The organism is Citrobacter sp. NCU1, assembly GCF_010231475.1.
Classification (GTDB): domain Bacteria; phylum Pseudomonadota; class Gammaproteobacteria; order Enterobacterales; family Enterobacteriaceae; genus Citrobacter_D.
Genome location: NZ_NRDO01000040.1, coordinates 57672 through 115106 on the forward strand (window position 1 = coordinate 57672; position 57435 = coordinate 115106).

The window sequence follows — 57435 nt, forward strand, 5'->3', positions numbered from 1 at the left end:
TGTGCACCCGTGGCGTTTCGCTTACCGGGCAATGCGCCGTTCCTGCGTTAGCCAAAATCCTTCGCAACATTTCAACCATGCCTGGGCGCTATGCGACAGGTAAACGCCTTCGCGCCAAATCATCCCCAACTGCCAGTGTAAGTCGCTCTCCAGCGGGAACCAGCGTAGTGTGTTCTTATCCAGACGCTGACAAATCGGTTCCGGCAAAATGGCAATGCCAACGCCCGCCTGCACCATGGCCGCCAGAAAATCCCACTGCCCGCTGCGCACGGCAATGCGCGGTTTCACGCCATGCTGGTGAAAAAGCTGCATCAGCTGGCGGCTCAATGCAAAATCTTCGTTGTAAATCAGCAATGGGTGTTCTGCCAACGCTTCAGGCGAAATCGACTCGCGCTTCATCCACTGACCCGATCGCGGCACCAGCACGCACAGAGGGTGGCTAAAGAGTGGCAACGTTGCCAGCCCGCTTTCCTCTTCGACAGGCAGTGCGGTCATGGCGACATCCAGTTCGCCATTGATCACCGCCTGCTGCACCGTCAGGCCGCCAAACTCGGAAATCTTCAGCTCCACGCCGGGGTAGCGCTGGCGAAACAGGCTAATCGGTCCTGCCATTAACATGCCCACCATCGGGGGAATGCCGAGGCGCAACACGCCCTTATTGAGATGGTTAATATCGCCTAACTCATCTTCCAGTTGGCGGAACTCCGCGAGAATGGCCAGTCCGCGCTCAAAGACCACGCGCCCCGTATCGGTCAGCAACAGCCGCCGCCCGTCGCGGATCAGCAACGTACAGTTAAGTTCATCTTCAAGGTTCTTCAGCATTTTGCTAATGGTCGGCTGGGTGACAAATAACTTCTCCGCTGCGCGGGTGAAACTTTGCTGGCGCACCACCTCGACAAAATAACGCAGCGTTCTGATATCCATGATTATTCCTTAAGACTATGCCTGCAATGAGTTTAATTCATTTCAGTCGAGGGCGGAGGCTCTCTATACTGGCGCTTCGTTTTATTTTTCAGGACATTTCCTCATGGCTGTGGCGATAAGCCGCGTTACGCCTGCCGTTGTGCAACGACTCCAGGTACCAGTTCAGGTACTGCTGTATGCAGGTTTATTTGTTTTTGCCCAATATCTTGTCTCCTGGCTGCATCTGCCGTTACCCGCCAATCTGGTCGGGATGGTTTTGATGTTGGCGTTGATTGTCTGTCGGGTGATTCCGCTCAAATGGGTTCGTGCGGGCGCACACTGGTTGCTGGCAGAAATGCTGCTGTTTTTTGTGCCTGCGGTGGTCGCTGTCGTCAACTACACGCAACTGCTGCTGGTGGACGGATGGCGTATCTTCGCGGTGATTGCCATCAGCACTTTAATGGTACTGGGCACCACGGCGTGGGTGGTGGACAAAGTGTATCGCTACGAGCTAAGCAGGTTAAACCGTGAGTAATTTCCAGTTAAGCATACTGTGCCTGGCTGTCACGCTGGTTATCTATTTTGCCAACAAACGTCTGTACCGTCGTTTTCGTAAACTGCCGTTAATGCCGTTGGTCCTTACTCCCGCGATCCTGGTGTTGATGCTGGTGTTGGGGCATATCTCCTGGCAAAACTACATTGGCGAATCGCACTGGCTGTTGTGGCTGCTCGGTCCAGCGACCATTGCTTTCGCTGTACCGGTTTACGATAACATCGCGATTATCAAGCGCCACTGGATGTCGCTAACTGCAGGAGTGGTGACGGCGACGGTGGTGGCTATCACCAGTTCCGTGTGGCTGGCGCGCTTATTTACATTGCCGGATGAGATCCAGCGTAGTCTGGCGGTGCGTTCTATCACCACCCCCTTTGCGCTGGCGGCGGCAGAACCGTTGGGTGGGCAACCGGATTTAGTCGCGCTGTTTGTCGTGGTCACCGGAGTATTTGGCATGGCGGTCGGCGACGCACTGTTTTTGCGTCTCTCGATTCGTGAAGGGATGGCAAAAGGTGCGGGATTTGGTGCCGCGTCCCACGGCGCGGGAACCGCGCGATCCTACGAACTGGGTCAACAGGAAGGCGTTGTCGCCAGCCTGGTGATGATGCTTTCAGGGGTAGTGACCGTACTGGCAGCGCCGCTGGTTGCCAGAGTGATGTTCTAATTTTGCGGTCGGTAATGTTCTTTACTCTGCGTACTCATTACACTGGCGGGTAACTCTACTCGCTGGTGTAAGGATACAAAGTGTGAAGTATTTATGGCTGTCTGCCCTCTTATTTAGCCAGGCCGTTTTGGCCTGGTGTCCCGATGAAAATCAACACATCACCTTGCAAGGCAAGCTGGTGCAGCACACGTATCCTGGGCCGCCGAATTTCGAAAGCATCAAGGATGGTGACGAAGCGCTGACGTACGATTTTTTGCAACTTAACCAGCCTTTTGAATGCAATATCGCCAGCGCAGGCGAAACGGTTTTGGAAGTGCAGCTTATTTTCATCGATAAGACCAAAGTCACTTACGCCGACATCGCGCCCAGTCTGGATAAAGAGGTCATTGTGACGGGAGAAACGATGTACCAGCAGTCTGGCTGGCACTTCACTTCCGTATTACTCCTGCTGGATGATGTAAAAGAGGTCAGCGGGGCGGACACGCCAGAGCAGAAAAAGAGTATGTTGACTCAGTTGCAACAGTTTCAGCAGGCGCTGCGTGAAAAGAACGTGGCCGCGCTGAAAGCGTATTTTGTGTTTCCGGTTGAGGGCGATACGTGGGGCTTTTTCCCTCATGTTGACTCGCAGGAGCCGGAAAAACTCACCGAAGCCGTTTTTGACAAAAATGCGACAAAAGTCATTGATAGCTTGCAGATGCTCAGTGAAATCACCGTGGACCCTGATGCACAGACCCTCAGCGAACACAGGATAAACGCGTTATCTGAAGAAGAACAAAAACGACGCTATTTCCCAACAGAAGACGATGGGATGTTCTTTTACGAGGAAAATGGGAAAAAGCATACGGTTGAAGGGACGTGCGATACCGTTGCGAACGGCGAGTTCGAAGAAGGGATTTTGCATCTTTATCTGGGGACCAGCGCAAATAAACAACTGCCTGGGCTTTCAGAGTACTGCGATGGCGCGTCGTCTTATATTTTTAAGCTTATAGACGGAAAACTCAGACTGGTTGGCAGCGTAACCGTGGGGTAGGGCAAAGCGCCACGCGGTTTGCCACCGCGTGGCGCTCGCGATTTATTTCAATCGCGAAACCAGTTCAAACTCGTTAAAGTTCACCGGCCGCTGTTGCTGTATAGAGATATTTCCGGCGATGCCTGTGAGAATCGACATCGCCCCGGCGCGGTGGTCGGCGGCGCGCTGGAGGGGGTCATGCTGTGGCTCGCCGAACAGGTCTGCCAGCATGGCGTTATCGCCACCCCCATGTCCGCCTTCTCCCAATGTGAATGCCGCTTTCCACGGTACGTCGAACATCGGATAAACGGTGATATCGCAAGCCTCAAGACTGCCCTCATTCTCACGTTCACCCCCTGCGTTCACGTAAGATTTCTCAACAATCTTCATCTCCAGGCGCCCTTCACTGCCGTTAAAGACTACGTTTAACCCTTCCCATGGCAAATACGTATTCAGTGAGTAGGTAAGCTGCGTCTGATTCTGGTATTTCACCAGCACCGACATGGTGTCTTCAATGGTAATACCGTCGCTGAACACACTTTGATCGCGAAAGTAATTGTCCTCATGTTCGGCATCGAGATAGAGCGCTTTAAGCTGTGGATTTTCTGCCATCTGTAGCGCAAATGGATCATCTTTGGCGTGTGAGTAACCGTGGGCGCGCGGGTAAAATTGTGTCACGCCACGGCGTTCGGCGTTCTCTTTACCGTAAAAACGCAGGCCGCCTTCGGCATAAACCCGCTCTGGGTAGCTCTCTAGCCAGAAGTTCATCAGGTCAAAGTGATGGGTGGATTTATGTACCAGCAGACCGCCGCTGTTGCGTTTTTCACGGTGCCAGCGACGGAAATAATCGGCCCCGTGCTCCGTATTCAGCAGCCATTCAAAATGAACGGAGTAAACCTCGCCAATGGTGCCGTTCATCAACAGTTCACGCACTTTGCTGTGGTGTGGGGCATAGCGATAATTAAAGGCGACCCGTACCTGCCTGCCGGTTTCCTCAATGGCATCAAGGATGCGTAGCGCGCGTTTTTCATCGATGGTCATCGGCTTTTCTGTGATTACATCGCAGCCAGCGTGCAGCGCCCGGACGATGTAATCATCATGTGTGCGATCCATTGTCGTGACAATAATAATATCCGGGCGGGTTTCGCGGATCATTTCTTCAAACTGCTGGGCTTTCCAGGTGGAAGCGGGGACTGCGCCTTCCTTCTCTAGCAGATGATTAGCGTAATTCATACGGGTTTGGTTGGTATCGCAAAAGGCGACAAGCCTGGCGTTCTCTTTCCATTGCCCACCAATCGCCGAGATATACAGTCCCGCACGCCCACCGGTTCCCACCAGGGCATATTTTCTCATAGCGTCCTCTTTTCACTAAATGAATTAATGTATTGATGTAATAAAAACGATGTTTCAATTCGGTTTGGGTACTGTAGCGCTATTGCAGGAGAGGGGGCGGACACCGATCTAAAAATGTGATCCCCGGCCAAAATGGCCGGGGAGGAGGGGGGGATTAATGTGCGCGACCCTGCTCTACGCCGAGACCGGTCTGGGAACGGATAAACTGGGCGCGGAACTGCTCGCGCTCGCGATTACCTTCTTCAGAGTTATCGGTGGCAGAGAAGAACCAGATCCCGAGGAACGCGGCGGAGATAGAGAACAGCGCCGGGTATTCATACGGGAAGACTGCTTTTTCGTGACCGAGGATTTGTACCCACACGGTTGGGCCAAGCACCATCAGCACCACGGCGGTTAACAGACCTAACCAGCCGCCCATCATCGCTCCCCGGGTGGTCAGTTTTGACCAGTACATCGAAAGCAGGATGATGGGGAAGTTGCAGCTTGCCGCAATGGCAAATGCCAGGCCCACCATGAAGGCGATGTTCTGGTTTTCAAACAGCACGCCCAGCACGATAGCAATCACGCCCAGCACCAGTACGGTTATCTTCGACACCCGCAGTTCTTCACGTTCGGTTGCGCCTTTACGGAATACGTTGGCGTACAAATCGTGAGAGACCGCCGATGCTCCAGCCAGCGTCAGACCCGCGACGACCGCCAGGATGGTGGCGAAGGCGACCGCAGAGATAAAACCGAGGAACAGGTTGCCGCCCACTGCATTAGCCAGGTGGACTGCCGCCATGTTGTTGCCGCCAATCAGTTTGCCTGCTGCGTCTTTGTACTCGGGGTTAGCACCGACCAGCATGATGGCGCCAAAACCGATGATAAAGGTCAGGATGTAGAAGTAACCCATAAAGCCGGTGGCGTAGAACACGCTCTTACGCGCTTCGCGGGCATCGCTGACCGTGAAGAAACGCATCAGAATGTGCGGCAAGCCCGCCGTACCGAACATCAGACCCAGCCCCAGCGACAGTGCGGAGATCGGATCTTTCACCAGTCCACCAGGACTCATGATGGCAGACCCTTTCGGGTGTACCGCCATCGCTTCGGTGAACAGGTTGTTGAAGCTAAAGCCGACGTGCTTCATCACCATAAAGGCCATAAAGCTGGCGCCGAACAGCAACAGTACCGCTTTGATAATCTGCACCCAGGTGGTTGCCAGCATACCGCCGAACAGCACGTACATCATCATCAGTACGCCGACCAGCACCACCGCAACGTGGTAGTTCAGACCGAACAGCAGCTCAATCAATTTACCGGCGCCGACCATCTGCGCTATCAGATACAGTGCCACGACGACCAGTGAGCCGCAGGCGGAAAGAATACGGATCGGCCCTTGTTTCAGGCGATACGAGGCCACATCCGCAAAGGTATAACGCCCCAGGTTACGCAGGCGTTCTGCGATCAGGAACAGAATGATCGGCCAGCCGACCAGGAAGCCCAGCGAATAGATCAGCCCGTCATAGCCGGAGGTAAAGACCAGTGCGGAGATCCCAAGGAACGAGGCGGCGGACATATAATCGCCCGCAATCGCCAGCCCGTTCTGGAAGCCAGTAATATTGCCGCCTGCGGTGTAGTAGTCATTACGGGAGCGCACGCGTTTAGAGGCCCAGTAAGTAATACCGAGCGTAAACACGACGAAAATCAGGAACATGATAATCGCCTGCCAGTTGGTTGGCTGGCGTTGAACTGCACCGCTAATCGCATCCGCTGCGTTGGCAGCGTAAGGTAGTGTGGCGGCAAGCGCCGTCAGGACTCTCTTCATGATGCTTTTACCTCGTGCAGTACCGCGTTGTTAAGACGGTCGAATTCGTTGTTCGCTCGCCAGATATAAATGCCGGTCAGAATGAAGGAGATAAGAATCACCCCCACGCCAATGGGAATACCCCGGGTGACGCTGGTACCCGCATGTAACGGAGTACCTAACCAGCCAGGCGCGAAAGCAATCAGAAGGATAAAGCTGATATAAACCACCAGCATGATAATCGACAGAATGGTGGCAAACCGTTGCCGTTTTTCAACTAATTCCCTGAAACGCGCGCTGTCTTCTATCCGCTGATAAATTGGGTCATTCATCACAGACTCTCCAGAGGTATTCCCTTCGTCTTTCGCGCCACAGGTTCGTTGGCCGCACTCACACACCCCAGTCACATAGTGGGCTATGCTCCTGGGGATGTGCTCGCTTGCCGCCTTCCTGTAACACGAAATCCTTTGGGGGAGGTTTTTATATTTCCCTCCCGGTGAAGAGAGGGTAGGGGTAGATTTGTAGGCCGGATAAGACGCTTATGTGTCTACATCCGGAATATTTTTCTTATGATGGCATTGCGATGGCCTGCTTCTCTTCGAGCAGTTTCTCTACCACGCCCGGATCGGCGAGGGTTGAGGTATCGCCCAGATTGCTGGTATCGCCCGCCGCTATTTTGCGCAGAATACGGCGCATAATCTTGCCGGAACGGGTTTTGGGCAGAGAGTCGGTCCAGTGCAGCACATCTGGTGTTGCCAGCGGGCCAATCTCTTTACGCACCCAGTTGCGTACTTCGGCGTACAGTTCCGGTGAGGGTTCCTCGCCGTGATTCAGCGTTACGTAGGCATAAATCGCCTGCCCCTTGATGCTGTGTGGAATACCGACTACCGCCGCTTCGGCGATCTTTGGATGCGACACCAGCGCTGATTCGATCTCCGCCGTTCCCAGACGGTGACCGGAGACGTTCAGCACGTCATCGACGCGTCCGGTGATCCAGTAGTAGCCGTCTTCGTCACGACGCGCGCCATCACCGCTGAAATACCTGTTTTTGAAAGTAGAGAAGTAGGTTTGCTCAAAACGTTCGTGATCGCCAAACAGCGTGCGTGCCTGTCCGGGCCAGGAGTCCGTGATCACCAGATTACCTTCGGTTGCGCCTTCCAGCGGATTACCTTCGTTATCCACCAGCGCTGGTTGCACGCCGAAGAAGGGATGCGTCGCAGAGCCTGCTTTTAACTCAGTCGCGCCCGGCATTGGCGTGATCATAAAGCCACCGGTTTCCGTCTGCCACCAGGTGTCTACCACCGGGCATTTCTCGTTACCGATCTTCTTCCAGTACCACTCCCAGGCCTCCGGGTTGATCGGCTCGCCAACCGAACCGAGGATGCGCAGGGAAGAGCGGTCAGTACCTTCAATGGCCTTATCGCCTTCCGCCATCAGGGCGCGAATGGCGGTGGGTGCGGTGTAGAGAATGTTGACCTGGTGTTTGTCCACCACTTGCGACATCCGCGCAGGGGTCGGCCAGTTTGGTACACCTTCAAACATCAGCGTAGTCGCGCCGCAGGCCAGCGGGCCGTACAGCAGGTAACTGTGTCCGGTCACCCAGCCCACATCGGCGGTGCACCAGTAGATATCGCCAGGATGATAGTCAAAGACATATTTGAATGTCGTGGCGGCATATACCAGATAACCCCCGGTGGTGTGCAGCACACCTTTGGGTTTGCCGGTAGAACCGGACGTGTAGAGGATGAACAGCGGATCTTCGGCGTTCACTTCGACAGGCTGATGATCGGCGCTGGCCTGCTCAATCAGCTCGTTCCACCACAGGTCACGACCTGCCTGCCAGTCAATTTTTCCGCCTGTGCGCTTCAGCACCACGACATGCTCAACGCTCTTCACGTTGGGGTTTTTCAGCGCGTCATCGACGTTCTTTTTCAGTGGGATGCTGCGCCCGGCGCGTACGCCTTCATCGGCGGTAATCACCAAACGTGAGCTGGAGTCGATGATGCGTCCGGCAACGGCTTCCGGTGAGAAGCCGCCAAAGATTACCGAATGCACGGCGCCGATACGGGCACAAGCCAGCATCGCGACAGCCGCTTCCGGCACCATTGGCATATAGATTGCCACGACGTCGCCCTTTTTAATGCCCAGCTCAAGCAGGGTATTGGCGAAACGGCAGACGTCGCGATGCAGTTCGCGATAGGTTATGTGTTTGCTCTGTGAGGCGTCGTCGCCTTCCCAGATGATGGCGGTGCGATCGCCATTTTCCTGTAGATGCCGGTCAAGGCAGTTTGCCGCCAGATTCAGCGTACCGTCCTCATACCATTTAATCGAGACATTACCTGGAGCAAAGGAGGTGTTTTTCACCTTCTGATACGGTTTGATCCAGTCGAGAATTTTTCCCTGTTCGCCCCAAAACGTATTGGGATCATTGATGGATTGCAGATATTTGGCTTCGTACTGCTCCGGGTTGATCAGGCAACGATCCGCAATGTTTGCGGGAATAGCGTGTTTATGGATTTGGCTCATGGTTTTTGTTCTCCTTGTAAGATGTTAATAATATGTCTCGTAAACGTTAAATGTAGGGGCTTTGACAGTTTTGTTTAGTATTTGCGCGGCAGATCACGCAAAAACGGAATTGTGCAAATTAGCGGCAAACTTATTTTTGAAGGGAACTCGCAAAAATGAGTTAATTCTTTCTATAACATGACGTTATAAGTGATTTTTTGAAAATGTGCGCTGTGTCGAAAGTTGAGAAAAGAAGTGGCGATTAAGGGCGGTTAATAACTCTAAAGTGGTATTTAACATGCACTTACAATTGATTAAAAACAACATTTTCAATAGGGTTATTTGTTACACATAGAGGGGAGCAATGTCATAACAGTGTTCGTGCGGTTGCTGTTATGGAAGAACAATAAAAGAACCGCCATTGCAGGCAATGGCGCCATCTGGATGAGACCTCTATGGCAAGGATTACACAACACGCACGCCGTTTCTTCAGCCTGATTTTACCTTTTTTATTTATTTCAACCGTTTATGCTGAGCAAACGCCCGTACCCGCAAAAAACGTTACCGTTGAAGCGAAGAATGAAACTTTCGCGCCTCAACATCCCGATCAATACCTCTCATGGAAAGCCACATCGGAGCAGTCAGCCCGTGATGATGCACTGGCTGAAGACCCGCGACTGGTGATCCTGTGGGCGGGATATCCCTTCTCCCGCGATTACAATAAACCGCGTGGTCACGCGTATGCGGTCACCGATGTGCGCGAAACGCTGCGTACCGGTGCGCCGAAAAACGCGGAAGACGGCCCGCTGCCGATGGCCTGTTGGAGTTGTAAAAGCCCGGATGTCGCACGTTTGATCCAAAAAGACGGCGAAGACGGCTACTTCCACGGTAAATGGGCGCGTGGCGGCCCGGAAGTCGTTAACAATTTGGGCTGCGCCGACTGTCATAACACCGCCTCGCCCGATTTTGCCAAAGGCAAACCTGAGCTAACGTTGTCGCGCCCCTATGCTGAACGCGCGATGGACGCCATTGGTAAACCGTTTGATAAGGCCAGCCGTTTCGACCAGCAATCTATGGTGTGCGGTCAGTGCCACGTGGAGTACTACTTTGACGGTAAAAAGAAAGCCGTTAAATTCCCGTGGGACGATGGTATGACCGTTGAAAATATGGAGAAATACTACGACACGATCGCCTTCTCCGACTGGACCAACTCACTGTCGAAAGCGCCAATGATAAAAGCGCAGCACCCGGAGTATGAAACCTGGAGCGAGGGCATTCACGGTAAAAACAACGTGACCTGTATCGACTGTCACATGCCGAAAGTGCAGAACGCCGAAGGCAAACTCTACACCGACCATAAGATTGGCAATCCGTTCGACAATTTCGCCCAGACCTGTGCCAACTGCCATACGCAAGATAAAGCCACGCTGCAAAAAGTTGTCGCCGACCGTAAACAGGCGATTCATGACCTGAAAATCAAGGTTGAGGATCAACTGGTTCGTGCCCATTTTGAAGCGAAAGCGGCATGGGATGCCGGTGCGACAGAAGCGGAAATGAAGCCGATTCTGGAAGATATCCGCCATGCTCAATGGCGTTGGGATATGGCGATTGCCTCGCACGGTATTCAAATGCACGCCCCGGATGAAGGTCTGCGGATGCTGGGAATCGCGATGGACAAAGCCGCGGATGCGCGAACCAAACTGGTGCGTGTGCTGGCGACGAAAGGCATCACCCATGAAATCCCGCTGCCAGATATCTCCACTAAAGAGAAAGCCCAGCAAGCGATTGGTCTGGACGTGCAGAAAATCAACGCCGAGAAGCAGGACTTTATTAAAACGGTGATTCCGCAATGGGAAGATCAGGCGCGTAAGAACGGTCTGTTAAGCCAATAACCTCAATTTGCCGGATGACAGCGCAAGCGCTTTATCCGGCCTACGGAAGTCTTGTAGGCCTGATAAGCGTAGCGCCATCAGGCATTATGCAACGGAGTGAATATGAGCGTATTACGTTCGTTATTAACTGCTGGGGTGCTGGCGTCAGGTCTGTTCTGGAGCCTGAGTGGAATGAGCGCCACGCCAACGCCGCAGGAGTCTGAACAACGCTGGACGGTGGCTCAGCAGCGCAGCCCTGATGCCGCGTGCCTGGACTGCCACAAGCCGGACACCAAAGGTATGCATGGTAAACATGCCGCTGCCATTAACCCGAATAACCAATTGCCGGTCACCTGCACCAACTGTCATGGTCAGCCTTCACCCAAGCACCGTGAAGGGGTGAAGGATGTGATGCGCTTTAACGAGCCGATGTACAACGTCGAGCAGCAGAACAGCGTCTGTATGTCCTGTCACCTGCCCGAACAGTTGCAAAAAGCGTTCTGGCCTCACGATGTCCATGTGACGAAAGTGACCTGCGCCAGTTGCCACTCGTTGCATCCTAAGCAAGACACGATGCAGACGTTAAATGATAAAGAACGGATCAAGATTTGCGTCGATTGCCACAGCGATCAGCGTAACAATCCGAACTTTAATCCGGCGTCCGTTCCCTTGCTTAAGGAGCATCCATGAGTTGCTCCCGTCGCCAGTTTATCACCCGCGTCGGCGCGCTGGTGGCGGTTAGCGCAACGGCAGGACGCGTGGTGGCAAAAACGTTGAACATCAATGGCGTTCGTTACGGTATGGTGCATGATGAAACATTGTGCATCGGCTGTACCGCCTGTATGGATGCCTGTCGGGAAGTGAATAAGGTGCCGGAAGGGGTATCGCGTCTGACGATTATTCGTAGCGAGCCGCAGGGCACATTTCCTGATGTGAAATATCGCTTCTTCCGTCACTCATGCCAGCACTGCGAGCATGCGCCCTGCGTTGATGTCTGCCCGACGGGAGCCTCATTTCGCGATGCCGCCAGCGGCATTGTGGATGTGAATCCGGATCTCTGCGTCGGTTGTCAGTACTGTATCGCCGCCTGCCCGTACCGCGTGCGGTTTATCCACCCCGTCACGAAGACGGCGGATAAATGCGATTTTTGCCGGAAGACCAATCTGAAAGCGGGCAAGCTACCCGCCTGCGTCGAGTCTTGCCCGACGAAGGCGCTGACGTTTGGCAATCTGGACGATCCCAACAGCGAGATTTCTCGTCTGTTGCAGCAGAAAACGACCTATCGCTACAAGCTGGCGTTGGGTACCAAACCGAAGGTCTACCGCGTTCCCTTTAAATTTGGGGAGGTGAGCCAATGACGCACGCTTCTGCTTTCCATTTTGAATCGCTGGTGTGGGACTGGCCCATCGCCATCTATCTGTTTTTGATTGGGATCTCCGCCGGAGTGGTCACACTGGCCATTCTGCTGCGCCGTTTCCATCCTGAGGCGGGCGGGGCGGACAGCACGCTGCTGCGCACGACGCTGGTGGTGGGGCCGGGAGCGATTATTCTCGGCCTGCTGATCCTCGTCTTCCATCTGACGCGCCCGTGGACCTTCTGGAAGCTGATGTTCCATTACAGTTTCACCTCAGTGATGTCGATGGGCGTCCTGCTGTTCCAGCTTTATATGGTCGTTCTTGTCCTGTGGCTGGCAAAAATCTTTGAAAAAGAGTTGATTGTCCTGCAACAGCGCTGGTTACCACGGCTGGGACTGGTGCAGAAGGTTCTCACGCTGTTGACGCCGTTCCATCGCGTGCTTGAAACGGTAATGCTGGTTTTGGCGGTGCTGCTCGGGGCGTATACCGGTTTTCTGCTCTCGGCGCTGAAGTCCTATCCGTTCCTGAATAACCCGATTTTGCCGGTTCTGTTCCTGTTCTCGGGGATCTCTTCAGGGGCGGCGGTGGCGCTGATTGCGATGGCTTTGCGTCATCGCGGTAATCCGCACAGCACCGAGGCGCACTTTGTGCACCGTATGGAAACCCCGGTGGTGTGGCTGGAAATCTTCCTGCTGGCGGCGTTTTTTGTCGGGCTGGCGTTGGGTGATGACGGCAAAATGCGTGCGCTGTCGGCGGCATTGGGCGGCGGATTCTGGACCTGGTGGTTCTGGCTGGGCGTGGCGGGAGTGGGATTGATTGTGCCGATGCTGTTGAAGCCCTGGGCGAATCGCGGTTCAACGTTCCATGGCGTGCTGGCGGTCTGCGGTGCCAGTCTGACCGGTGTTTTGTTACTGCGCTTCTTTATTCTTTATGCAGGGCAACTGACGGTGGCATAGCTTTTTGGATCTCTTCCTTCCTGAAGCCGGGTTTCTGGCGCTGCTACTGAGTCTCGGGGTCAACGTGTTGACCCCGTTTGCCACGCTATTGGGCACTCGCCTGCGCTGGCAGAGTGTGATGCGTCTGGCGACGGTGGGTGTGCTGGCGCAATTTGTCCTGCTACTGCTCGCGTTTTCTATCCTGGTTATCTGCTTTCTCACCAGCGACTTCTCGGTTATCTACGTCGCCCAGCACAGCTACCGTTTGTTGCCGTGGGGATTAAAACTGGCGGCAGTGTGGGGCGGCCACGAAGGATCTCTGTTGCTGTGGGTGCTGCTGCTTTCCGGTTGGGGGGCGCTGTTTGCCTGGCGCTATCGGAGGAAGTCTGATCCGTTGTTCCCTCTGACGCTCAGCATTTTGTCAGTCATTACGGCATTACTGTTGCTGTTCGTGGTGGTGTGGTCCGATCCGTTTGTGCGCCTCTTTCCGCCTGCGATTGAGGGGCGCGACCTCAACCCGATGCTTCAGCATCTCGGGTTAATTCTTCATCCTCCGCTGCTCTATCTTGGCTACGGCGGTTTGATGGTGGCGGCGGGCGTGGCATTAGCGTCGTTATTGTGTGGTGGTTTTAGCGCGGCAACGGCCTGGCTCTGCTGGCGTTGGGCGTTACCTGGCTGGAGCGCACTGACGCTTGGCATCATTCTCGGATCATGGTGGGCGTATTGTGAACTGGGCTGGGGCGGTTGGTGGTTCTGGGACCCGGTAGAAAACGCCTCCTTATTGCCCTGGCTTTCCGCCAGCGCGCTGCTGCACAGCCTGTATGTCTCACGTCAGCGTGGCATCTTCCGCCACTGGTCGCTGTTGCTGGCCATTCTGACTCTCATCCTTTCGCTGTTGGGCACGTTGATTGTGCGCTCCGGCATTTTAGTTTCCGTACACGCCTTTGCGCTGGATAACGTGCGCGCCGTACCGCTGTTTGGACTCTTCTGCGCCCTGAGCCTGGCATCGCTGGGTCTGTACGGCTGGCGGGCGCGGGTCACACAGCAGGCTGCGCGGTTCACCTTCTGGTCTCGTGAAATGTTGATTCTGGCGGCGCTGCTGTTTTTTAGCGCGGTACTGCTGATTGTGCTCATCGGAACACTTTACCCCATGCTCTACGGCTTGCTGGGGTGGGGGAGACTCTCTGTTGGCGCCCCGTATTTTAACCGCGCCACGTTGCCATTTGGCCTGCTGATGCTGGTGGTCATCGGACTCTCGGCGGGCGGATTCTGGAAACGTTCGCCGCCAATCTCCCTGCGCCGTTTGGTATGGCCTTTTGCGATTGGCTTGTTGGCCGTCGCGCCGTGCTGGTCGCTCGGTGCGACAGAAGCGTTGGCGTGTGGCCTGGTGGCGGCGGTGATGCTGCGGCTCTGGTTTCTGCCCGCCGATGCGTTGCGCCGTCAGCTTCCGCCGTTGCTGGCGCACAGTGGAGTCCTGATTGTGGCGGCGGGGATCATCTTCTCCAGCGGTAGCCGCCAGGAGGTCAGTCTTAATCTGAGTCCTGGACAGCAGGTTGAGCTGGCGGGCTATACCTTCCGCTATGAACGCCTCGATCTCGAAGCAAAGGGGAACTACACCACCGAGAAGGCGCTAATTACGCTGTGGCAGGATAAGAAACGCATCGGCAGTCTGCTGCCTGAACGACGTTTCTATGCCGCGCGTCGTCAGCAAATGATGGAGCCGGGTATTCGCTGGAATCTGCTCCACGACTGGTATGCAGTGATCGGCGAAAAAACCGGACAGGACCGTTACGCCATGCGTTTATACGTGCAGAGCGGCGTACGCTGGATATGGGGCGGTGGGCTGCTGATGGTGCTCGGCGCGCTGCTCAGCGGCTGGCGAGGGAGAAGACGCGATGCCTAAGAGGACGCCATTTTTGCTCACGCATATCCGGCCTGGAATTGATGCATACCGTAGGCCGGATAAGGCGCTAACGCCGCCATCCGGCATCACACGTTTACTCTTAGCCTTGATGCTGTTTTTCATTTCCTTTACCAGCCACGCCCAGGTTGTAGACACCTGGGCCTTTGCAAACCCCCAACAGCAGGAAAAATCGCTGTTTATTGCCAGCCAGTTGCGTTGCCCGCAGTGCCAGAATCAAAACTTACTGGAATCCAATGCGCCTGTTGCGGTCAGTATGCGCCACCAGGTTTTCACCATGGTGGCACAAGGGAAAAGTGAAGAGGAGATCACCCGCTGGATGACGCAACGTTACGGCGAATTTGTCCTCTATAACCCACCGTTGACCGGGCAAACGCTCGTGCTGTGGGCGTTGCCATGCGTACTGTTATTACTGGCAGGCGCCTTGTTATGGCGGGCGAGCGTCAGCCAGAGCAAAAAGGAGGGGGAATGAGTTTGCATCAGGTGAGTGTACTACTGTTGCGTCACAGCCAGCGCCAGGCCCGTCAGCAACTGTCTGAGGAGGCCGCAACACCATTGCTGCGTGAGCTACATCACGATCTGGCACAACCGACGGCGATGGGAGTACCATTACGTCCGTTGCCGGTAAAAGCGCTGAGCGTCGCTGTGGCAGGCGTGCTGCTGCTCTGTGTCGGCGGTTATCTGCTGAGCGCTAAATGGCATGCGGTTCGCCAGGAACAGCTGCGGCTGGCAGATCCGCTACATGTTTTTGCGGATGAACCGAATTCGGAAAAACAGCTGCTGGCATTGCAGGCGAAGATTCGTGCGAATCCGCAGGACAGTGAGCTGTGGGCGATGCTTGGCGAGTATTATCTGTGGCGTAACGCGTACCACAATGCGCTGCTGGCTTACCGTCAGGCACTGCGCCTGAAAGGCGAAAACGCGGAACTCTATTCGGCGCTGGCAACGGTGTTGTACTACCAGGCCGGGCAGCATATGACGCCTGATACGCGTGAAATGATTGATAAAGCGCTGTCGCTGGATGCGACGGAAGTGACTGCCTTGATGTTGTTGGCCTCTGATGCGTTTATGCAGGCAAACTACGTACAGGCCATTTCATTGTGGCAACAATTACTGGATTTGAACTCGCCCAGAGTTAACCGCGTGCAGCTCATTGACGCTATCAATATGGCGAAATTGTTGCGGAATCAGCAGAAATAATTTTGCTTTATTGTGATTTATGGCGTTTTTGATGTTTAAGAAATAAGCAATTGAACAGAAAGGTTAAAATGATTTATAAAGTGTATTATTCAAAATCACAGGTATAAAAATCTTTTCATAACAAATAGTTATTCATGATTATCGCGATAAACTCGCGTTATTATGCATTAAATTAGCGAAAAGCCCTGTTCTTAAAGGGTTGCGTAAGATGCCATGCAAATGGTACTGATTATGCCCGTTAAAAAACACTACAAACGTACACAACACAATTCATACCCTTTCAGTATGTAACCATTCTTACGTCAGCGCACGTAGAAATGGCGCTTCATTGAGGAAGTTTGTCGTTATGAAAAATATGAAAATCAGCCTGGCCTGGCAAATTTTGCTGGCTATGGTGCTGGGTATTCTGCTAGGCAGTTATCTGCATTATCACAGTGACAGCCGCGAATGGCTGGTTGTAAACCTGCTCTCTCCGGCGGGTGATATCTTTATCCACCTGATCAAAATGATCGTTGTGCCGATTGTGATCTCTACCCTTGTGGTCGGTATTGCAGGCGTCGGCGACGCGAAACAACTGGGGCGCATTGGCGCCAAAACCATTATCTATTTCGAAGTGATCACGACCGTTGCCATCATCCTTGGCATTACCCTGGCGAACGTGTTCCAGCCCGGTTCCGGGATCGATATGTCGCAATTAGCGACAGTGGATATTTCGAAATATCAGAACACGACGGCAGAAGTGCAGAGCCACGCGCATGGCTTGATGGGCACCATTTTGTCGTTGGTACCGACCAATATCATCGCGTCGATGGCGAAAGGCGACATGCTGCCGATTATCTTCTTCTCGGTGCTGTTTGGTCTCGGCCTGTCATCGTTGCCGTCAACGCACCGCGAACCGCTGGTGGCGGTGTTCCGCTCCATTTCAGAAACCATGTTTAAAGTGACGCACATGGTGATGCGCTATGCGCCAGTCGGTGTGTTTGCGTTGATCGCCGTCACCGTCGCTAACTTTGGTTTTGCGTCGTTGTGGCCGCTGGCGAAACTGGTGTTGTTGGTTCACTTCGCGATTCTGTTCTTTGCCCTGGTGGTGCTGGGAATTGTGGCGCGGGTCTGTGGGCTGAGTATCTGGATCCTGATCCGTATCCTGAAGGATGAGCTGATTCTGGCGTACTCGACGGCCAGCTCGGAGAGCGTACTGCCTCGCATCATTGAAAAGATGGAAGCCTACGGCGCACCGGCGTCGATCACCAGTTTCGTGGTGCCAACCGGCTACTCCTTTAACCTTGATGGTTCAACGCTGTACCAGAGTATTGCGGCCATTTTTATCGCGCAGCTGTATGGTATCGACCTGTCGCTGTGGCAGGAAATCGTGCTGGTGCTGACGTTAATGGTGACATCGAAAGGGATTGCTGGCGTGCCGGGCGTTTCTTTCGTGGTGTTGTTAGCAACGTTGGGTAGCGTGGGGATCCCGCTGGAAGGTCTGGCGTTTATTGCCGGTGTTGACCGTGTCCTCGACATGGCGCGTACGGCGCTGAACGTGGTGGGCAATGCGCTGGCGGTGCTGGTGATCGCCAAGTGGGAACACAAATTTGACCGCAAAAAAGCGCTGGCGTATGAGCGCGAAGTGTTGGGCAAATTCGATAAAACCGCCGATCAATAATTGATTGCGGGTTGATTGCAGGTTGATTGCCGGATGGCGCTTCGCTTATCCGGCCTACAAGGGAAGTGTAGGCCTGATAAGACGCGAGAGCGTCGCCATCAGGCAATCTGACTCACCCATTGGTTAACTTTTCAAACTCTTCGCAGCCAGTATCGAACCCTTCCATACAACTCAGATTCAGCCAGTGCAGCGCCTTCTGCTTATTCTTCTCAATAAAACCCTGTTCACCGTTCAGGAAGATCATTCCGGCCCAGTATTCGGAATATCCGGTACGGGAAATCGCGGAGCTGCGCTTGAAGTACCAGGTGGCTTTAGCGTCGTCTGCCGGGATCCCCACACCGTTGGCGTAAATGAGCCCAAGCAGCATTTGCGCGTCGACGGCAGAGTCGTTTTCCAGATTTTCAGAGGCGTTTTGCAGTAGTGAGATCGCTTTTGGATAATCCGGGTGGCCCGCCTGGGTGTTGACCAAAATGCGCGCCAGCGTAATCTCGCCCGGCAGGCTCCCCGCCTGTACGGCTTTTTCGGCGAGCGTCCTGGCCTCGGGGTAATCCAGACTCACTGGATTGGTTATCTTGATTTGCGCCAGTAGTGCACAGGCGTCCGCATCACCGTTATCTGCCGATTTTTGCGCCCAGAATTCGGCCTGGCTCAGGTTCCCGGAGCTAAACCAACTGTCTGCGAGATAGTATTGCGCCCGTCGGTCTCCGGATTCGGCGGCCTTCAAATACTGGCTGCCCGGTTCAGGCTCTTCGGCATGGGCAACGCAGGCCATCATTAACATCAATGCGAAAAGTCGTTTCATATTGTTTTTATGTTTAGGGTACGGAATAAGCAGTATAGAGCGAACTTTTAGATAAAAAAACAGCCTCCCGAAGGAGGCTGTTGAGGCGGGTATCAAACGAAAACGGATCAGCCCATTGCGCTTTCGCGCAGGCGAGTTTTCAGCTTGTTGTACTCATCAATCACATACTGTTCGGCAGTGCGCTGATCGGCAATGCGTTCAACGTTGACGGCACAGTACTTATACTCTGGCGTTTTGGTAATCGGGCTTAAGTTCTCGGTTACCAGCTCATTACAGGCACCAATCCACCACTGGTAGGTCATGTAAATCGCGCCTTTGTTCGGACGATCGCTCACTGCGGCACGGGTGATGACTCGTCCCTTGCGTGAGTTAACCCACACCAGCTCTTCATCTTTAATACCCAGACGTTCAGCGTCGTCGGTATTGATTTGCGCATAGCCTGGTTCATCCGCCAGCGCTGCCAGCGCCGCACAGTTGCCGGTCATCGAACGACAAGAGTAGTGGCCGACTTCGCGCACCGTGGAGAGCACCATCGGATACTCTTCGGTGAGCTTGTCGATAGGCGCTACCCAGTCACAGGTGAAGAACTGCGCCAGGCCGTTCGGGGTGTCGAACTTCTCTTTAAAGAGGTAAGAGGTCCCCTGATCGGCATCCGACGTATCGCGGCATGGCCACTGGATGTAGCCCAGTTCGCCCATCTTCTCGTAGGTGGCACCGTAGAAATCCGGACACAGGTGGCGCAACTCATCCCAGATTTCCTGAGTGTTGTTGTAGTGCATCGGATAGCCCATACGGGTCGCGATTTCACTGATGATTTGCCAGTCTGTTTTCAGATCCCACTTCGGCTCAACTGCTTTGAAGAAGCGCTGGAAACCACGGTCAGCAGCAGAGAAGACGCCTTCATGCTCACCCCATGACGTAGACGGTAAAATAACGTCTGCGGCCGCGGCGGTTTTGGTCATGAAGATGTCCTGCACGATAACCAGTTCCAGATCCTCAAACCCTTTGCGCACTGCAGAGAGTTCCGCATCAGTCTGTAGCGGATCTTCACCCATAATGTACGCTGCGCGAACTTCGCCATGCGCCGCACGGTGTGGCAGTTCGCTGATGCGATAGCCGGTATGTGCAGGCAGACTTTCCACGCCCCAGGCTTTGGCGAATTTCTCGCGGTTTTCCGGGAACTTCACGTACTGGTAGCCAGGATAGGTATCCGGCAGCGCACCCATGTCACAGGCACCCTGAACGTTGTTCTGACCACGAACCGGGTTAACACCCACGCTTGGTTTACCGAGGTTACCGGTCAGCATGGAGAGGCTGGTCAGTGAACGTACGGTTTCAACACCCTGATAGAACTGGGTGACGCCCATGCCCCACAGGATTGTCGCGTTTTTCGCGGTCGCGTACATACGCGCAGCCTGACGAATTTCCTGTGCGCTAACGCCAGTAATCTCTTCGACAGACTCCGGCGTATAGCCTTCGACAATCTTACGATACTCTTCAAACCCTTCCGTACGAGAGGCGACGAACGCCTGGTCGTGCAGGTTTTCTTCAATAATGACGTGGCCCATAGCATTGAGCAGCGCGATATTCGAGCCGTTTTTCAATGCGATGTGCATATCGGCAATACGCGCAGTTTCGATTTTGCGCGGATCGCAGACGATAATTTTCGCCCCGTTACGTTTAGCGTTGATCACGTGATTCGCCACGATAGGGTGGGAATCCGCCGGGTTATACCCGAAGATGAACACTAAATCTGTGTTATCAATTTCATTGATAGCATTACTCATTGCGCCGTTACCGACCGATTGGTGCAGACCTGCAACCGATGGGCCGTGTCAGACGCGAGCGCAGCAGTCAACGTTATTGGTACCAATAACGGCGCGCGCGAATTTTTGCATTACATAGTTGGTTTCATTACCGGTACCGCGGGAGGAGCCGGTTGTCTGAATGGCATCCGGGCCATACTTCGCTTTGATAGCGCTCAGGCGGTCAGCAACGTAATTCAGCGCTTCATCCCAGGACACGGATTCCAGTTTGCCGCCACGCTGGCGACGGATCATAGGGGTTTTCAGGCGCGGGGTCAGGATCTGGGTATCATTGATAAAATCCCAGCCATAATAGCCCTTCAGACACAAGGTACCCTGATTGGTCTTCCCTTGCGCCGCCTCCGCCCGAACGATTTTGCCGTTATCGACCACCAGGTTGATTTTGCAACCTGATGCGCAATACGGGCAAACCGTGACGACTTTTTTCATCGGTCTCGCTCCAGTTAATCAAATCGCGCATACGCGCTGTCGCCTTTAGTATGCATCTTTTATGCCATCTTTTTATTGTGGGCATACCCTGATATTACGGGCAAATTTTGTTCAAAATGCTGACGAAAAGCAGGCTGTCGTCAGTTTTGACGTGACGAATTCGAAATATGTGACAGCCAGTCAATGTGACGGTGCTTATGTTTCCAGCATCTCCTCCTGCGCAATTTCTGTTACTCAGGGCAGAATCATTCACACTCATCTGAGTGAGAGACGAAAGGGGGAAGGATGATGAAGCCTGCTGTTTTGATCGTGGATGACGACACCGCAATCTGCGCACTGCTGCAGGATGTGTTGAACGAACATGTTTTTGCGGTTACCACCTGCCACACCGGACAGGAGGCGATACGCTGCGTTGAAGAACGTCCCGACATTGCGTTGATACTGCTGGATATGATGCTCCCCGACATCAACGGATTGATGGTGTTGCAGCAGGTCCAGAAAATCAGGCCGACGCTGCCCGTGGTGATGCTGACAGGGATGGACAGCGAATCTGATGTGGTGGTGGGGCTGGAAATGGGGGCGGATGATTACATCAGCAAACCGTTTAATCCCCGGGTGGTGGTAGCGCGCGTCAAAGCTGTGCTGCGCCGGGGCGGTGTACCGGTCGCCGAAGGCGGCGTGACGCCAATCTCCGGCCTTTCTTTTAATGGCTGGCATCTGGATACCGGGCGTTGTCAGTTGCGTAATCCGCAGCAACAGACGATAGATCTGACGCAAGGGGAGTACAGCCTGCTCGTGGCGCTGGCGCAAAATGCCCGTCGGGTTCTGAGTCGCGAGCAGTTGCTGGCGCTAACGCACAGCGACAGCATCGAGGTCTTTGACCGCACCATCGATGTGTTAATCATGCGTTTGCGCCGCAAAATTGAAGCCAATCCACATCAGCCGACGCTAATCAAAACGATACGCGGTCTGGGGTATGTGTTTGCCGCCGACGTGCAGCATCACGACAAGGCGGCATAATGTTGTTGCTCCGAACGTAGGACTCATCAGCGTAGCGCCATCAGGCACCTTTGCTGGATGGCGGCGCGAACGCCTTATCCAGCCTACAAACTTCATCCTGCACCGGGTATTTCCGCTTTTAACTCCGCCAGCGTTTTGGCGCCGTCAATGGCGTTTGCACACAGCAGACTGGCCCGTGCGCAGGCATGCGCCAGCGTAATGCTGTCGGCAAGCGACCATGACTCATGACAGCCATACAGGAAGCCCGCGCAAAAGGCGTCGCCTGCGCCAACGCTGCCGACGATCGCCTCCTGCGCCAGCTTCTGCGACGGCACCCAGACGCCAGGTTGCCCCGGCGTTTCCCCCCACGCGCCTTCCGGGCAGTGGATCACCACACGCTGTCGAACGCCAGCATTGAGCAGCTCTTGCGCGATGCTGGCGATGTTCGGAATATGCGGCCCGCCGTCCGGATAACGCACCTCCAGACCGCTGAACTCTCCGGCTTCCAGCTCGTTAATCACCAGATAATCAAGATGACGCAATGCGGGCATCACCAGCGGCTGATAACGCGGATCGCCCTGACGCGAGACCAGATCCAGCGACGTTTCGAACCCATTTTCGCGCATCTGCGCTAAGAGCCGCGCGCTACGCGTACCGTACTGGCTATCCGGCATATCCAGACTGTCGAGCAGCAGCAGATAACCGAGATGGAAGATTTTCATCGCGTTGTCGAGCTGATCAAAGGCGGGCAGATCCAACAGGCGGTTCGCGCCTGGCGAGTGAAAAAAGGTACGCTGGCCGCTGGGATCGGTCATGACTTGCGACATTGAGGTCGGTGCAAAGGTAGTGCGCTGCACGTGCTGGCGATTGACATGGTACTGCTCCAGCATCGCCATAATGTAGTCGCCGTCACTGTCCTGACCGATGAGCCCCACGGCCTGCAAAGGCAAACCGGTGTGCATTTTTGCCAGCGTCAGTAAGACGTTAAGCGGCGCGCCGCCCGTGGAACGCTCGCTGTGAATAATTTCCGCCAACCAGCCGCGCTCCGGCCACTGCACAATTTGATGCACGTGATCGACCAGCATATTGCCCGCAGCGATGATACCTTTGCGTTCCATCACACTTTCCCCGCGCTGCCAAAAATGCGCATCTGCTCAGAGACGGTATCCGTAATCGCAGCCTCAATGCCCAGCAATAACTCGGCAAATTCATCGTACAGCGCCTGACGGTTCGCCATGCGCGATTCGATGGCGGCCAGCGCCGCCTGCGACATGCCGGTATAAAAGTTGATTTTGTGAATGCCCAGCTCAATGGCGCGCCGAAAATCAGCGTCGCTGATGCCGGAGCCGCCGTGCAGTACCAGGGGGATCGCCGCCTGCTGGCGGATCTCATCCAGACGCGGGAAGTCGAGTTTCGGCTCGCCTTTGTATTTACCGTGCGCGTTGCCGATGGCGACCGCAAGGGCGTCAATCCCGGTTCTGTCGACAAAGTCTCGTGCCAGCAGCGGGTCGGTAAACAGCGATTCGTCGGCATGACCATACAGCGCGCCGCCTTCATCGCCGCCAACGGCCCCCAGCTCAGCCTCCACGGATACGCCTACGGCATGGCACATTTTCACCACTTCGCGGGTCTGGCGAATGTTTTCTTCATACTCCAGCGTCGAGCCGTCAAACATCACTGAACTGAAGCCCAGACGCAGCGCCTGAACCACGGATTCAAAATGCAGCCCGTGGTCGAGATTCAGCACCACTGGGATGTCGTGGCGCGCCGCCTCGAATTTAATGGACTCGACCAGTGAATCCAGCGAGACATACTTAAAATGCACCTCGGCAATATTGATAATAAACGGCGAGCGCTCCTGCTTCGCCGCGGCAAACAGCGCGCGTAAAAAGTGAGAGTCCAGAACGTTAAACGCGCCTAACGCGTAGCGATGCTCACGGGCGTGGGCGAGCCCATCAGCAAGAGAAATCAATGGCATAACGGTCTCCTTGTTCAACGGAACAGTCGATACTCATTACACAGCACCAGCTGCGCCGGTTCATCTTCTTCAATGTCGTTATAACGGGCGAGAGGCTGCAGGAAGTGGTTGTCGTGGTCGTCGTCATTGACGGAGGAGACTTCGCCGACCAGCACATCGCCAAAGCCAGACTCTGCCCAAAAGCTGTGATACAGACCGGGCGTCAGACAGATACTCTCTCCGGGCGTCAGGCGCAACTGGCTTCCCGCCGCATGGGTTTGTCGGCAGCCATCAATCACCACCGTGACATCACTGTTATCTGTTTGACCGTGGGTGTCAGCATTCCACAACTCAACGATCAGATTGCCGCCGCCGCGATTGATGATGTCTTCCTGCTTGCGCCAGTGAAAATGCATCGGCGTGATTTGCGCGTCCCGCACATGCATGATTTTTTCGGCGTAGCACTTTTCGTAAGGGAAGGCTTTGGGTGAACCGTTGCGCAGGGTAAACAGCGTTAACCCTAAGGCGGCAAAGTTTTCCCCGCCAAAAGCGGTCACATCCCAGCCGAGCTTGAGATCGAACACTTCACGCCATGCTTCGGCATCCAACTGTCGCCACTGTGTTGGCGCAAAACTGGCGAAGGGCGGAAGGTGGATGTCATGCATGGAAAAAAACTGTCGTGTGTGACCGAGGATTTCGTTTATTTCGGAGCGTTTCATTGAAAGAATTCCCCTGATGTGGTGCCGGGTTGTGGCGAAACCCTTATCCGGCCTACAAATTTATAACGATCCTGTAGGCCGGATAAGCGCAGTGCCATCCGGCGTTATGTGTCCGGGTTATTTCACCGTCCAACCCTTATAACTACCGACGTTGCTCTTATCGATCATCGTCACGGGGATCAGCACTGGCTCTTTCGGTGCGGGTTTCCCCTGTAGAATGTCATAGCCGATTTCTACCGCTTTTGCCGCCATAACCTGCGGATCTTGTGCAGGCGTTGCGACAAACAGCGAATTCTCACGCTTCAGCGCCTCCTCACCATCCGGGCTACCATCCACGCCGACGATAAAGAACTCATTACGTTGCGCCTGTTTTGCCGCCAGATCGGCGCCGATCGCCGTCGGATCGTTAATCGCAAACACGCCGTCGATCTTCGGATTCGCCGCCAGCAGGGCGGTCATCACTTCCAGACCCCCTTCACGACTGCCTTTGGCGTTCTGGTTATACGACAGCACCTTGATCTCCGGATGGCGCTTAAATTCGGTCTGGCAGCCTTCCACACGGTTTTGCACGGCAGACACCGGCGGTCCGTTGATGATCACCACATTGCCTTTGCCTTTCAGGCGATCGGTAATGTATTTACACGCCATTTCCCCCGCCTGGGTGTTGTTGGAGGTAATGGTGGCGTCTGCGCCATCGGCCGCGACGTCAACGGCGACGACCACGATCCCCGCATCTTTGGCACGTTTCACCGCCGGACCGATCCCTTTAGAATCTGCCGCGTTAAGGATTATCATGTCGACTTTGGCGGCGATAAAGTTGTCGATCTGCGATACCTGCTGACCCAGATCGTAGCCGCTGGAGACCAGCGTGACTTTCACGCCGTCGCCCGCCAGTTTGCGTGCTTCCAGTTCTGCCCCTTTGGTGATCTGCACGAAGAACGGGTTGGCAAGATCGCCCACCGTCACGCCGATCGATTTGAGATCTTTGGCCTGCGTAAACGGTGCTGCGGTAAGCAGCGCGCCTGCACAGATCGCAGTCACTAATGGCTTCAAACGCATAGTCTTTTCCTCACGTAGGGTACTTTTTGTTGTCATTGCCTGATGGCACTTCACTTATCCGTCCTACGAGGTTGTAGGACGGATAAGGCCGGCAGGTGTTTATGCACTTTGATGATGCCGGGTACGGTATTTGTCGATCAGCACCGCAATGATGATCACCGCCCCTTTGATCACCAGTTGCCAAAAGTAGGAGACGCCCATCAGCGTCATGCCGTTGTTGAGGGTGGCAATGATCAGCGCCCCCACCAGCGTGCCGGTGATCGTGCCGATCCCACCGACAAAACTGGTACCGCCGAGGATCACCGCGGCGATGGCATCCAGCTCGTAGCCCATGCCCAGATTGCCGTTGGCGCTGTACAGACGTGAGGCGCTCATCACCCCGCCAAGCCCGGAAAGCAGGCCGCTCATGCCATACACAAACAGCAGCACCAGCCACACTTTGATACCGGTTAAGCGCGCCGCCTGCATGTTGCCGCCCACCGCATAGATATGAACCCCCAGCGTGGTGCGGCGCAAAATAAACCAGCACACCACAATGACCGCCAGCGCAATCACCACCAGCCACGGAATTGGCCCGAGATAGTTGTTGCCGATCCACTCGAAACTGATATTGGAGTTAATCACCGTGGTGCCATCGGCCAGCAAGTAAGCCGCTCCGCGCAGCGCTGTATAGGTGCCAAGAGTGACAATAAATGGCGGCAGTCCGGCAAAGGCCACCAGCGCGCCGTTAAACAAGCCCAGCAGCATACCGAGCATCAGCGCGACGGGCACAGAGAGCATGGCGAATTCGGGGATCAGTGAAACCGCCATCGCCGCCACCGCAGTGGTGCCAAGAATCGACCCGACCGAAAGATCGATACCCCCCGTCAGAATGATGAAGGTCATTCCCGCCGCCAGCACGATGTTGATCGATGCCTGGCGGGTAATATTCAACAGATTGCTCTCGGTAAAAAAGTTGGGCGCAATAAAGCCAAATACCGCGACAATCAGGATCAGAATGGGCAGGATACCGATGGTTTGCATCAGATCGCTCATCAGCATTTTTTTCGCGGAGGCGGATTTCGCCACCTGCTGGGGAGTGGTTGAATTATTCATGGTTGCCTCGTCTGAGGGTGAGAGTCGTTCGCGCCGGTGGCCAGCGTCATGATGTTTTCCTGTGAAATACTTTTCCCGTCCAGCTCTCCGGCAATGCTGCCTTCATGCATGACGTACACCCGATCGCTCATGCCGACAATCTCCGGCAGCTCGCTGGAGATCATCAGGATCGCCACGCCCTGACGCGCCATGTCATTCATGATGCGGTAGATCTCGCTCTTAGCGCCGACATCCACGCCGCGCGTCGGTTCATCAAGGATCAAGATACGCGGGCCGATCGCCACCCAGCGTGAAATCAACAGCTTTTGCTGGTTGCCGCCGGAAAGCCCGCCCGCCCGCACCTGCGCATGCGGTACGCGGATGTTGAGCAACTGGATGGCGTCATCGGAGATCGTCTGGGCTTTTTTACGGTTGAGCATTCCCCAGGTGGCGTCACGCTCCAGCGTCGCCATCGTGATGTTCTCTGCCGCCGCCAGCTCTAAAAAGAGTCCCTGCTCTTTGCGGTTCTCCGTGAGAAAACCGATGCCATAGTCGATGGCTTCGCGTGGGGAGTGGATCACCACCGGTTCGCCATCCACTTCAATCATGCCGCCGGTAGCTTTGCGCACGCCAAAAATGAGTTGCGCCAGTTCAGAGCGTCCGGCGCCGACTAAGCCCGCCAGGCCGACAATTTCTCCGGAATGCACCACTAAACTGCACGGTTGTACTTTGCCGCCATCGGTCAGGTGATGCACATTCAGGCGCATTTTTCCGAGTGGAATGTCGCGCTCTTTGTTAAACAGATCGCTCAGTGGCCGACCCACCATCATTCGCACCAGTTCGGCGGCGTTGAGTTTGTCGCGGGTCAGGCTGCCGACGTACTGCCCGTCGCGCAGCACACTGACGCGATCCGAGAGCTCATACACTTCCGCCATGCGGTGGCTAATGTAGATAATCGCCATCCCTTCATCGCGCAGACGCATAATCAGTTCAAACAGGCGGTGGGTTTCACGCGAGGAGAGGGCGGCGGTGGGTTCATCCATCACCAGAATACGGCTGTTGCGGTGCAGAGCGCGGGCGATTTCCACCTGCTGTTGCTCGGCGATGGTCAGCCGCATCACTTTATCGCTGGCTTTAAACTGTGCGCCGAGGCGATCGATAACCAGCTGCGCCTGCTGGATCATCTCTTTGCGTTGCACCAGCCCGCCGCGCGACAGTTCGCTCCCGAGGAAAATGTTCTCCGCGACCGTCAGGTTCGGAGCGAGCTGCATTTCCTGATAAATCAGGGTAATGCCGGCGCTCAGGGCGTCTTTTGGGCCTTTGATATGGAAGGGCTGACCGTCGATCAGGATCTCGCCGCTGGTGGCGCTGTACGCCCCGGCAAGTACCTTCATCAGGGTGCTTTTCCCCGCGCCGTTTTCACCCATCAACGCGTGGATTTCGCCGGGAAATACCGTCAGATCGACCCCTTTCAGCGCGTAAAATTTGCCAAAGGCTTTGGCAATATTGCGCATCTCCAGAACCGGTGCCCTGCTCATGGCGGATCTCCTGCGGGGTTGTCGATATCAGCAGTCCATCACAGGAAAGTAAATGCAAAATGTCAGAAGCCGTTCATATTTGTCATAGTGATATTTTTCTGCATGGAGCGTGATATGCCGCAGCCTGGGCGTCACTTTTTCGCCAGCGCGCGCGGGCGATTACTGTTCTTTAACCTGCTGGTGGTGGCGGTCACGCTGATGGTGAGTGCCGTGGCGGTGCTCGGTTTTCGACACGCCAGTCAGATTCAGGAGCAGGTACAACAACAAACCGTCGATGACATGACTGGCAGCATGAATCTGGCGCGCGACACGGCGAACGTGGCGACGGCAGCGGTGCGGCTGTCGCAGGTGGTCGGCGCGCTGGAATATAAAGGTGAGGCGGAACGCTTGCAGGAGACGCAGCGTGTGCTGAAACAGTCGCTGGAACAGCTGGCTGCCGCCCCGCTGGCACAGCAGGAGCCTGACCTGGTCGCACGGATCATCCAGCGGAGTAACGAACTGCAAGACAGCGTGGCGGGCATGCTCCAGCGCGGACAACGACGGCATCTTGAGCGTAACGCGCTGCTCAGTTCGCTGTACCAGAATCTGAGCTATTTGCGGCATTTGCAAAAGATCAATGCGTCGCAGGACGCCGTTCTACTCGCTCAGATGAACAGGCTGATTGTGGTGGCCATCGAAACGCCAACACCGCGCTCAGTGGTCAAGCAACTGGATGGCGTGATGCCGCTGTTGCCGGCGCACAACGCCCACCCGCTGGTTAACGACATCCTCAGTGACTTCAATCAGGAACTGCGCAAGCTCGAACCGCTATCGGCGGCGCTGGAAGAAAGCGATCTGGCGATCAGCTGGCATATGTTCCACATCAAAGCGTTGGTGGCGATCCTCAACAGCGATATTAATCAATATGTGGCGCAGGTGGCAGCCAGTTCGGAGCAGCGTGTGGCGCAAAGCCATCAGGAATTGCAGTCTATCATCATGTTTATCATGGCATTTACTCTGCTGGCGATTGTCATTACTGGTTTTGCAGGCTGGTATATTTACCGCAATCTCGGCTCTAATCTGACGGCAATCTCACGGGCGATGTCCCGACTGGCGCACGGAGAGTCGGACGTCAGCGTCCCTGCCTTGCAGCGGCGCGACGAACTGGGAGAACTGGCGCGCGCGTTCAACGTTTTTGCCCGTAATACCGCCTCGCTGGAGCACACCTCGCGTCTATTGAAGGAGAAAAGCACGCAACTGGAAATCGACAGAATCGAACGCAAGGGGCTGGAAGAAGCGCTGTTGCACAGCCAGAAAATGAAAGCGGTAGGTCAACTGACGGGAGGGCTGGCGCATGACTTTAACAATCTGCTGGCGGTGATTATTGGCAGTCTGGAACTGGTCAACCTCGATTCGCCGGAGGCGGCGCGAATTTCGCGGGCGCTGAAAGCGGCGGAACGTGGGGCTCTTCTTACCCAGCGACTGCTGGCCTTCTCACGCAAGCAGTCGCTGCATCCCCATGCGGTGGAGCTGAGAACGCTGCTGGAGAATCTTGGCGAACTGATGCGTCACTCGTTGCCCGCGACCTTAACGCTGGAGATTGAAGCTCAGTCGCCTGCCTGGCCCGCGTGGATTGACGTGAGCCAACTGGAAAATGCCCTCATCAACCTGGTGATGAACGCCCGTGATGCGATGGAGGGGCAGGTGGGTATCATCAAAATTCGTACATGGAATCAGCGCGTTACGCGAACCAGCGGACGTAAAGAGGATATGGTTATCCTGGAGATTGCTGACCACGGCTGTGGTATGTCGCAGGAGATCAAAGCGCAGGTTTTTGAGCCATTCTTCACCACCAAACAGACCGGCAGCGGCAGTGGCCTGGGGCTTTCGATGGTGTACGGATTTGTGCGCCAGTCCGGTGGACGGGTAGAAATTGAAAGTGCGCCGGGGCAGGGAACGACGGTCAGATTGCAACTGCCCCGCGCGATTGTGCCTGTTGAGATCGCAGCGGAACCGTTGGCAGAAGAGGACGTTGCCCGCACGGATAAACTGGTTCTGGTTCTCGAAGATGAAGCCGATGTACGCCAGACGCTGTGTGAGCAACTGCATTTGTTAGGTTACCTGACGCTGGAAGCCGCGAACGGCGAGCAGGCGATGCAGATGCTCGCCGCTTCCTCAGAGATCGACATTTTTATCAGTGACCTCATGCTGCCCGGCGGGTTAAGCGGCGCGGATGTAGTGAACCATGCGCTGAAACACTACCCCCATCTGACGCTACTGCTGATCAGCGGCCAGGATTTACGCCCGACCGACAACCCTGCGCTACCGGATGTGGCGCTGTTGCGTAAACCGTTTACCCGTATGGATTTGGCACGGGCGCTACGCCATCAGCAAAATTGAGATTCCTCCTCTACTCTCTGCGTTTACCTTTCATTAACGTAGAGCCAGCTCACCTGCGAGACTGGCCCTATGAAACGTTACTCTATCGCTCTGTTACTGAGTCTGTGCTCTTTAGGCAGCCCACTGGCCTATGCCGACATCATTGATGATGCCATCGGCAACATTCAGCAGGCGATCAGCGATGCCTACAAGCCTGATAATGGTCGCCGCTATGACGATGACTCTCGGGATGACAACTGGCAACGGCAGATGAGCGATGATCGCCGCAGGCAGTACGACGACAGACGTCGTCAGTTAGAAGACCGTCGTCGCCAGTTGGACGAGCGCCAGCGCCAGCTTGATCAGGAGCGTCGCCAGTTAGACGATGACGAGCGAAGGATGGAAGAGGACGACTATCGGTAGCCGTTAATCCTTCGCGGTTTCGGCACACGCTCTTTTGGCGCTCGCGATAATACAAAGTGCGCGTTTACCCTTTTGTTGTGGGCTGAGTTGCGTCGCTATTCATTTCTCTGTGCCTGTTGCCATGCCCGGCAAGGCGAGGGACTAAAAAGCCCAATACGCCGCCTGCGAACAGGCCAGTACAGAACACTATCCACACAAACTCGTCACTTAATAGAGAGCTGGCGCTGAGCGCATGGGGAATGAGTTCGTAAAGCATCGCGAGCACACCGCCAATCGCCGCGCAGGTGAGGCTACGCCAGTAACGTGAGTCGTAAATTCTGTCTGGCAGGCAGGCGCTGAGGACACCGGTCGCCAGTGCCGGAAGTGCGCCGATTAACCACGTTATTACCAGAAACTGTGGTAACACTCTGCTGATATCGAACAGCAATTCCCACGGGGAATCACGAAAGTACAACGCCGTGATGGCGATGGTGAGAGGAACCCCAGTAAAAGGCCCCAACAACGTAAACCAGCAGGCATGATGGATAATACGGCGTATTTTAATTTTCACAGGATCCCCTTGAGCGTGTTTTCTCTGAAGGGACAATAAGTCGCGTAAGTGAAGAGACGATGAAGTGAGGCTAATCCAGCACAATTTCCATCCCGTCGAAGCCCGCTTCAAGACCTTCCGGTAGTGGGTTATCCATCAGCCACAAGTCGAACTGATGGCTGATATGGGTGAGGATCACCCGTGGGCAGCGGATGACGTTATTGAGCGCCACAACGGTGTTTACATCACAGTGGTTACGCGCAGGCTCCGCGCGCGGTGGGTGGCTACAGTCGATAATGATCGCCTGCGGCTGATTGTTTTGCAGAAATTTTAGCGTTTTGTCGGGTAATCCGGCGGTGTCAGAGAGCCACGCCACACGGCTGTGCGCCGTTTCCAGCAGATAGCCAAACGTCAGCTTTGAGTGATTCAACGGCAACGGCGTGACCTGCAACCCCTGTAAATCAAACACCACAAACGGCTTCACCGTGTGGCTGAAATCCAGAATGCCAGGATGTTTAAACAGATCGTCACAGCCCTGCTCATCTGGCGGGCCGTAGACCGGGATCGTCGCCCCCACGCCCCAGCGGAGCGGAAACAGCCCCTGCACATGATCCATATGGTAGTGAGTGAGCAGAAACTGCCGGAAAGATCCGGCCGGCCAGCGATCCATAAGATCGTGCAGACCCGCGTCCAGCAGCGTGACTGCGTCGTTGAATTTGACCACTCCACTACAGGGGCGGCGGCGGTATTGCGCCTGCACGCGTGCGCGACGACAGGCGGCGCAGTCGCAACCAAAAACGGGCACCTGCTGTGCGCTGCCAGTGCCGGTTAACGTGATGGTCAAACTCATCGTGACTCCCCTTGTCGTATCGTGCCGGATGGCGACGCGAGCGTCTTATCCGGCCTACGTACCTCACAATGCTTTCGTGAAGCGAAAATGGCTCTGTTCATACCCTTCGCGCAGGTAAAAACGGTGTGCGTTGTGACGCGTCACGCTGGTAGAAAGTTCGGTCATCTCTGCCCCTGCCTGGCGCGCCACCTTCTCTGCCCACGCCAGCAGTTGACTGCCGATTTTTACCCTGCGTGCATGCGGCATCACCACCAGCTCCTGAATTTCACCAATCCAGTTAGCGTGATGCAGATGAAATTGCAGATGCAGACCAATCATCCCGATGACCTGTCCGTCGAGCAGCGCCAGCTGGTAGTGCATATTGGGATCTTGCAGATTTGCGGCGTATCCGGCGCTAAAGGCCTGGAGGTCGAATTGACCTTGCTTCAACTCACAGATAAGCGCGTAAACCGCATCGGTATCGTAGAGCGTGGCGCGGCGTAATTCACAGACAGACATGTTTCTTCTCCTTGCGTCCCATCAGTGCGAGCAGTGTATCGACAGACTGTAGCAAACTGCCATCGTTGTTAAGGACGTGACAGTCATACGGCGCGTAATGGGCGGCACGTTCGAGGCGAGCGGCGATCTCCGATTCATTTTCTCTCCCGCGAGCCTGTAAGCGCTGGCGAAGAATAGCAGAAGATACCTGTAAACAGACAGGAAACAGCGATGCGCCATAGCGTGCCTGCGCCTGCGCCAGATGCGCGCGTGAACCGTTGACCACGACGTCGAAACCGGCGTGGAGCCAGAGGTCAATCTCCACGCCAACACCGTAGTAAAAGCCGTTGGCGTGCCAGCTTAGCGCCAGCAGATTTTGCCTGGCGCGGGTAAAAAACTCGTGTTCGCTGAGGGCGATATGGTTTTCGTGTCCGGCGTTGGCCGCCCGGGTGATGTAGCGATGCGCCACCAGCAGTTGCGCAGGTTCCTGCTGACGGAGTTCCGCCAGCAGACTGTCCTTACCGGAGCCGGATGGCCCCATTATCCAGATCAGTTTTCCCATCGTCAGAACACCCTTTTTCCCTGCCGCCAGACGTGGTCGATGTGAATGTGAGCGCCTTTGCGGTGCGCCAGCACCAGGTCGGCGCGCAAGCCTTCGGCGATCACGCCACGATCGTCGAGGTTCAGCGCCCGTGCCGGGTTACGGGTGACCAGTTGAATGGCCTGCGATAGCGTAAAGCGGTTGCCCGCGTCATCTGCGACGCGAAACGCCGCGTCGAGCAGGCTGGCGGGATAGTAATCGGAAGAGAGAATATCCAGCAGCCCCCGTTCTGCCAGCGTATGCGCCGCCACGTTACCGGAGTGGGAACCTCCGCGCACGATGTTGGGGGCGCCCATCAATACGTTCATCCCGTGTTGGCGCGAGGCTTCTGCGGCTGCCAGTGTGGTGGGAAATTCGGCGATCACGCTGCCAAGTTGATGCGATTCCCGCACATGATCGTGGGTGGCGTCATCATGGCTTGCCAGCGCAATCTGACGTTCACGGCACATTTGCGCAATGGCAGCGCGGTTCGGCTGCGACCAGCGCGCCGCCAGTGCCAGTTGTTCTTCTTCGTAGCGATCCATCTGCTCATCGGAGAGAGAATATTTGCCCTGATAATATTCGCGGTATTTTTCGCGTTTGGCGAACTGACGCTGCCCCGGTGAGTGGTCCATCAGGGACACCAGCGTCACTGGCTCACGGCCTACCAGCTTTTCAAACAGTGGCAGGGTGGAGTGGTGCGGCAACTCGCAGCGCAGATGCAGACGGTGCTCGGCGCGGTTGACCCCGCGCTTCTGCGTCTCTTCGACGGCGCTTACCATCTTCTCCAGATTTTCCAGGCGGTCGCCGCCATCGCGCACATCGCCAATCGCCACCGCGTCCAGCACGGTGGTAATGCCGCTGGCGACCATCAGCGCGTCATGGCTGCTCATCGCCGAATGGGCGGGCCAGTCCACCTTCGGACGCGGGGTGAAAAATTTATCCAGATTATCGGTATGCAGCTCTATCAACCCCGGCAGCAACCAGCCGCCTTCGCCGTCCAGCGCCTCGGGAAGACGGCTCTGTGTTTCGGCAAAAGCGCGGATCACCCCGCCTTCGATTTCCAGCGAACCCTGTACCACTTCATCTTCCAGCACCAGCTTTACATTGTTGATAATCATGCTGTTGCTCCCATCAGGTGCAAACGATCCGCCACGCGCTCGCGCACGGTGTGATCGTGAAAAATACCGACAATCGCCGCGCCGCGCGCTTTCGCTTCTTCAATCAGCGCCACCACTGCGGCGCTGTTTGTGGCGTCCAGCGAGGCGGTGGGTTCATCCAGCAGCAAAATGGGGTAATCGACAATAAATCCACGGGCGATATTGACGCGCTGCTGTTCGCCGCCAGAAAAGGTGGAGGGGGCGAGATGCCACAACCGTTGCGGAACGTTCAGGCGGGTCAGCAGATTCGCGGCTTTGGCGGCGCACTCCTCACGTGATACGCCCAGGTCCAACAGGGGTTGCATCACCACGTCCAGCGCGCAAACGCGCGGGATCACCCGCAAAAACTGACTGACCCAGCCAATCGTTGAGCGCCGGACTTCCAGCACCTTACGGGCGGGCGCCTGTACCAGATCCACCCATTCACCGCCGTGGCGAATGTGGATGTGTCCTTCATCCGGCAGGTAGTTGGCATACAGCGAACGTAACAGCGTCGATTTGCCGCTGCCGGAGTGGCCGTGCAACACCACGCATTCGCCATTTTGTACCTCCAGAGAGGCGTTTTTCAGCACCGGCAGACGTACACCGTTTTGCTGGTGGAGCACAAAGGTCTTACTGACGTTTTCAACGCGGATCATGTTGGCCTCTTGGTTCTTTTTGCCGGATGGCGGCTGCGCCTGATCCGGCCTACCTGTACCGTAGGTCGGGTAAGCGCAGCGCCACCCGACACAAGCAATGGTCAATTCTGTAAAACCGATGACACAAGCAACTGGGTATACGGATGATGTGGATCGTCGAGCACGCGGTCGGTTAACCCACTTTCCACCACCTGACCCTCTTTCAGCACCGGCAGGCGTACACCGTTTTGCGGGTGGAGCACAAAGGTCTTACTGACGTTTTCAACGCGGATCATGTTGGCCTCTTGGTTCTTTTCGCCGGATGGCGGCTGCGCCTGATCCGGCCTACCTGTACCGTAGGTCGGGTAAGCGCAGCGCCACCCGACACAAGCAATGGTCAATTCTGTAAAACCGATGACACAAGCAACTGGGTATACGGATGATGTGGATCGTCGAGCACACGGTCGGTTAACCCACTTTCCACCACCTGACCCTCTTTCAGCACCGGCAGGCGTACACCGTTTTGCGGGTGGAGCACAAAGGTCTTACTGACGTTTTCAACGCGGATCATGTTGGCCTCTTGGTTCTTTTTGCAGGATGGCGGCTGCGCCTGATCCGGCCTACCTGTACCGTAGGTTGGGTAAGCGCAGCGCCACCCGACACAAGCAATGGTCAATTCTGTAAAACCGATGACACCAGCAACTGGGTATACGGATGATGCGGATCGTCGAGCACACGGTCGGTTAACCCACTTTCCACCACCTGACCCTCTTTCAGCACCGGCAGACGGTCCGCCAGCAGGCGCGCGACGCCCAAATCGTGGGTGACAATCATTCGCCATTTTGTACCTCCAGAGAGGCGTTTTTCAGCACCGGCAGGCGTACACCGTTTTGCGGGTGGAGCACAAAGGTCTTACTGACGTTTTCAACGCGGATCATGTTGGCCTCTTGGTTCTTTTTGCCGGATGGCGGCTGCGCCTGATCCGGCCTACCTGTACCGTAGGTCGGGTAAGCGCAGCGCCACCCGACACAAGCAATGGTCAATTCTGTAAAACCGATGACACCAGCAACTGGGTATACGGATGATGTGGATCGTCGAGCACACGGTCGGTTAATCCACTTTCCACCACCTGACCCTCTTTCATCACCAGCAGACGGTCTGCCAGCAGGCGCGCGACGCCCAAATCGTGGGTGACAATCACCACGGCCAGATCCAGTTCCACCACCAGCCCGCGCAACAGGTCCAGCAGTTTGGCCTGTACGGAAACGTCCAGTCCGCCAGTGGGTTCATCCATAAACACCAGCGACGGGTGAGTGACGAGGTTACGGGCGATCTGCAAACGCTGTTGCATACCGCCGGAAAAGGTGGTCGGCAGATCGTCAATACGTGAGGCGGGGATCTCCACCTCCTCCAGCCAGCGTTTCGCGATGGCGCGGATGTCGCCGTAGTGGCGCGCACCGGTGGCCATCAGGCGTTCGCCGATATTACCGCCCGCCGACACCTGACGGCGCAGACCGTCCAGCGGATGCTGATGCACCACACCCCATTCGGTACGCAGCAGGCGGCGACGGTCGGCTTCGCTCATCGCGTACAGCGAGCGGTTCTGGTACTGAATCTCGCCCGATTGCGGCGTCAGGCGCGAAGAGATTGATTTCAGCAGGGTGGTTTTCCCGGAGCCGGACTCACCGACAATGCCCAGCACTTCACCAGGCCACAGGTCAAAAGAGACATCGCTGAAGCCTTTACCTGGCGCGTAGAGATGGGTCAGGTTATTCACCGAAAGCAGCGGTTGCGTCATTGGCTGAGAGCCTCACTCTGTTGGCGGCAATAGTCAGTGTCGGAGCAGACAAACATGCGTTTGCCGGTGTCATCGAGCACCACTTCGTCGAGATAACTGTGGGTTGAACCGCAGATGGCGCAAGGCTCGCCCCACTCCTGCACGGTAAATGGATGATCGTCGAAATCGAGACTTTCCACCCGGGTATAGGGTGGGACGGCATAGATCCGCTTTTCACGTCCTGCGCCAAACAGTTGCAAGGCGGGCATCCTGTCCATCTTCGGATTGTCGAATTTCGGGATTGGCGACGGGTCCATCACGTAGCGGCCATTGACCTTCACCGGATAAGCGTAGGTTGTCGCAATGTGACCGAAGCGGGCGATATCTTCATACAGCTTCACCTGCATGATCCCGTACTCTTCCAGCGCGTGCATGGTGCGGGTTTCCGTCTCGCGCGGTTCGATAAAGCGCAGCGGCTCTGGGATCGGCACCTGAAAAATAATGATCTGATCTTCCACCAGCGGTGTTTCCGGGATCCGGTGACGGGTTTGGATCAGCGTGGCCTCTGCCGTGCGTTCGGTGGTGTTAACTCCGGTGACGCGCTTGAAGAAGTTGCGGATCGACACGGCGTTAGTGGTGTCATCCGCGCCCTGATCAATGACTTTCAGCACGTCCGATTCACCCATCACGCTGGCGGTCAACTGGATACCGCCCGTTCCCCAACCGTAAGGCATCGGCATTTCACGGCCGCCGAACGGCACCTGGTAACCTGGAATCGCCACGGCTTTGAGTATCGCGCGGCGGATCATACGTTTGGTCTGCTCATCCAGATAAGCAAAGTTGTAGCCAGAGAGGTTAGTGGTCACGGGCGGTCTCCTGTTGCAGGCGTTTGAGCAGCTCCAGCTCGGCCTGGAAATCGACGTAATGGGGAAGTTTGAGGTGCGAAACAAACCCCGCCGCCTCGACGTTATCCGCATGCGCCAGCACAAACTCTTCGTCCTGCGCCGGGCCTGTGACCGTTTCATCGTAGTCGGGTGCCTGTAGGGCTCGGTCCACCAGTGCCATCGCCATCGCTTTTCGTTCGCTCATGCCGAACACCAGTCCGTAGCCACGGGTAAAGTGTGGGGCGTCGTTTTTTGGTGCGACAAAGCCGTTGACCATTTCACATTCAGTCATCAGCAGTTCGCCGACGTTCACCGCAAATCCCAGCTCTTCCGCTACGATTTCCAGCGCAACGTAACCGCTGCGGATCTCGGCGGCAAACGGGTGGTTGCGTCCATAACCGCGTTGGGTGGAGTAGGCCAGCGCCAGCAGATAGCCTTCGTCGCCGCGCATCAACTGTTGCAGTCGCGAGGAACGGGAACAGGGATAAACCGGCGGCGTGTGGGTGATGTCGTCAGGTTGCGCGCCGTTATCTGCTTCCTGCTTCGCCAGACCCTGATGGGTCAGTAGCGAAAAGACGTGCGGCGCGGCGTCTTGCGCACTCTGTTCAGGACGTAGCGGCGGCGTCTCACCATTGGCCAGCAGCGTAAAATCGAGCAGGCGATGGGTGTAGTCGTAGGTTGGCCCCAGCAACTGTCCGCCGGGAATGTCTTTATAAACGGCGGAGATACGGCGTTCCAGGCGCATCCCGGCGGTATCCAGCGGCTCGCTCACCGCCAGCTTCGCGAGGGTTGTGCGGTAGGCACGTAGCAGGAAGATCGCCTCGACGTTATCGCCGCTGGCCTGTTTCAGCGCCAGCGCCGCCAGTTCGCGGTCAGCGATACCGCCTTCGGTCATCACCCTGTCGACGGCGAGATTCATCTGCTGTTCGATTTGCGCCACGCTCAGCTCGGCAATCGTGTTGTCGCCCCGGCGTCGGTTCTCCTGTAGCGCGTGGGCGTTGGCTATCGCCTTTTCGCCCCCTTTTACGGCGACGTACATCAGCACACCTCCACATGGGTGGTTCGTGGGATTGCCAGCAGCCGGTCGCCGCAGGTGAGGATCAGATCGACCCCCAGCGGGAAAGGATGCGGGCGTTCGGTAAGCTCGTGGATCAGGCAGTCCGGCAACTGTGGCGCGATCATTCGCTCTTCCGCGATGCCCGCGCCGGTGAGGCGCAGCATACGTCCGCCGCTTAAGCTGGCGACCTGTACGATGAGGGTGGCGCTGGTTTCCGGTGCCACCGCAGAACCGGCGGAGAGAACATTTAACTGCTCGCTGCTGATGCGTTCATCGGCGACGGCAAAGATCGCCTGCTGCGGTTGTTCTACCTGGGTTGCGTTGGTGTGAAAACGCAGGTTCTGACTGGCAATGTCATTATTCATAGAAGGCGCCAGCCAGACCGGCGTGTCGCCGTCGACCAGCGTCAGCAGTACGCTGGTGGTCGCAAGATTCAACGGCTGCCAGCCGTGTTTCAGTTGATTCAGGGCCACTATGACGCCAGGTTCGCTCATGGCTTTGAGCAGGCGGCGAAAACTCTGTTGTGCGTCCTGGACAGGTAAGTGAAACGCGCTCAGAAGTGCTGTCGATCGTGTCATGCGTTATCTCCGCGTACCAGCGTGAAGAAGTCGACCCGGCTGGCGTTGACGTCGGCACGGCGAGCGTTGATCAGCGCGTCGCGTTCCGCTTCCAGCGGGGCAATTAAGGTTTCCATTACGTTCTGGAAATGCGTCTGTTCCTGCAGCAGCGCGTCAATGACGGCACACTGCTCGGCGTGCTGTTTGTTGCGTCCCAGCAGATAGCTGTAGCCCAGCGTGCCGCTTTTCAGGCGTACCACCGCTCGGGTCAGCGTGGTGTCTCCGGCAAAGAAGCGGTTGCCGGTGCCGCCCATCCGCGCCTGAATCTGCATCAGTCCGGTTTCCGGGGCGCGAATCAGTTCATATTCCGGCGTCAGCTTCAGCGCCTTGATGCGCGCGTTCAGGACATCGGCGCGGCTGTAGGCCAGCGCACGCATCCAGCGCTGGCGGGTAGCGGTATCAAAGTGCATTCAGTGCTCCATGATGAATTCGATCATGTCGGCGCGGGTCAGGCTGACGGAGTATTCCGTTGCCTGTTCTTCGCCTTCACGGTGGTTTAGGGCGCGCACGCAGAGCAGCGGCGCCATATTGGGGATTTCCAGAACGCGGCTCTCTTTAGCCTGCGCGCGGCGGGCGCTAATTCGCGTTTGCGTGCGTTGCAGCGTCAGAGCCGCGTGTTCGCGCAGATAGTTGTGCAGCGAACCGTTGCTAAAACCTTGCAGTAACGGCCAGAGAGTGAGGTCGGAAAAATAGTGATCGATCAGACACAGGGCGATGCCGTTTACCCGACGCAGGGTGCGCAGGTGGATGACGTTGTTGCCCTCTTTGATGCTCAGCGCATCGGCAATATGGCTGGAGGCCGGGCGCAGTACCGCCAGCAGTTTTTCGCTGGTAGGGTGACTCCCCTGATCCAACAGATTCTGACTGAAGCGGGCCTGGGCGTTGAGCGGGTAATCGAACGGGCGCATGAGCACCAGTACGCCCACGCCCTGACGGCGTTGTACCCAACCACGCTCAACCAACTGGTCGATGGCGCGGCGCAGGGTGTGGCGGTTGACTTCATAGCGCGCGGCAAGCTGATGCTCTGCCGGAAGGTAGTCGCCGCAGCGGTAATGCTGACGAAGCTCCTGCTCAAGTCTCGCGGCAATCTCCTGATAACGCGTTGGATAGCTGGTCGGATGTGTAGACAAGTGCATAGCAATCAAAGCCTCGCTCATCAGATAAAGTGCTTACGTAAACGCTGGGAGAGGAAATCCAGCAGGCTGACGGTCACGATGATCAACACCATCAGGGCGCAGGTTTGTTGAAACTGAAAGCCGCGTATCGCCTCCCACAGCGTGACGCCAATGCCGCCTGCGCCCACCATTCCGACCACCGTGGCGGAACGGACGTTGGACTCAAAACGGTACAGCGAGTAGGAGATAAGTAACGGCATCACCTGCGGTAGAACGCCGTAGAGGATCTCTTCGATTTTGTTGGCACCGGTGGCGCGAATGCCTTCAACCGGTCCGGGTTCAATGGCTTCCACCGCCTCGGAGAGCAGTTTGGAGAGCACCCCGGTGGTGTGGATAAACAGGGCCATGACGCCCGCAAAGGGGCCGAGACCGACGGCGACGACAAACAGCATGGCGAAGACCATTTCGTTAATGGCGCGACAGGCGTCCATCGCTCTGCGCATCGGTTGGTAAATCCACCAGGGGACGAGGTTGTCGGCGCACATCAGACCGAAAGGAATTGAGAGAACGACGGCGAGGGCGGTGCCCCAGACGGCGATTTGCAGGGTGACGGCCATTTCACCGAGATAATCCTGCCACTGGCTGAAGTCCGGCGGGAAGAAGTCGGCGGCGAAGGTCGCCATATTGCCGGCATCTTCGATCAGCGTGAGTGGGGCCATTTCAGCACCCTTCCACGAGACCACCAGCACGGCGAGCAAGATGGCCCAACTCAGCAGCGAAAACCAGCTACGCCTGGGCTGTGGGATGGTGATGGTTTGCATGGTTGGCTCCTGTCCTGGGTGTCGATGTTTCGGGTCTGTTATAGGCCGGATAAGGTGCTGGCAGCGCCATCCGGCATGGAATCCCTTGCATTGCCTGATGGCGCTGCGCTTATCAGGCCTACAATTTGGGCACCAGGTTTACTGCACTGCTTTATTCACGCTGGTCATCGCTCCCAGCGCGGCGGTCAGACGGTCGAGGTCATCCAGTTGCGCCTTAAGCGCCGAGGTTTTGCTGGTTTTCTCTGCCTCGTTCAGCCCGTTGTTGTCCTTTACGCCCTGCATCTCTTTAAACAGCGCCAGCTGGCGAATCGGCACCAGTTGCAGATCGCTGGAGGCGCGGAACGGTGCCCAGCCCAGGCGTTCCAGCGTGGTTTTCTCTTCCGGCGTTTTGCCGTAATTCATGAAGAAGTCGTACACCTTGTCCTTGGTGGTTTCAGAGAGATTCTTACGCCAGACGATCGGGTCGCCCGGGATCAGCGGCGACTTCCAGATAACCTTCAGCGCCTTCAGCTTTTCCGGTGCGGAGGTTTTCAGCTTGTCGAGGTTTTCGGTGTTATTGGTGGCGACATCCACCTGCTTGTTGGCGACGGCCAGCGCGTTGGTTTCGTGTCCGGCGTTGACGGTGCGTTTGAAGTCGCTGGCGGAGATGTTGTTTTTGGCGAAGACGTAGTAGCCGGGGACGAGGAAGCCTGACGTGGAATTGGGATCGCCGTTACCGAAGGTCAGATCCTTACGTTTGGCGATCAGATCGTTCAGGTTGTTGATCGGACTGTCTTTGTTGACGATCAACACGCTCCAGTAGCCGGGCGATCCATCGGCAGCGACCGTCTGGGCAAAGACCTGACCGTTGGCGCGATCCACCGCTTCCATCGCCGAGAGATTGCCGTACCAGGCGATATCAACTTTGTTAAAGCGCATCCCCTGAATGATCCCGGCGTAGTCCGGCGCGAAGAAGGCGTTCACTTTGATGCCCAGCGACGTTTCCATGTCCTTCAGGAACGGCTCCCACTGCGGCTTCAGGTTTTGCTGTGATTCGGTCGAAATAATGCCAAAGTTCAGCGCTTTTTCCTGCTCTTCGGCATGAGCCGGGCTTAACAAGGTGCTGATGCTGAACATGCTGGTGAACGCCAGCGCGGCAACGGCTTTGTAGCTCATCTATCATCCTCATTTGGCTTTGTTCCAGGCTATTTCTCTAATCCGCCTGGTCTTTTCAGTTAAATTAAGCAGCCTGCGCGTTTTGTTCGACGCGGTTCATGCTGCGGTAGAGATGGTCAAATCTTTCGTTATCAAAGAGCTGGCTACTGCCATCAAAGAAAATCCTTCCCTGACGCAGGGCGACAATTCGTTCGCAATAGCGCAGGGCGTACTCCACCTGATGTAGCGTGACGACCACGGTGATGCCGTCGGTCTGATTGATGTCGCGCAGGGTGTCCATCACGATGCGCGCCGATTCCGGGTCCAGTGAGGCGATAGGTTCGTCGGCCAGAATGACCTTCGCCTGCTGCATCAGTGCGCGGGCGATGGCGACGCGCTGCTGCTGACCGCCAGAGAGTGTTGAAACGCGTTGATGCGCAAACTGCGCCATCCCGACGCGGGTCAGCGCCTGCAATGCGCGTTGTTTCTGCTGCTGGCTGAACCAGCGAAAACAGGTGCGCCAGAACGGCGTGCTGCCGAGTGCGCCGATCAGCACGTTCTCGAGCACGGTCAGACGGTTCACCAGATTAAACTGTTGGAAGATGTAACCTGTGTGGGCACGGCTTTTGCGGATATCGCGTGCCAGACGGCCTTCGCGCTGGACGGTGCGACCTAACAGCTCCACATGACTGCCTGGCGATTTATCGCCGGTAATCAGCCCGCTTAAGTGCCGTAAAAGGGTGGATTTGCCGGAACCGGAAGGGCCAAGCAGAGCCACCATCTCACCGGAGGCAATGTCCATATCAACGGCGTGTAGCGCCTGCTGCTGATTGAACGTTTTGGAGAGTTTCTCGACACGAATCATCGTTTGCATGGTGCGGCCTCACTAAAAAAGTGGCCCCATCGTGGCGGATTAATGTGACGATTTTGTTATGAGTTGGTGACTTGATGATGAAGAGTTGAGGAGAGAATGATGACAGCACGGGAGGGCGAGCCTCCCGTCAGGTTACTCGGTAGGCTGCGGTTGTTTCACAACGTTAATCATCCACGGTACGCCGTATTGATCGGTCACTTTACCGAATCCGTGCGCCCAGAACGTTTCTTGCCAGTCCATGTCGATGTGGCCTTTGGCGGCAAGGTTATCAAACCAGCGCTTTCCTTCTTCGACGTTTTGCGTATCAAGAACCAGTGTGAAGCCAGAGTAGTTTGCCTGTCCTGATGCCATTGCATCACTCATCATGATATCGCTGCCCGCAATACGCACGTTGGCGTGGGCAATGGCGGTATCGGGGAATTTCATCCCGGACGGGCAGCCGTCCTCGCTGTCCTGCGCTGATTTGGGCATTTCACCAAAGTTAATTTTGTAGAGCAGCTCTGCGCCCAATGTGTGTTGGTAGTAGGCGATGGCGTCGGCGCAATTGCCGGCAAAAGAGATGTAGGGACTTAACGGCATAATGTTTACCTCAGGTAAAAGAAGCCTGTTAAGTGTAGTTATCGTAGGCCCGGTAAGCGAAGCGCCACCGGGCAATAAATACCGGATGGCGGCGTAAACGCCTAATCCGGCCTACAAAAATCAGTTCTTTTTCACGAACTCGGATTTCAGCTTCATGGGGCCAAAACCGTCAATTTTGCAATCGATGTTGTGGTCGCCTTCCACCAGACGGATGTTCTTCACTTTGGTGCCGATCTTCAGCATTGAAGAGCTGCCTTTCACTTTTAGATCTTTAATCACCGTGACGCTGTCGCCGTCTGCCAGCAGATTGCCGTTGGCATCTTTCACGATGAGCTCGTCGCTGTCGTGAGCCGGTTCGGCATCGTTCCATTCGTGCGCGCATTCCGGGCAGATGAACATGCCGTTATCTTCGTAGGTATATTCGGAGTTGCATTGTGGGCAATGTGGTAATGACATGTGGGTTTCCTCAAAAAGTCAGCGGGGGCAAAAGCGCCCAAAAAATGGCAGATTGCCGAAAAAGGCCGCAATTATACATAAAATCCTTATCGTTGTCGGGACTATTCCCAACTTAAGGATATGCCACCCCGCGACGGAAGGTCGCGTTGAGGGCAAAAAATATCATGACGATTTTTTTAAGGGAAATTGCTACGTTTTACTATTTAAGATAAGGTGGGTTAAACCTTCTGATAATAATGAGCCATCGGCGCTAACACATACTCGATTTTGTGTTGGTGAGTACAGTCTTACCCCCCCCCCCTAATTCAGGTAGGTAAGAATGACGTTAATGAGTACGGAACTTTATATATTCATCATAATTTAAGTGACATGGACTGAGGGTCTCCCTTTATCTTTCTTATGGTTAACAGTAAGCGAGAGGCTCGGCACTCGCAGCCAGCAAGCATTGATACATTCTTTATTATCTTCAGTAGTTTATTTTTTTTAATATTTTTCAACGCGTAATTAAATATGCCAAAAATTCATAATAAAAAACGCGAATAAAATAAAAACAATAAAAATTTGCGTTAAGGAAAGATTTTTCATGCACACACAGACAATCTATGAATTAAGTCAGGAAGCGGAGCGTTTATTATTACTTTCGCTCTCGCATCTCAGGCAATTAGCTGCGTTTTCGCCGACGATGCTGGAGAGTGAGCGTGAGGGAAACGACATCAATGGGGAAAATATTCTGCCCCCTCATTTTAGCGCCCGCGGCATTGCTGCCCAACACGCTATGCTGAACAATGAGCTGCGTAAAATTACGCAGCTGGAAATGGTTCTGGCTATCGTTGGCACCATGAAAGCGGGAAAGTCGACGACAATTAACGCGATTGTCGGAACGGAAGTGTTGCCTAACCGCAATCGCCCGATGACCGCACTGCCGACGTTGATCCGTCACACCCCGGGTCAGAAGGAACCGGTGTTGCTGTTTTCCCATGTCGCGCCGATTGATACGTTGATGCACACGTTGCAACAACGACTGCAAGCGTGCGATCGCCAGCATCTGACACTGGCGCTGGAAATCGATAAAGACATGAATGACCTTATCCAGCGCATTGAACACGGCGAGGCGTTCGAGCGTCATTACCTGGGCGCGCAGCCTATTTTCCACTGTCTGAAAAGTCTGAATGATCTGGTGCGTCTGTCGAAAGCGCTGGAGGTCGATTTTCCGTTTTCCGCCTACACCGCCATTGAGCATATTCCGGTGATTGAGGTTGAGTTTGTGCATCTGGCGGGGCTGGAAAATGTGCCAGGACAACTGACGTTACTGGACACGCCAGGGCCAAACGAAGCCGGACAACCACATCTGCAAACGATGCTCAACGAACAACTGGCCCGCGCTTCTGCGGTGCTGGCGGTGATGGACTACACCCAACTGAAGTCGATCTCTGATGAAGAGGTGCGCCAGGCTATCGCCGCAGTGGGCAAATCCGTCCCGCTGTATGCGCTGGTGAATAAGTTCGATCAAAAAGACCGTAACAGTGACGATGCAGAACAGGTCCGGGCGATGATTTCCGGTACGTTGATGAAGGGGTGTATTACGCCGGGGCACATTTATCCGGTTTCGTCGATGTGGGGATATCTGGCGAATCGGGCGCGCCACGAATTGTCGGTCCACGGTCGGTTGCCCGACCCTCAGGAACAACGCTGGGTTCAGGATTTTGCGCAAGCGGCGCTTGGTCGACGCTGGCGGCTGGCCGATCTTGACGACACAGAACACATTCGCCATGCGGCGGATTTGCTGTGGGAGGATTCGCTGTTTGCACTTCCGATGCAAACGCTGATGCAGGCGGCGTATGCCAATGCCTCGCTTTATGCCCTGCGCTCGGCGTCGCATAAGTTATTAAATTACGCCCAGAACACCCGCGCGTATCTCGATTTTCGCTTTCACGGTCTGACGATTGCGCAGGAAAAGCTGCAGGTGAATATCACCCAGGTCGAGGCGGATTTGCAGCAATTACGGGCGAGCCAGGCGTCGGTGGGCGATGAAGTGCGCCACGAAGTCGCATTGGCGATGGATGCGGCTAACGCGTTGCTGAACCAGCAAGATGCCGTCATTTTACGCGACATCAGCCGTTTATTCAGTGAAGAAAACATCGTGGCGCTGTCAAAACGCGACACGTTTTCACCGATACCGGAGGCCAAAATAGTCGGCGAAATGCTGGTGTTGCATGACGAAAGTCAGGCGCAGGTCGTCTTAAACAAAATCCGGGCGTCCTGTGAGGTCGTGCTATTTAAGGCGCAGGAGAATGTCAGCCGCGATCTGGCGTTACGTTTTGAGCAACTCGAATCGACGCTGGCGCGGGTGTTTACGGATGCGATGCGCCCCATTGAAGCACGGGTTAAAGAGGCGCTGAGTCATACCGGTTTTCGGGCGCGGATAAGCTTCCCGGCATTTCATGCTGCGCTGCTTAATTTCAACACCCAACCCTTGTTCAGGGAGGCGATGAGCCAGGAGAACCTGCAAGACGTGCAGAATCCGCCTTGCGCAAGCGTACGCGAAACCTTCTCTCGCTGGCTGAACCAGCCTAACTGGGGGGGACGAGATTATGTGGAAACAAAAGCGCGTTATCTCATTCATTTCAATACATTGCATTCCAGTCTTGAGGAGTATGTCCGCCACTTTAGCCAACAAATCCGTAAAGTGTTGACGGCTCAGGTTGATGCTTCTGTCACGGCTGGCATGACAACGTTCTTTGCTGATTTTTCACAGTGCCTGTCGGGACTGCAGGAGAGCCTGCGTGAAAGTCTGGCGATGCGGCAACAGAATGAATCTGCGGTGACGGCGCTGAGCCAGCAATTGCAACACAGTCTTTCTGGCGTGGCGTGGATATATGAGGACTCTCGCCTGTTGCGGGACGACATCCAAACCCTTTTTGCGACTGAACAAACATGATAAATGCGTTACGGGAAGGTCCTGGGCGGATGCTGGAATGTCTTCGTCCGAAGTTTATGGTTTCTTTGGTTCAGGGAGATGAACTCAAACGATCTGGCGCTACGCTGCGACAGCAGTCGTTTCGCGAACGCCTGCTGCAAGAGATGTTGGCCTACGCGCAGCTTCGTACATGGGGGATGATGGGGGGAGGCAGTGAGCATTTGCTGATGCGCCTCACGCTGTTGGAAAAACTCACGGGGATGCTTGATCCCGGTCATCTGGCGCTGAACCGTATTGCCCAGCATCTGATGCTGTTGCAACACAGCGAACTTCCCCGTGTATACGCTACCCCAGGTATCCGCCAGCAACTCGACGCGTTGGCCGACGAGTTTACCAGGCGCTGCGTGTACAAAGAAAAGGCGTTGACGCAACGGGGATTGACGGTGCAGGCGGGAGAGCACAGCGAGCAGATTTTTACCCGCTGGCGAGCCGGAGTATACGACGGCTGGTCGTTGCCGGGGCGCTGTTTTGTCGCGCTTGAGGAGCTACGGTGGGGCGCGTTCGGCGATGCCTGCCGTTTGGCCAATGCCGATGTTGTATTGATGCTGAAGGATAATTTGCGCGCGATGGCCAGTCACGCGCTGGCGCAGAGCATTCACGCCGCGCCGACAACCCGCCATTACTACTCTCAGTGGCTCAATACGCCTAATACTCAGGGAACAAACGACAATAATGATCTGTTGAACTGGCTTGGCGACTGGTGCGATGCCGACAGGCATCCGGTGTGCTGGTCCGTGACGCAGCGCTGGAAAAATGTGGCGTTAGGGATGCCGAGACTCTGTTCGGCGCAGCGGCTGGCGCATGCGATGGTGGAGGAGATTTTTGCGCCATCCCCTCTGGTAAGCCCAGAGGGGATGGGGAGGAATTAGTGATTTAAGGAGTCCGCCGGTTGCTCTGCGACGTTTTGTGCCTGGAGGTTACCGAAGCGTTTAGCGTACAGGGCAGTGATAATCGGCACCAGAATCGCGGTCACAATGACGCTGGCGGCGACCAGAGCGGTGGCCGATGCGGCAACCGGTTCAAATGCCGGGTTAATTTGCGCAATGATCACCGGGTTGGCGACGGCGGCGCCGGCTGCGGAAGAGGCCGCGACACCTGCTGTACCGTTCCCGCCACCGATCACACGGTCAGCGATAATCAGCGGAATACCGGTGATGATAATGACCGCTACACCCAGCACGATACCCAGCAGGCCGGTATCCATGATTACGCCCAGGTTAATGGTGTTACCGAGCGCGAAGCCGAAGAACGGAATCAGGACTGGCGTAGCTTTGCTGAAGAAATCACGGAAGTCTTTATCAAGGTTACCCAGCGCAAAACCAATCAGGAACGGCAGGATAGCACCGACAAAATGGTGGGGTTCAAATGATGCCAGACCCGCAGAACCCAGGATCAGCATGGTCATCAACGGACCGGATTCCAGAGACATCAGAACGAAGGCGCCAGACTCTTCTTTGGTGCCGTACTGGTTCATCAGGCTGGCGTACAGACCGCCGTTGGTCATGTCCATCGCAGAGACAATCGCCAGAACGGACAGGCCGGCGAAGAAACCGGTTTGAATACCGTTTTCCGGAATAAACATGGCGCAGACCATTGCCACAGCCCAGGCCACAGCGATTTTGGTGATCACCAGCGTCCCGGATTTACGTAACACGGTACCTGTTGCACGCAAGTTAATAGAGGCGCCAATACAGAAGAACCATACCGCCAGAATCGGCACGGTACCGGTAATCATCCCTTTGGTAAAACCACCGAAATAAGCACCGGTATTGGGTGCCAGAGTATTCAGGATGGCACCGAGTACCAGAGGAACCAGCATCATCCCACCAGGGATACGTTCAATCGCGGCTTTAATTTTCATAAGCATCCTCACGGCTTGTCGCGTGGAACGCACGGACAAGTCAATAAATTATATTAATTTCAAAATCTTATTTGCTAAGGAAGCGCGAAATGTCTTCCTTCTCTTTGCTGGCACAAATCGGATGCGGCGTGCGTCTCAGTGTCGCTATCCCCAGAGATGTTGTGTCTGCAGTCATCTTGCATTCTCTGGAATTACGATTCAATCAAAATAAAACGATGTTTTAGTTACCCGTATCACATATTTTATGGAAACCTTTCCAGAAGCCATGAAATATTAAAAATGCTGTAAATGCTTTGTAAAAAGAGAGGGGGATTTTTTGCCTGAAAGCTTAATAGTCACGGTAGTGATACTTCATTTTAATAAGCAAGCTTGCGACATTTTTGAGTGTCAATAAACGCTATTTTCCGACAGCAAAAAAACGACTGAGAATGACCTTATTTACAGTTGATGACGAAGAGAACATATATATGTGAAGTTGATCACACATTTAAACGCTGGTAGGGTAAAGAAGTCATTAACCGCCCAATCAGGCGTCAACAGGTTCGGTTGTACAGACCTCAAACGGTCAGTGTAAGTAAACCTGCTACGCTTGTTACAACATCTGCATCTGTGCAGATCCACGCTCGACGATGACGTTAGCGCGCATTGCGCCAATGAATTCGATATGCAGCGAGACGGGCTTAGCCTACGAGGATAGTTATGCTGAAAAGGAAAAAAATAAAACCGATTACACTTCGCGACGTGACCATCATTGATGACGGTAAATTGCGTAAAGCGATTACCGCAGCGTCGCTGGGTAACGCGATGGAGTGGTTTGATTTTGGTGTCTATGGCTTTGTTGCTTATGCGTTAGGTAAAGTATTCTTTCCGGGGGCTGACCCCAGTGTGCAGATGATTGCCGCGCTTGCCACCTTCTCCGTTCCCTTCCTGATTCGACCGCTTGGCGGATTATTCTTCGGTATGTTGGGCGACAAATACGGTCGCCAGAAGATCCTCGCTATCACCATTGTGATCATGTCGATCAGTACCTTCTGTATCGGCTTAATTCCCTCATATGCCTCTATTGGTATCTGGGCGCCTATCCTGCTGTTGCTGTGTAAAATGGCGCAGGGATTCTCGGTAGGGGGGGAGTATACCGGGGCGTCGATTTTCGTTGCCGAGTATTCGCCTGACCGTAAACGCGGGTTTATGGGGAGCTGGCTGGACTTTGGTTCGATTGCGGGCTTCGTGCTGGGCGCGGGGGTGGTTGTCCTGATTTCGACTGTGGTCGGCGAGGAAAACTTCCTCGATTGGGGCTGGCGCATCCCGTTCTTCATTGCGCTGCCGTTAGGGATTATTGGTCTTTACTTGCGTCATGCGCTGGAAGAGACCCCGGCGTTTCAGCAGCACGTTGAAAAGCTGGAGCAGGGCGACCGCGAAGGGTTGCAGGATGGCCCTAAAGTGTCGTTTAAAGAGATTGCCACGAAGCACTGGCGTAGCCTGCTGACCTGTATTGGTCTGGTGATTGCAACCAACGTCACGTACTACATGCTGCTGACGTACATGCCGAGCTATCTCTCGCATAACCTGCACTATTCTGAAGATCACGGCGTGCTGATCATCATCGCCATTATGGTCGGGATGCTGTTTGTACAGCCGATAATGGGGCTGCTGAGTGACCGTTATGGCCGCCGTCCGTTTATCATTTTGGGGAGCGTTGCGCTGTTTGCTCTGGCGATCCCGGCCTTTATGCTGATCAACAGCAATGTTATCGGTCTGATTTTTGCCGGTTTGCTGATGTTGGCGGTGATCCTCAACTGCTTTATTGGGGTGATGGCCTCGACGTTACCGGCGATGTTCCCGACGCACATTCGTTACAGTGCGCTGGCAGCGGCGTTTAATATTTCGGTTCTGATTGCCGGTCTGACGCCAACGCTGGCGGCCTGGCTGGTGGAAAGTTCGCAGAATCTGATGATGCCAGCCTATTACCTGATGGTGATTGCGGTGATTGGTTTTGCGACCGGTATGACCATGAAAGAGACTGCGAATCTTCCGCTGAAAGGCGCGACGCCTGCGGCGTCGGATATTCAGGAAGCGAAAGAAATTTTGCGCGAGCATCACGATAATATCGAACACAAAATCGAAGATATCGATCAGGAAATTGCGGAGTTGCAGGCGAAACGCTTGCGTCTGGTACAGCAGCATCCGCGTATTGATGAGTGATGCGTGAACACTTAAGGTTCACTTAATCTCTATTGTGCACACTCTCCTCCAGTGTTCCGGAGGAGAGTGTGATGAAAAAGCGTGTTTACGAAAGTTTGACTACCGTGTTCAGCGTCATGATCGTCAGCAGTTTTGTCTACCTTTGGCTGACCACTTACTGATCTTTATTCAGTATGACCCAGGCGCGTGTGCCTGATGTTTCTTCACGGTTTTGCAAGAAGAACTGCCCGCGATGCAGTTGCGTGATGCGACTGACAATACTCAGCCCCAACCCAATCCCGCCGTATCGGCTGTCCATGCGAACGAAGGCTTCGCTGAGCTTCCCGCATTTACTTTCATCAATCCCCGGTCCTTCGTCTTCAACGGCCATCACGGCGTCGTGTTCAGTCTTGAGGCTGATCGTGATGGTTGTCCCTTTCGGGCTGTATCGGTGCGCGTTTTCGACCAGATTACGCAGCAACATACGCAGCAGCGTGGCGTCGCCGCGTACTGTGACATCTTCTACGCTCTCTGGCAGTAGCAGCGTTTGCTGGCGTTGATCCAGCATGGTGCTCAGCTCGTCATAAGAGGGCAGGATCACGTCGTCCAGTAGCTTCACATGCTGATAATTTCCGGATGAGAACGACTGGCCGACACGGGCGAGTTGCAGCAATTGCGACACGCTGTCCATCATTTGGTCGAGACGGGCCACCAACGGCGCGACATCCACATTATGTGCTTTGGACAGCAATTCCAGATGCAGACGCACCCCGGAGAGTGGAGTACGTAATTCATGGGCGACATCGGCGGTGAACAGTCGCTCATTCTCCAGCGTGGTGGTTAAGCGGGTGACCAGTTGATTCAGCGCTGTCACCACCGCGTCGATCTCAATCGTGCTACTGTGAATGTCGATGGGGGTCAGGTTATCCGCCGTACGCGTTTCCAGCTCTTTTTGCAGGTCGGCAAGCGGGCGGGTAATGCGCCGGACCGCCTGATAACAGATGATTAACGTCAGACTGACCATAAACACGGCGGGAACGATCAGACTGGCCACCGCTTCACGGATCTCATGCAAGATGTGGCGGTCGTTGTTTCGATTCTCGCGCAGCGCCTGCTCGAAAAGCTGAATCTGTTCGATGCTTTCGTGCCAGAGCCAGAAGGTGCTGATCAACTGAAATACCAGCAGAATCAGGCCGATGGTTAACATCAGACGCTGACGAAGGGTCATAGGTCTGTGCAGAAAACGCGTCAGGTTCACTTAATTTTCCTCAGTGGCAACCAGCATGTAACCAAATCCCCGAACGGTGCGGATACGCGATTTGCCCACTTTGTCACGCAGGTTGTGAATATGCACCTCCAGCGTATTGGTCGACGGCTCGTTGTCCCAGTTGTAAATGTCGTTGTACAAAATTTCGCGATGCACCGGGCTGCCTGCTTTGAGCATCAACCGTGACAGCAACGCATACTCTTTCGGCGTTAAGATCAGTTCTTGCCCGTTTAACCAGACCTGGCGACGCCCTAAATTCAGCGTCAGATTGCCGACGACCAGCTCACTCTCACCCTGATTATTGTGGCGACGCAACAGCGCCCGAATGCGCGCGTGTAGCTCTTCCAGCGCGAACGGTTTGACCAGATAGTCATCGGCGCCGACATCCAGTCCAGAGACGCGATCGTTGAGTGTGTCGCGGGCGGTAAGGATCAGCACCGGGAGAGTGTATTTTTTCTGCCGGATGCGGGCCAGAAAATGCAGCCCGTCTTCGTCAGGCAACCCCAGATCCAGAACCACCAGACTGTAATGACCGGCCTCCAGACAATGCTCTGCGGCACGCGCGGTGGAGACGCCGTCGCAGGCGTATCCTTCTGTTTGCGCGGCAAGAATCAATCCCTGCAATAACAACGTATCGTCTTCAACAATCAGAATTTTCATTCGGTTAGTCTCCTGCAAGGTTGCAGAATATCATCTGCGGACTGGTAATACTTCGTCTGCACGCCCGTTAATCCCAGCATGGTTGAGAAAAGATTGTCCTGTGAGAAATCTTGCGAGCTTGCCTGTTTTTGTAAACACGTCTGGTCCACCTGATAGCGCTTTTGATAATCATCCGAAAGCCAGAGCAGCATCGGCACATGCTTTTGGGTATCAGGGGCAATTGCGTACGGCAGACCGTGGAGATAAACGCCATTTTCTCCTAAGGACTCGCCGTGATCGGAAAGATAAACCAGACTGGTGGTGAAATTATCCTGATGTGATTTCAGAATATTGATTGTTTTATCAATAATATAATCAATGTACAGGATGGTATTATCGTAGGTGTTCACTAACTGCTGCTGCGAACAGGTCTGAATTTCGTTGGTGTCGCAGGTCGGGGTAAATTTCCGGAACTGCGGCGGGTAACGGTGGTAATAGGTTGGGCCGTGGCTGCCAATGGTATGCAGGACAATCACACCATCCCCTTGCAGTTTGTCGATGTACTCTTCCAGATCGTGGAAGAGGACTTCATCATAGCATTCCCCTTCAATACACTGTCCCGGCAGATTCAGCACCGTCATATCCTGATGTGGAACACGGTCGCATGCGCCTTTACAGCCGCCGTCGTTGTCGTTCCAAAGCACGTTAATACCCGCTCGCTGGATAATATCCAGCAGTCCTTCCTGGTGATGCGCCAGCTCTTCATCATAGTGTTTACGCGGCATACCGGAGAACATACAGGGTACGGAAATCGCCGTCGCCGTACCGCAGGAGGTGGTGTGGGGGAAATAGACCACGTTGTCTTTTTCCAGACGTGGGTTGGTCTGGCGCGAATAACCCGACAACGAGAAATTATCGGCGCGAGACGTTTCACCGACGATCAGGATGGTCAGATTTTTACGCGGTTCTTTGAGCATGAGCGGGTTGCGATGGGCATCCTCGCCAATACGCACCAGCGGTAGGTTGGCAAGACGCTCGTGTGAATACCAGGATGAAGTTGCGACAATGCTGCCTGACGGACTCAGCGCTTTGATGAGTTGTTTGTTATTGCGAAACAGCGATGCGTAGTCTTTGTAGAAAAAGAGGGCGACCAGCAGAATCAGCAAAAGGGAAACCAACACGCTGACGACACGATATACCGTACTGCGTAACACCGGGGGGGTTGGTTTGATTTTGACCCAGCAGGTTATGACGGCAGCGAGAATGCCACATACGCCCACCATGAGCACCATTTGCGGCGTTATCAGGGCGAATGTTTCTGCCGGTGTGGTATCCATCATGTTGGCGATCATCGAGCGGTCGATGATGATGCCGTAGGTCAGGATAAAGTATTGCGCCGTCGCGCCGATCAAAATGAACAGGCAGGCTAACGGGCGATTCAACCACAGGAATGAGGCCAGCGTTAGGGCAATATTCATCACGCTGAAGGAAACGACCGGCATGGATAAAAACACCAGCGCGTTGCGCGGGGAATCCAGCGGTAAGTCCTGTAATACCTGCTTATAGAAGGCAATGTTCAGGCAGATGGAAATATAGAATGAGAGCAGCAGAAGCCAGGATATTTGTCCGAGAGTCGGTCTTCTAAAAAGGCGCTTTAACATTAGAGGGAGTTCCATCGACTAAGTGACGCAGATCCTCGCAAAGTAAAGTTAAGCCAACCTTAAGAACTTAAGGTTGGTGATGGCCTGCCGAATGGGGCATGAACGCCTCATCCGGCAGTAACGAACGACGAATGTTAATTACGGCTAATCGGTGCATCCAGTGGATACGGGTTTTTGTGGATCCGGTTGTAGTTCAGCGCGTACAGCGCGGTAATGATCATCAACGTCACGAATGACCACATCACCTCTTTCTCGCCAGAGCCGACAACGGCCCAGATGCAGTAGACAAACGCCACAAAGGTCACCAGCAGGTAGAACGGACGTGCTTTACCAAAGTGGCCGTGGCCCAGCAGCAGCAGGGCGGCACAGGTATAAAGGTACGGCACCAGCGTAAAGATAACCGACACCGAAGAGACCAGACCAAACTCTTTCGCCGCGTTGGGAGACATGCTGCTGAACTGGAAAATCGTCATCAGAATACCGACAATAATCAGCCCGGCGACCGGGGTTCCCGCTTTGTTCACGCGGGCGAAAATGGGCGGAAATAGCCCGTCGTCGGCGGCCGCTTTCGCTGTCTGACCGGCAAGCAGTGTCCAGCCGCCCAGAGAACCTAAACAGCCTGCCGCCGCGCAGAAGGAGACAACGGCGCCTGCGGTATTCCCCAGCGCCATTCGTGCGGCGTCACCAAAAGGCGAGGCAGAAACACGCAGGGCGGCGTTGGGGATCATCCCCATGATGGCCGTAGTAGAGAGGACGTAACAAACGGCGGCAATCAGCACCCCGCCAATGGTGGCGATTGGGACGTTGCGTTTGGGGTTTTTCACCACCCCTGCTGCGACGGAGGCGCTTTCCACCCCGATAAACGACCACAGCGTGACGTTCAATGTGCTTTGAATTGCGCCAAAGGTGTTCATACCGCTGACGTTCCAGGCGGCCATGTAGGTTTCACCACGGAACCAGAACCAACCAAAGACGGCGATACCGACGATCGGCACCAGCGCCAGGACGGTGGCAACCGCCTGCACGCGGGTGATCATTTTCGGCCCGACAATGTTCAGCAGAACGAAAATCCACAACACCACGACGCAGGTGAGCGTCAGTACCAGCGGATCTTTCAGGATCGGGAAGAAGTAGCTCAGATAACCGACGCCAATGACCACCATCGCAATGTTACCGATCCAGCAGGCTAGCCAGTACAGCACGTTGGTTTGATAACCTAAAAAAGGGCCGAAGCAGCGGCGTGCATAAGCGTAGGAACCACCGGGACTGGGATCTAAGGACGACATTTTGGCGTAGACCATCGACAGCGCCAGTGCGCCGATAATCGTGACCAACCATCCGTAGATTGCAATCCCGCCGGTTGAAGCAAGGTTTGCGGGAAGCAGGAATACGCCTGAACCCATAATGTTCCCCGACACCATAAGGGTGACGGGGATTAAGCCCACTTTGTGAGCATCTGCATCCGTCGACATGTTTATCTCCTGGAGAGGTGAATCGCTACGTTAAAGTACGACGTATGATACGCCCTCCGAAGACCGCTTATTTATTATGGGGCGGGGTTATCGCCAATGCTGATATTATTGTGGCTCATCGTCAATTGGGGATGATTAAATGGCCCGATGCTCTCTGAGTTGGCTGACATAATGCAGTGGCGTCATACCATAGAACTCTTTAAACACCGAAATAAAGTACGATGTACTGCTATATCCACAAAGTTGAGAAACCTGTGAGATATTTTTCCCGTCCATCAGTAATTGATTCAACGCATAACGCATGCGGCAGGTCGTGATAATTCGGCTATAACTTGTGTTTTCATTTTTGAGCTTTTTCTTTAACAAGCTCGGGCTTAAACATAAACAACTGGCGACCATGCTCAGGTTCCAGTCTTTATGAATATCACTTTGAATGATGTGGTAAACACTGTCGCATATGCGGCTGCGCAACATATGCATAAACAATGAAATCAATTTCTTGCTGTCGAGAAAACGAGACAGGACGGTAAACATCAGCGAGCGGGTGCGTTCTTGTTCACTCTCGTTTTGGGATTCCGTGACGCTGTATGCGGCGGCGACGCGGAAAACATCCGGCGTCAGGCAAACGGCAGTCAGTAAGGGAGTGGCAGAGCGTTGCCAGACAGGAACCTGTGAAAGATCTTTATTTAAGAAACGCAGATAATCTTTAATGATGTCGTAGTTGATGTGTACTACCAGGGCATTATTTAGCGAGGAAATATCAATGATGTTATTTTCGCAGGCAAGCAGCGCCATATGGTTTGCCTTTAAATTTACGGCCTCTTTGCCATTGACTCTCAGCCAGACATCTTTCTCAGTTAATACCACTATGCAAGGTTTGTTGCTGCAAATTCTCATACCCGAACTCCTGGAATATGAACATAAAATACCGGATCTCACCAAAGGAGAGAGATA

Annotated in this window: 52 protein-coding genes and 5 pseudogenes; 17 read left to right on the top strand and 40 right to left on the bottom strand. The window is 54.9% G+C overall.

What is annotated here, in order from left to right; genetic code table 11:
* Positions 1-21 precede the first annotated feature (21 nt).
* Entirely contained in the window at positions 22-924 is a 903-nt protein-coding gene (locus CJP72_RS13165) for a LysR family transcriptional regulator (RefSeq protein WP_162381809.1), read from the bottom strand.
* Between the two features lie 103 nt (positions 925-1027).
* Between CJP72_RS13165 and CJP72_RS13170 the strand changes: the two genes are divergently transcribed.
* From CJP72_RS13170 to CJP72_RS13180, 3 genes are all read left to right on the top strand, one after another.
* Positions 1028-1438 carry a CidA/LrgA family protein gene (locus CJP72_RS13170; protein ID WP_162381810.1) on the top strand — a complete coding sequence of 137 codons (411 nt, stop codon included), beginning with the start codon at positions 1028-1030 and terminating at the stop codon, positions 1436-1438.
* Entirely contained in the window at positions 1431-2120 is a 690-nt protein-coding gene (locus CJP72_RS13175; RefSeq protein WP_162381812.1) for an LrgB family protein, read from the top strand. Before CJP72_RS13170 ends, CJP72_RS13175 begins: the two co-directional genes overlap by 8 nt.
* Positions 2121-2202: 82 nt before the next feature.
* Positions 2203-3150: a DUF4431 domain-containing protein gene (locus tag CJP72_RS13180; RefSeq protein WP_162381814.1), complete on the top strand. Its 948-nt coding sequence runs from the start codon at positions 2203-2205 to the stop codon at positions 3148-3150.
* A 42-nt stretch (positions 3151-3192) separates the two neighbouring features.
* Here the strand turns inward: CJP72_RS13180 and CJP72_RS13185 are convergent, their stop codons facing one another.
* The 4 genes from CJP72_RS13185 to acs all read right to left on the bottom strand — a co-directional run bounded on the left by CJP72_RS13185 (position 3193) and on the right by acs (position 8791).
* Entirely contained in the window at positions 3193-4482 is a 1290-nt protein-coding gene (locus CJP72_RS13185; RefSeq protein WP_162381816.1) for a Gfo/Idh/MocA family protein, read from the bottom strand.
* A 154-nt stretch (positions 4483-4636) separates the two neighbouring features.
* On the bottom strand, positions 4637-6286 hold the full coding sequence (actP, locus tag CJP72_RS13190) for a cation/acetate symporter ActP (RefSeq protein WP_162381818.1): 1650 nt from the start codon (positions 6284-6286) through the stop codon (positions 4637-4639).
* Complete coding sequence (locus CJP72_RS13195) at positions 6283-6597, bottom strand: DUF485 domain-containing protein (RefSeq protein WP_162381819.1); 315 nt, start codon at positions 6595-6597, stop codon at positions 6283-6285. The genes actP and CJP72_RS13195 overlap by 4 nt, the downstream gene beginning before the upstream one ends.
* A gap of 235 nt (positions 6598-6832) precedes the next feature.
* The gene (gene acs, locus CJP72_RS13200) at positions 6833-8791 is read right to left on the bottom strand and encodes an acetate--CoA ligase (protein WP_162381820.1); all 1959 of its coding nucleotides are present in this window, start codon (positions 8789-8791) and stop codon (positions 6833-6835) included.
* Between the two features lie 434 nt (positions 8792-9225).
* On the opposite strand from acs, the gene nrfA reads away from it, so the two are divergent.
* The 7 genes and pseudogenes from nrfA to gltP all read left to right on the top strand — a co-directional run bounded on the left by nrfA (position 9226) and on the right by gltP (position 17712).
* The gene (gene nrfA, locus CJP72_RS13205; protein ID WP_162381821.1) at positions 9226-10662 is read left to right on the top strand and encodes an ammonia-forming nitrite reductase cytochrome c552 subunit; all 1437 of its coding nucleotides are present in this window, start codon (positions 9226-9228) and stop codon (positions 10660-10662) included.
* 102 nt (positions 10663-10764) lie between these two features.
* The gene (gene nrfB, locus CJP72_RS13210; RefSeq protein ID WP_162381822.1) at positions 10765-11331 is read left to right on the top strand and encodes a cytochrome c nitrite reductase pentaheme subunit; all 567 of its coding nucleotides are present in this window, start codon (positions 10765-10767) and stop codon (positions 11329-11331) included.
* Positions 11328-11999: a cytochrome c nitrite reductase Fe-S protein gene (nrfC, locus tag CJP72_RS13215; RefSeq protein ID WP_162381823.1), complete on the top strand. Its 672-nt coding sequence runs from the start codon at positions 11328-11330 to the stop codon at positions 11997-11999. Before nrfB ends, nrfC begins: the two co-directional genes overlap by 4 nt.
* Positions 11996-12952 carry a cytochrome c nitrite reductase subunit NrfD gene (gene nrfD / locus CJP72_RS13220; protein ID WP_162381824.1) on the top strand — a complete coding sequence of 319 codons (957 nt, stop codon included), beginning with the start codon at positions 11996-11998 and terminating at the stop codon, positions 12950-12952. Before nrfC ends, nrfD begins: the two co-directional genes overlap by 4 nt.
* A 4-nt stretch (positions 12953-12956) precedes the next feature.
* Positions 12957-15324 (top strand): annotated as a pseudogene (gene nrfF, locus CJP72_RS13225) (heme lyase NrfEFG subunit NrfF).
* 125 nt (positions 15325-15449) lie between these two features.
* On the top strand, positions 15450-16052 hold the full coding sequence (nrfG, locus tag CJP72_RS13235) for a heme lyase NrfEFG subunit NrfG (protein ID WP_238340067.1): 603 nt from the start codon (positions 15450-15452) through the stop codon (positions 16050-16052).
* A gap of 346 nt (positions 16053-16398) precedes the next feature.
* A complete protein-coding gene (gene gltP / locus CJP72_RS13240; protein WP_162381828.1) occupies positions 16399-17712 on the top strand; it encodes a glutamate/aspartate:proton symporter GltP in 1314 nt (437 codons plus the stop codon).
* A 112-nt stretch (positions 17713-17824) separates the two neighbouring features.
* Here gltP and yjcO read toward each other — a convergent pair whose 3' ends face one another.
* Together yjcO and fdhF are read right to left on the bottom strand one after the other, a co-directional pair.
* Positions 17825-18514, bottom strand: a complete 690-nt coding sequence (yjcO, locus tag CJP72_RS13245; protein ID WP_162381829.1) for a Sel1 family TPR-like repeat protein YjcO — start codon at positions 18512-18514, stop codon at positions 17825-17827.
* A gap of 107 nt (positions 18515-18621) precedes the next feature.
* Positions 18622-20769, bottom strand: coding sequence for a formate dehydrogenase subunit alpha (gene fdhF, locus CJP72_RS13250; RefSeq protein WP_162381830.1), 2148 nt, complete (start codon positions 20767-20769; stop codon positions 18622-18624).
* Between the two features lie 288 nt (positions 20770-21057).
* Here fdhF and CJP72_RS13255 point away from each other — a divergent pair, with 288 nt between their 5' ends.
* Entirely contained in the window at positions 21058-21789 is a 732-nt protein-coding gene (locus tag CJP72_RS13255) for a response regulator transcription factor (RefSeq protein ID WP_162381886.1), read from the top strand.
* 92 nt (positions 21790-21881) lie between these two features.
* Here the strand turns inward: CJP72_RS13255 and CJP72_RS13260 are convergent, their stop codons facing one another.
* The 6 genes from CJP72_RS13260 to CJP72_RS13285 all read right to left on the bottom strand — a co-directional run bounded on the left by CJP72_RS13260 (position 21882) and on the right by CJP72_RS13285 (position 28115).
* The gene (locus CJP72_RS13260) at positions 21882-22889 is read right to left on the bottom strand and encodes a PfkB family carbohydrate kinase (protein ID WP_162381831.1); all 1008 of its coding nucleotides are present in this window, start codon (positions 22887-22889) and stop codon (positions 21882-21884) included.
* The gene (locus tag CJP72_RS13265) at positions 22886-23746 is read right to left on the bottom strand and encodes a ketose 1,6-bisphosphate aldolase (RefSeq protein WP_162381832.1); all 861 of its coding nucleotides are present in this window, start codon (positions 23744-23746) and stop codon (positions 22886-22888) included. Before CJP72_RS13265 ends, CJP72_RS13260 begins: the two co-directional genes overlap by 4 nt.
* 14 nt (positions 23747-23760) lie before the next feature.
* Positions 23761-24444: a D-lyxose/D-mannose isomerase gene (locus tag CJP72_RS13270; protein ID WP_162381833.1), complete on the bottom strand. Its 684-nt coding sequence runs from the start codon at positions 24442-24444 to the stop codon at positions 23761-23763.
* 117 nt (positions 24445-24561) lie between these two features.
* The gene (locus CJP72_RS13275; RefSeq protein ID WP_162381834.1) at positions 24562-25503 is read right to left on the bottom strand and encodes an ABC transporter substrate-binding protein; all 942 of its coding nucleotides are present in this window, start codon (positions 25501-25503) and stop codon (positions 24562-24564) included.
* A 99-nt stretch (positions 25504-25602) separates the two neighbouring features.
* Positions 25603-26598, bottom strand: coding sequence for an ABC transporter permease subunit (locus CJP72_RS13280; RefSeq protein ID WP_162381835.1), 996 nt, complete (start codon positions 26596-26598; stop codon positions 25603-25605).
* Positions 26595-28115, bottom strand: a complete 1521-nt coding sequence (locus tag CJP72_RS13285) for a sugar ABC transporter ATP-binding protein (protein ID WP_162381836.1) — start codon at positions 28113-28115, stop codon at positions 26595-26597. The genes CJP72_RS13280 and CJP72_RS13285 overlap by 4 nt, the downstream gene beginning before the upstream one ends.
* A gap of 114 nt (positions 28116-28229) precedes the next feature.
* On the opposite strand from CJP72_RS13285, the gene CJP72_RS13290 reads away from it, so the two are divergent.
* Both CJP72_RS13290 and yjdP read left to right on the top strand, forming a co-directional pair.
* The gene (locus CJP72_RS13290; protein ID WP_162381837.1) at positions 28230-30494 is read left to right on the top strand and encodes an ATP-binding protein; all 2265 of its coding nucleotides are present in this window, start codon (positions 28230-28232) and stop codon (positions 30492-30494) included.
* 69 nt (positions 30495-30563) lie between these two features.
* Positions 30564-30896, top strand: coding sequence for a DDRRRQL repeat protein YjdP (gene yjdP, locus CJP72_RS13295; protein ID WP_162381838.1), 333 nt, complete (start codon positions 30564-30566; stop codon positions 30894-30896).
* 64 nt (positions 30897-30960) lie between these two features.
* On the opposite strand, the gene CJP72_RS13300 is transcribed toward yjdP, so the two are convergent.
* The 21 genes and pseudogenes from CJP72_RS13300 to CJP72_RS13400 form a co-directional block, all read right to left on the bottom strand.
* Positions 30961-31446 (bottom strand): hypothetical protein, encoded by a 486-nt coding sequence (locus tag CJP72_RS13300; protein ID WP_162381839.1) that lies wholly within the window; start codon positions 31444-31446, stop codon positions 30961-30963.
* Positions 31447-31516: 70 nt separating this feature from the next.
* A complete protein-coding gene (gene phnP / locus CJP72_RS13305; protein WP_162381840.1) occupies positions 31517-32275 on the bottom strand; it encodes a phosphonate metabolism protein PhnP in 759 nt (252 codons plus the stop codon).
* A gap of 63 nt (positions 32276-32338) precedes the next feature.
* A complete protein-coding gene (gene phnO, locus CJP72_RS13310; protein WP_162381841.1) occupies positions 32339-32773 on the bottom strand; it encodes an aminoalkylphosphonate N-acetyltransferase in 435 nt (144 codons plus the stop codon).
* A complete protein-coding gene (gene phnN / locus CJP72_RS13315; RefSeq protein WP_162381842.1) occupies positions 32760-33314 on the bottom strand; it encodes a ribose 1,5-bisphosphokinase in 555 nt (184 codons plus the stop codon). Before phnN ends, phnO begins: the two co-directional genes overlap by 14 nt.
* 2 nt (positions 33315-33316) lie before the next feature.
* Positions 33317-34453, bottom strand: a complete 1137-nt coding sequence (phnM, locus tag CJP72_RS13320) for an alpha-D-ribose 1-methylphosphonate 5-triphosphate diphosphatase (RefSeq protein ID WP_162381843.1) — start codon at positions 34451-34453, stop codon at positions 33317-33319.
* Entirely contained in the window at positions 34450-35130 is a 681-nt protein-coding gene (gene phnL, locus CJP72_RS13325) for a phosphonate C-P lyase system protein PhnL (RefSeq protein ID WP_162381844.1), read from the bottom strand. Before phnL ends, phnM begins: the two co-directional genes overlap by 4 nt.
* 101 nt (positions 35131-35231) lie before the next feature.
* A pseudogene (locus CJP72_RS13330) lies at positions 35232-35348 on the bottom strand (ABC transporter ATP-binding protein); the annotation flags it as partial.
* Between the two features lie 158 nt (positions 35349-35506).
* Positions 35507-35623 (bottom strand): annotated as a pseudogene (locus CJP72_RS13335) (ABC transporter ATP-binding protein); the annotation flags it as partial.
* A 158-nt stretch (positions 35624-35781) separates the two neighbouring features.
* Positions 35782-35943, bottom strand: a pseudogene (locus tag CJP72_RS13340) (ABC transporter ATP-binding protein); the annotation flags it as partial.
* Positions 35943-36047, bottom strand: a pseudogene (locus tag CJP72_RS13345) (phosphonate C-P lyase system protein PhnL); the annotation flags it as partial. The pseudogenes CJP72_RS13340 and CJP72_RS13345, both read right to left, overlap by 1 nt.
* 101 nt (positions 36048-36148) lie before the next feature.
* Positions 36149-36907: a phosphonate C-P lyase system protein PhnK gene (phnK, locus tag CJP72_RS13350; protein WP_162381846.1), complete on the bottom strand. Its 759-nt coding sequence runs from the start codon at positions 36905-36907 to the stop codon at positions 36149-36151.
* The gene (phnJ, locus tag CJP72_RS13355) at positions 36904-37695 is read right to left on the bottom strand and encodes an alpha-D-ribose 1-methylphosphonate 5-phosphate C-P-lyase PhnJ (protein ID WP_238340069.1); all 792 of its coding nucleotides are present in this window, start codon (positions 37693-37695) and stop codon (positions 36904-36906) included. The genes phnK and phnJ overlap by 4 nt, the downstream gene beginning before the upstream one ends.
* Before the next feature lie 46 nt (positions 37696-37741).
* Positions 37742-38809 carry a carbon-phosphorus lyase complex subunit PhnI gene (locus CJP72_RS13360; RefSeq protein ID WP_162381848.1) on the bottom strand — a complete coding sequence of 356 codons (1068 nt, stop codon included), beginning with the start codon at positions 38807-38809 and terminating at the stop codon, positions 37742-37744.
* Positions 38809-39405 (bottom strand): phosphonate C-P lyase system protein PhnH, encoded by a 597-nt coding sequence (gene phnH, locus CJP72_RS13365; RefSeq protein ID WP_162381849.1) that lies wholly within the window; start codon positions 39403-39405, stop codon positions 38809-38811. Before phnH ends, CJP72_RS13360 begins: the two co-directional genes overlap by 1 nt.
* Positions 39402-39854, bottom strand: coding sequence for a phosphonate C-P lyase system protein PhnG (gene phnG, locus CJP72_RS13370; RefSeq protein ID WP_162381850.1), 453 nt, complete (start codon positions 39852-39854; stop codon positions 39402-39404). The genes phnH and phnG overlap by 4 nt, the downstream gene beginning before the upstream one ends.
* Entirely contained in the window at positions 39855-40580 is a 726-nt protein-coding gene (gene phnF / locus CJP72_RS13375) for a phosphonate metabolism transcriptional regulator PhnF (RefSeq protein WP_162381851.1), read from the bottom strand.
* A gap of 20 nt (positions 40581-40600) precedes the next feature.
* Positions 40601-41380: a phosphonate ABC transporter, permease protein PhnE gene (phnE, locus tag CJP72_RS13380; RefSeq protein WP_162381852.1), complete on the bottom strand. Its 780-nt coding sequence runs from the start codon at positions 41378-41380 to the stop codon at positions 40601-40603.
* A 138-nt stretch (positions 41381-41518) separates the two neighbouring features.
* The gene (gene phnD, locus CJP72_RS13385; RefSeq protein ID WP_162381853.1) at positions 41519-42535 is read right to left on the bottom strand and encodes a phosphonate ABC transporter substrate-binding protein; all 1017 of its coding nucleotides are present in this window, start codon (positions 42533-42535) and stop codon (positions 41519-41521) included.
* A gap of 64 nt (positions 42536-42599) precedes the next feature.
* The gene (gene phnC, locus CJP72_RS13390) at positions 42600-43388 is read right to left on the bottom strand and encodes a phosphonate ABC transporter ATP-binding protein (RefSeq protein WP_162381854.1); all 789 of its coding nucleotides are present in this window, start codon (positions 43386-43388) and stop codon (positions 42600-42602) included.
* A 132-nt stretch (positions 43389-43520) separates the two neighbouring features.
* Positions 43521-43967, bottom strand: coding sequence for a VOC family metalloprotein YjdN (yjdN, locus tag CJP72_RS13395; RefSeq protein ID WP_162381855.1), 447 nt, complete (start codon positions 43965-43967; stop codon positions 43521-43523).
* Between the two features lie 120 nt (positions 43968-44087).
* Positions 44088-44423, bottom strand: coding sequence for a zinc ribbon domain-containing protein YjdM (locus tag CJP72_RS13400; protein WP_162381856.1), 336 nt, complete (start codon positions 44421-44423; stop codon positions 44088-44090).
* A gap of 583 nt (positions 44424-45006) precedes the next feature.
* On the opposite strand from CJP72_RS13400, the gene crfC reads away from it, so the two are divergent.
* Together crfC and CJP72_RS13410 are read left to right on the top strand one after the other, a co-directional pair.
* On the top strand, positions 45007-47361 hold the full coding sequence (gene crfC / locus CJP72_RS13405; protein WP_162381857.1) for a clamp-binding protein CrfC: 2355 nt from the start codon (positions 45007-45009) through the stop codon (positions 47359-47361).
* Entirely contained in the window at positions 47358-48269 is a 912-nt protein-coding gene (locus tag CJP72_RS13410) for a diguanylate cyclase regulator RdcB family protein (RefSeq protein ID WP_162381858.1), read from the top strand. Before crfC ends, CJP72_RS13410 begins: the two co-directional genes overlap by 4 nt.
* On the opposite strand, the gene kdgT is transcribed toward CJP72_RS13410, so the two are convergent.
* The gene (gene kdgT, locus CJP72_RS13415) at positions 48266-49261 is read right to left on the bottom strand and encodes a 2-keto-3-deoxygluconate transporter (RefSeq protein ID WP_162381859.1); all 996 of its coding nucleotides are present in this window, start codon (positions 49259-49261) and stop codon (positions 48266-48268) included. The genes CJP72_RS13410 and kdgT overlap by 4 nt on opposite strands.
* A gap of 699 nt (positions 49262-49960) precedes the next feature.
* Between kdgT and proP the strand changes: the two genes are divergently transcribed.
* A complete protein-coding gene (proP, locus tag CJP72_RS13420) occupies positions 49961-51463 on the top strand; it encodes a glycine betaine/L-proline transporter ProP (protein WP_162381860.1) in 1503 nt (500 codons plus the stop codon).
* A 71-nt stretch (positions 51464-51534) separates the two neighbouring features.
* On the top strand, positions 51535-51624 hold the full coding sequence (pmrR, locus tag CJP72_RS13425; RefSeq protein WP_162381861.1) for an LpxT activity modulator PmrR: 90 nt from the start codon (positions 51535-51537) through the stop codon (positions 51622-51624).
* On the opposite strand, the gene pmrB is transcribed toward pmrR, so the two are convergent.
* The 5 genes from pmrB to CJP72_RS13450 form a co-directional block, all read right to left on the bottom strand.
* A complete protein-coding gene (gene pmrB, locus CJP72_RS13430; RefSeq protein ID WP_162381862.1) occupies positions 51618-52700 on the bottom strand; it encodes a two-component system sensor histidine kinase PmrB in 1083 nt (360 codons plus the stop codon). The two genes, pmrR and pmrB, sit on opposite strands and share 7 nt — an antisense overlap.
* Positions 52701-53369 carry a two-component system response regulator PmrA gene (gene pmrA, locus CJP72_RS13435; protein ID WP_162381863.1) on the bottom strand — a complete coding sequence of 223 codons (669 nt, stop codon included), beginning with the start codon at positions 53367-53369 and terminating at the stop codon, positions 52701-52703.
* Positions 53366-55009 (bottom strand): phosphoethanolamine transferase EptA, encoded by a 1644-nt coding sequence (eptA, locus tag CJP72_RS13440; protein ID WP_162381864.1) that lies wholly within the window; start codon positions 55007-55009, stop codon positions 53366-53368. The genes pmrA and eptA overlap by 4 nt, the downstream gene beginning before the upstream one ends.
* A gap of 134 nt (positions 55010-55143) precedes the next feature.
* Positions 55144-56481, bottom strand: coding sequence for an arginine/agmatine antiporter (adiC, locus tag CJP72_RS13445; RefSeq protein WP_162381865.1), 1338 nt, complete (start codon positions 56479-56481; stop codon positions 55144-55146).
* 135 nt (positions 56482-56616) lie between these two features.
* Complete coding sequence (locus CJP72_RS13450) at positions 56617-57378, bottom strand: AraC family transcriptional regulator (RefSeq protein WP_162381866.1); 762 nt, start codon at positions 57376-57378, stop codon at positions 56617-56619.
* Positions 57379-57435: the final 57 nt, after the last annotated feature.

What these genes read in the sequence shown, in the direction of transcription:
- CJP72_RS13280 (WP_162381835.1), bottom strand. Translation starts at nt 26,598, where the DNA reads ATGAATAATTCAACCACTCCCCAGCAGGTGGCGAAATCCGCCTCCGCG.
- yjcO (WP_162381829.1), bottom strand. Translation starts at nt 18,514, where the DNA reads ATGAAACGACTTTTCGCATTGATGTTAATGATGGCCTGCGTTGCCCAT.
- phnP (WP_162381840.1), bottom strand. Translation starts at nt 32,275, where the DNA reads ATGAGTTTGACCATCACGTTAACCGGCACTGGCAGCGCACAGCAGGTG.
- phnE (WP_162381852.1), bottom strand. Translation starts at nt 41,380, where the DNA reads ATGCAAACCATCACCATCCCACAGCCCAGGCGTAGCTGGTTTTCGCTG.
- phnF (WP_162381851.1), bottom strand. Translation starts at nt 40,580, where the DNA reads ATGCACTTGTCTACACATCCGACCAGCTATCCAACGCGTTATCAGGAG.
- phnH (WP_162381849.1), bottom strand. Translation starts at nt 39,405, where the DNA reads ATGACACGATCGACAGCACTTCTGAGCGCGTTTCACTTACCTGTCCAG.
- phnK (WP_162381846.1), bottom strand. Translation starts at nt 36,907, where the DNA reads ATGACGCAACCGCTGCTTTCGGTGAATAACCTGACCCATCTCTACGCG.
- pmrA (WP_162381863.1), bottom strand. Translation starts at nt 53,369, where the DNA reads ATGAAAATTCTGATTGTTGAAGACGATACGTTGTTATTGCAGGGATTG.
- acs (WP_162381820.1), bottom strand. Translation starts at nt 8,791, where the DNA reads ATGAGCCAAATCCATAAACACGCTATTCCCGCAAACATTGCGGATCGT.
- yjdP (WP_162381838.1), top strand. Translation starts at nt 30,564, where the DNA reads ATGAAACGTTACTCTATCGCTCTGTTACTGAGTCTGTGCTCTTTAGGC.
- phnN (WP_162381842.1), bottom strand. Translation starts at nt 33,314, where the DNA reads ATGGGAAAACTGATCTGGATAATGGGGCCATCCGGCTCCGGTAAGGAC.
- adiC (WP_162381865.1), bottom strand. Translation starts at nt 56,481, where the DNA reads ATGTCGACGGATGCAGATGCTCACAAAGTGGGCTTAATCCCCGTCACC.
- nrfD (WP_162381824.1), top strand. Translation starts at nt 11,996, where the DNA reads ATGACGCACGCTTCTGCTTTCCATTTTGAATCGCTGGTGTGGGACTGG.
- nrfG (WP_238340067.1), top strand. Translation starts at nt 15,450, where the DNA reads ATGGGAGTACCATTACGTCCGTTGCCGGTAAAAGCGCTGAGCGTCGCT.
- phnM (WP_162381843.1), bottom strand. Translation starts at nt 34,453, where the DNA reads ATGATTATCAACAATGTAAAGCTGGTGCTGGAAGATGAAGTGGTACAG.
- eptA (WP_162381864.1), bottom strand. Translation starts at nt 55,009, where the DNA reads ATGTTAAAGCGCCTTTTTAGAAGACCGACTCTCGGACAAATATCCTGG.
- nrfB (WP_162381822.1), top strand. Translation starts at nt 10,765, where the DNA reads ATGAGCGTATTACGTTCGTTATTAACTGCTGGGGTGCTGGCGTCAGGT.
- nrfA (WP_162381821.1), top strand. Translation starts at nt 9,226, where the DNA reads ATGGCAAGGATTACACAACACGCACGCCGTTTCTTCAGCCTGATTTTA.
- gltP (WP_162381828.1), top strand. Translation starts at nt 16,399, where the DNA reads ATGAAAAATATGAAAATCAGCCTGGCCTGGCAAATTTTGCTGGCTATG.
- proP (WP_162381860.1), top strand. Translation starts at nt 49,961, where the DNA reads ATGCTGAAAAGGAAAAAAATAAAACCGATTACACTTCGCGACGTGACC.
- yjdN (WP_162381855.1), bottom strand. Translation starts at nt 43,967, where the DNA reads ATGCCGTTAAGTCCCTACATCTCTTTTGCCGGCAATTGCGCCGACGCC.
- CJP72_RS13410 (WP_162381858.1), top strand. Translation starts at nt 47,358, where the DNA reads ATGATAAATGCGTTACGGGAAGGTCCTGGGCGGATGCTGGAATGTCTT.
- kdgT (WP_162381859.1), bottom strand. Translation starts at nt 49,261, where the DNA reads ATGAAAATTAAAGCCGCGATTGAACGTATCCCTGGTGGGATGATGCTG.
- actP (WP_162381818.1), bottom strand. Translation starts at nt 6,286, where the DNA reads ATGAAGAGAGTCCTGACGGCGCTTGCCGCCACACTACCTTACGCTGCC.
- CJP72_RS13285 (WP_162381836.1), bottom strand. Translation starts at nt 28,115, where the DNA reads ATGAGCAGGGCACCGGTTCTGGAGATGCGCAATATTGCCAAAGCCTTT.
- CJP72_RS13185 (WP_162381816.1), bottom strand. Translation starts at nt 4,482, where the DNA reads ATGAGAAAATATGCCCTGGTGGGAACCGGTGGGCGTGCGGGACTGTAT.
- phnL (WP_162381844.1), bottom strand. Translation starts at nt 35,130, where the DNA reads ATGATCCGCGTTGAAAACGTCAGTAAGACCTTTGTGCTCCACCAGCAA.
- CJP72_RS13170 (WP_162381810.1), top strand. Translation starts at nt 1,028, where the DNA reads ATGGCTGTGGCGATAAGCCGCGTTACGCCTGCCGTTGTGCAACGACTC.
- CJP72_RS13255 (WP_162381886.1), top strand. Translation starts at nt 21,058, where the DNA reads ATGAAGCCTGCTGTTTTGATCGTGGATGACGACACCGCAATCTGCGCA.
- CJP72_RS13400 (WP_162381856.1), bottom strand. Translation starts at nt 44,423, where the DNA reads ATGTCATTACCACATTGCCCACAATGCAACTCCGAATATACCTACGAA.
- CJP72_RS13265 (WP_162381832.1), bottom strand. Translation starts at nt 23,746, where the DNA reads ATGCCATTGATTTCTCTTGCTGATGGGCTCGCCCACGCCCGTGAGCAT.
- pmrR (WP_162381861.1), top strand. Translation starts at nt 51,535, where the DNA reads ATGAAAAAGCGTGTTTACGAAAGTTTGACTACCGTGTTCAGCGTCATG.
- phnC (WP_162381854.1), bottom strand. Translation starts at nt 43,388, where the DNA reads ATGCAAACGATGATTCGTGTCGAGAAACTCTCCAAAACGTTCAATCAG.
- CJP72_RS13195 (WP_162381819.1), bottom strand. Translation starts at nt 6,597, where the DNA reads ATGAATGACCCAATTTATCAGCGGATAGAAGACAGCGCGCGTTTCAGG.
- phnO (WP_162381841.1), bottom strand. Translation starts at nt 32,773, where the DNA reads ATGTCTGTCTGTGAATTACGCCGCGCCACGCTCTACGATACCGATGCG.
- nrfC (WP_162381823.1), top strand. Translation starts at nt 11,328, where the DNA reads ATGAGTTGCTCCCGTCGCCAGTTTATCACCCGCGTCGGCGCGCTGGTG.
- CJP72_RS13270 (WP_162381833.1), bottom strand. Translation starts at nt 24,444, where the DNA reads ATGAAACGCTCCGAAATAAACGAAATCCTCGGTCACACACGACAGTTT.
- CJP72_RS13360 (WP_162381848.1), bottom strand. Translation starts at nt 38,809, where the DNA reads ATGTACGTCGCCGTAAAAGGGGGCGAAAAGGCGATAGCCAACGCCCAC.
- phnD (WP_162381853.1), bottom strand. Translation starts at nt 42,535, where the DNA reads ATGAGCTACAAAGCCGTTGCCGCGCTGGCGTTCACCAGCATGTTCAGC.
- CJP72_RS13275 (WP_162381834.1), bottom strand. Translation starts at nt 25,503, where the DNA reads ATGCGTTTGAAGCCATTAGTGACTGCGATCTGTGCAGGCGCGCTGCTT.
- CJP72_RS13165 (WP_162381809.1), bottom strand. Translation starts at nt 924, where the DNA reads ATGGATATCAGAACGCTGCGTTATTTTGTCGAGGTGGTGCGCCAGCAA.
- phnJ (WP_238340069.1), bottom strand. Translation starts at nt 37,695, where the DNA reads ATGATCCGCCGCGCGATACTCAAAGCCGTGGCGATTCCAGGTTACCAG.
- phnG (WP_162381850.1), bottom strand. Translation starts at nt 39,854, where the DNA reads ATGCACTTTGATACCGCTACCCGCCAGCGCTGGATGCGTGCGCTGGCC.
- CJP72_RS13290 (WP_162381837.1), top strand. Translation starts at nt 28,230, where the DNA reads ATGCCGCAGCCTGGGCGTCACTTTTTCGCCAGCGCGCGCGGGCGATTA.
- crfC (WP_162381857.1), top strand. Translation starts at nt 45,007, where the DNA reads ATGCACACACAGACAATCTATGAATTAAGTCAGGAAGCGGAGCGTTTA.
- CJP72_RS13450 (WP_162381866.1), bottom strand. Translation starts at nt 57,378, where the DNA reads ATGAGAATTTGCAGCAACAAACCTTGCATAGTGGTATTAACTGAGAAA.